The sequence below is a fragment of the Modicisalibacter ilicicola DSM 19980 genome, from assembly GCF_900128925.1.
In the GTDB taxonomy this organism is placed as follows: domain Bacteria; phylum Pseudomonadota; class Gammaproteobacteria; order Pseudomonadales; family Halomonadaceae; genus Modicisalibacter; species Modicisalibacter ilicicola.
The window spans coordinates 225,040-280,815 of sequence record NZ_FQUJ01000005.1; the positions used below are offsets into that span (position 1 = coordinate 225,040).

Genomic DNA, 55,776 nt, shown 5'->3' on the forward strand with positions numbered 1-55,776 from the left:
GATTTCCGACCCATGAAACACACCCTGTCGGGCAGCGACGAGCGTTGCCTGATGAAACTGATCGTCGACGATACCAGCGACCGCGTCGTGGGCGCCCACATGGTCGGCGAAGAAGCAGGGGAGTTGATCCAGGGGATCGCCATCGCCGTGAAGGCGGGCCTGACCAAGGCCGACTTCGATGCCACCGTCGGCATCCATCCCACCGGTGCGGAAGAATTCGTGACCATGCGCACGCCGACGCGTACCTGATCCGGGCCGCCGTAGCATGCGGCCATCATCCTGCGCGCCATGGGAAGCCACCTTCGGGTGGCTTCATTTTTGTTCCTATCGCTCTTCCATGGCCTAGACTCAGAGTGACGGCACCGCCGTTAGTATAAAAAAGATTTATCAACAAACCCTCTGGGAATAACATCGCTTTTTGATCTATCGATAAGTGTTTGTTATGCTCCTCCACAAATTCGCAATGGCGATTCATGGACATGAATGCATCTACCGAAGCGTTCACCCCGTCGGCGGACCTGGCCAAGACCAGCGTCGCCGATGCGGTCGTGGGTCAGACCCACAAACCGCTGTTCATACGCAAGCCGACGACCGAGGATGGTTGGGGCATCTATGAACTGGTGAAATCCTGCCCACCCCTGGATGTCAACTCCGCCTATGCCTACCTGCTGCTGGCCACGCAGTTCCGTGACAGCTGTGCGGTGGCTACCGACGAAGATGGGGAAATCGTCGGTTTCGTATCCGGTTACACCAAGCACAGTGCCGCGGACACCTTCTTCCTCTGGCAGGTGGCGGTCGGCGACAAGGCGCGCGGTACCGGCCTGGCGAGACGGCTGGTCGAGGCTATTCTCGGACGTCCGGAAATGGCGTCGGTACGCCATCTGGAAACCACGATCACCCCGGACAACACCGCTTCCTGGGGGCTGTTCAAGCGCCTGGCGGATCGTTGGCAGGCGCCGCTCAACAGTCGCGAATACTTCTCGACCGACCAACTGGGCGGCGAGCATGACCCCGAAAACCTGGTGCGTATCGGCCCCTTCGACCCAAGACGCCTCTAGGCCACGCCTTATCTCAGCACATCCATTCCCGTTTACCGATCAGGAGACCCTTGCATGCAGACTCAGATTCTCGAACGCATGGAATCCGAAGTTCGCACCTATTCCCGTTCCTTTCCCGTGGTGTTTACCCAGGCGAAAGGAGCACGACTGAACACCGAGGACGGCAAGGAGTACATCGACTTCCTCGCCGGTGCCGGGACGCTCAATTACGGCCACAACAACGACAAGATCAAGCAGGCCCTGGTCGACTATCTCACCTCGGACGGCATCGTCCATGGTCTGGACATGTGGACCAAGGCCAAGCGCGAGTATCTGGAGGCCCTCGAGGAGGTGATCTTCAAGCCGCGGGGCTTGGACTACAAGGTCCACCTGCCCGGACCGACGGGCACCAACGCTGTCGAGGCAGCCATCCGCCTGGCTCGAGTGGCCACGGGGCGGCACAACATCGTCTCGTTCACCAACGGGTTTCATGGCGTGACCATGGGCGCCCTGGCCACCACGGGCAACAGCAAGTTTCGCGAAGCTACCGGGGGTATTCCGTTGCAGGGTGCAAGCTTCGTGCCTTACGACGGCTACCTGGGCGAGCAGGTCGATACGCTGGATTACTTCGAGAAGCTGCTTGGCGACAAGTCCGGGGGACTGGATCGTCCTGCCGGCGTGCTTATCGAGACCGTGCAGGGCGAGGGCGGCATCAACGTGGCCGGCATCGAGTGGCTCAAGCGCCTCGAACAGATCTGCCGTGACCACGATCTGTTGCTGATCATCGACGACATCCAGGCAGGCTGCGGACGCACCGGCAAGTTCTTCAGCTTCGAGCACGCCGGCATCACCCCGGACATCATCACCAACTCGAAGTCGCTGTCCGGTTATGGCCTGCCGTTTGCCCACGTGCTGATGCGCCCCGACCTCGACAAGTGGAAACCGGGTCAGTACAACGGCACCTTCCGGGGCTTCAACCTGGCCTTCACCACGGCCGCCGCGGCAATCCGGGAATACTGGTCCAACGACAAGCTCGAGCGCGATGTCCAGCGCAAGGGGCGCATCGTCGAGGATCGTTTCCAGAAGATCGCTGCCTGGCTGACCGAGCAAGGGCACCCGGCCAGCGAGCGCGGGCGCGGCCTGATGCGCGGTCTGGATGTGGGCACCGGCGATATTGCCGACAAGATTACCGCCCAGGCGTTCAAGAACGGACTGATCGTCGAGACCTGCGGGCCGGATGACCAGGTCATCAAGTGCCTGTGCCCATTGACCATCAGCGATGAAGACCTGGTGGATGGACTGGACATTCTCGAAGCCAGCGCCAAGCAAGCCTTGTAGGCCAGCGCGACTGGTGATGAGTGATCGGACGGGCAGGTCGCTGCCCGCCCTCCAAGCAAAGCGTTCTACAAGAAAGGATACCGCCCATGATCGTTCGCAATCTCGAAGAAGCCCGCAAGACAGATCGTCTGGTGACTGCGGCCAATGGCAACTGGGACAGCACGCGGCTTTCGCTGGCGCAGGACGGCGGCAATTGCTCGTTCCATATCACGCGGATCTACGAGGGCACCGAAACCCACATCCATTACAAGCACCACTTCGAAGCGGTGTTCTGCATGGAAGGGGAAGGGGAAGTGGAAACCTTGGCCGACGGCAAGATCTGGCCGATCAAGCCCGGGGACATCTACATCCTCGACCAGCACGACGAGCACTTGCTGCGCGCCAGCAAGACCATGCACCTGGCCTGTGTCTTCACGCCCGGGCTGACCGGCAAGGAGATCCACCGCGATGACGGCTCCTACGCGCCGGCCGACGATGTCGACGAGGCCGACGACGAGAAGCCTCTGTAAGCGTAGGTGATCTCGCTCGCCGGTCATGCCCCTCATGGCCCCGAATGACGCACGTCATCGTCGGGGCCTTGTGGTCCGGGCATCGTGGTCCGAGCATCACCGGGAGCGCTCGAAGACCAGAGTGATCTCTCCCAAGGTGATGCCCAGCTTGGACATGGTCGTTCGGTTGATCAAGCGACCATCGGGTTGCAGATACATCCAATCATCCATACTGAAGGTCCAGGTCGAGCCGTCGATATCCACCTCGAGCGGGTAGCGCATGTGAAATACGTGCCCGTAGCTCTCGGCATGAACCGAGCCTTCCACATCATCGGCTTCGCCGCGCCAACGGTGTTCGTCGAGTCTCTCGAAGGTCCACACCCGGCGATCCGTCTCGCCATCGGCATAGGTGAAGCGCTCATCGAGGGTCAGCGTACTGCCATCCAGGCGTCCGGTGATGTCCACGGTGAAGCGACGCTGAACCTTGCCGCTGTAATCCTGAACCATGCCCCAGGCGCGGGTCTCGCCCTGGAAGTAGTCGCCGATATCCAGGCGTGGCTCCGTGCCGGCGTAATCCTCGGTGTCGACACCTGCACAGGCCGTCAGTCCCCAGACGAGCACCACGATTAACAGCATGCTGAATCTTTTCATTGACAGGCTCCTCTGTACAAGAATTGTCACGGATATGCTGGTATTCTGGAGGGGATTCGGCCTCGTCGCCAGTCCAAGCATCGGTAAAACACGGGCGACAATGTGACGGCAACTACTTCGTAGAATGTATATTATGTTAAATACGCTATCCGCCAATGAGCCGGGACTGGCCTTTCCCTGGTATAACACGCATGATTGGTAACCCATTTTTCAACTCTTGCCTGCCGCTCGTTTGGCCAGGAAAAGCCTGGGGCCTTACCGGATGAAATCCTCCGTTCGAAAATTCAGACTCTTCATTCGCTTGATCGTGGTGTTGGTCTTCCTGGCCGTGGTGTTGGGCGGCATCTTTGGCTGGAAGTACTACCAGATGCAGCAGATGGAGGCCCAGCAGGCCCAGCCGCAACCTGCCATGCCCGTGGAAGTTCATCGCATCGACACCGAGAGCTGGCGCACCGAGTTGCAATCGGTCGGCACGTTGCGTGCCATCAACGGCATTCAGGTGGCCAACGAGGTGCCGGGTGTGGTCAGTGAAATCGCCTTCGAATCCGGCCAGGATGTCCGCCAGGGCGACATCCTGCTCAAGCTTGACTCGAGTGTCGATCAGGCGGCACTGGAAGCGCTCCAGGCCCAGGCCCAGCTCGCCAACGAAACGTTCCGTCGCTACTCCGACCTGCTGCCCCGCAATGCCATCTCCCAGTCGCAATACGATGAAGCACGGGCCGATTATCAGGCGGCTCGCGCCGACGTGGCACAGCAGCAGGCCCAGCTCGACAAGAAGACCATTCGCGCACCCTTCGACGGCACCGTCGGCCTGCGTCAGGTCGACCTGGGACAATACATCGCGACAGGGACGGCCATCGTCGGGCTCGACATGCTCGACCCCATCTACGCCGATTACAGCGTCCCCGAGCAACGGCTCGATCAGATACAGCCAGGACGTCAGGTCGAGGTGCGTGTCTCGGCCTATCCCGGCGATGTATTCACCGGCGAGATCATCGCCATCTCCCCGGCGGTCAACGAGAGCAGCCGAACGTTCGACGTACGTTCACGCCTCGACAACCCCGACAAGCGCCTGCGCCCGGGCATGTTCGCCGACGTACGTACGCTCTCACCCCAGGCCGATGAGGTGCTGACGCTTCCTCGCACCGCCCTCTCCTTCAATACTTACGGGGATTTCGTCTTCAAGGTCGTCGAGAATGACGACGGCCAGACGATCGCATCTCGCACCCAGGTGACCACCGGCCGCACCCGGGGCGACCAGGTCGAGATCACCGATGGCCTGAAGGCCGGCGACCGGGTCGTGGCCACCGGGCTCTTGCGCTTGCGCGATGGCCAGACGATCGAGCCGGCCGCGGCCAACACCGCGAGCGAGGCGAAGGACAGCCAAGAGGCGCAAGGCTGATGAGATTCACCGATATCTTCGTCCATCGACCGGTCCTGGCTACCGTCGTCAGCCTGCTGATCCTGTTGATGGGGCTTCGCGCGACGCTCGACATGGAGGTACGCCAGTACCCCGAGCTGGAAAGCACCGTCATCACGGTCAGCACGGCCTACCCGGGGGCCAGCTCCGAACTGGTGCAGGGCTTCGTCGCCACGCCGCTGCAACAGGCGATCGCCGAAGCCGAAGGCATCGATTACATCACCTCGACGAGTATCCAGGGCAGCTCGACCATCGAGGTCAACATGGAGCTCAACTACGACGCCAACGCGGCGCTGGCCGAGATTCAGGCCAAGGTGGCGAGCCAGCGCAGCGTGCTGCCCGAGGCGGCGGAGAGCCCGGTGATCGAATCGTCCACCGGGGACACCACGGCGCTCATGTACCTGGCGTTCTATTCCGAAGAGATGCCGGTCCCGGAGATCACCGACTACCTGACTCGCGTGGTGCAGCCCAAGCTGCAGGCACTGCCCGGGGTCGCCAAGGCACGACTCTTCGGTCAGAGCTTTGCCATGCGCATCTGGCTCGATCCCACGCGCATGGCGGCGCTGGACGTGACCCCCGAGGACGTGATCGAGACCCTCGAGAGCAACAACTACCAGGCCGGCGTGGGCAAGACGCGCAGCGAATTCGTCGCCATCAACCTGACCGCCAACACGGATGTCACCGATCCCGAGCTGTTCGACAGCCTGGTGGTGCGCAACGACGATGGCAGCATCATCCGGTTGCGGGACGTGGCCCGAGCGGAGCTCGGCGCGGAAAGCTACGACAGCGTGGCCTGGTACAGCGGTACACCGGCGACCTTTATGGCGATCGAACAGGCGCCCGGGGCCAACCCCCTGGACGTGGCCCGGGCCGTGCGCGAATCGATGCCCGAGATACGTTCCCAGCTGCCCACCGGCCTGAATGCGGTGGTGCCCTACGATGCCTCCGAATTCATCGAGGACTCGATCAACGAGGTGATCAAGACCCTGCTCGAGGCTCTCGTGATCGTCCTGGTGGTCATCTTCCTGACGCTCGGGTCGTTTCGTGCCGCACTGGTGCCGGCGGTAGCGGTCCCGCTCTCGCTGATCGGCGGTGCCTTCGTCATGCTGGTCCTGGGGTTTTCCCTCAACCTGCTGACCCTGTTGTCGATGGTGCTGGCGATCGGCCTGGTCGTCGACGACGCTATCATCATCGTCGAGAATGTCCATCGACATATCGAGGCGGGGGAAAGGCGCTTCGATGCGGCAATCAATGGCGCGCGCGAAATGGCGACTCCCATCATCGCCATGACCACCACCCTGATCGCCGTGTATGCCCCCATCGGCTTCATGGGCGGCCTGGTGGGCTCGCTGTTCACCGAGTTCGCCTTCACCCTGGCCGGTGCGGTACTGGTATCGGGTGTCATCGCCCTCACGCTGTCGCCCATGCTTTCCGGCAAGGTGTTGAAGCCCCACGGCACCTCATCGCGCTTCGAGAACGGTGTCGAGACCGTCTTCAACGGCCTGGCCAACGGCTACAGGAAGCTGCTGTCGAGCCTCTTGCAGACCCTGTCGGTGCTGGTGGTCTTCGCGGTGGTCGTGCTGGTATCGATCTATTTCATGTTCATCACCAGTCAGAACGAACTGGCACCCACGGAAGACCAGGGCATCATCTTCTTCCAGGGGACCGCTCCCCAGACCGCGACCCTCGAGTACCTCAAGCGCTACGCCGACGACATTCAACAAGGCGTGGAACAGATCGACGGCTACAACGAGACCTTCATGATCCTGGGCGGCATCAGCGCCGACGTCGTGTTCGGGGGCTTCAAGATGAAGCCGTGGAGCGAAAGGGACGTCTCCCAGATGGAGGTCATGCCCAACGTGCAGGATGCGCTCACTCAGGTAACCGGCCTGCAGACCGCAGCCTTCCCGCGACCTTCCCTGCCCGGTTCCGGCGGCGGGCTGCCGGTCCAGTTCGTGCTCACCACCGGCAACAGTTTCGAGGAGTTGAACGCCGTGGCCGACGAACTGCTGGGCGAGGCGATGGCCAGCGGCAACTTCGCCTTCCTGCGCAAATCCATCGATTTCGACCGTCCGGTAAGCCGGGTCCTGATCGATCGTGATCGTGTTGCCGATCTCGGCCTGTCGATGGCCGACGTGGGTCAGGCGCTGTCGACGTTGCTGGGCGAAGCCTATGTCAACCGCTTCAGCATGGAGGGTCGCAGCTACAAGGTGATCCCCCAGGTCGAACAGCAGTATCGACTCGATACCTCGATGATCGAGAACTACTATATCCGCACGGCCTCGGGACAGCAGGTCTCCCTGGGCAACCTGGTCACCTTCGAGCACGATGTCGAACCCTCGAAACGCACCCAGTTCCAGCAGCTCAACTCGCTGGTACTCGAAGGCGTCCCGCTGCCTGGCGTGGCGCTGGGAGATGCCATCGGCTGGCTCAACGAGACAGCAGAGCGCATGCTGCCGCCGGAGTACTCCGTCGACTACAAGGGGGTATCGCGCCAGTTGATGAGCCAGGGCGGTGCCCTGGTGGTAACCTTCTTCCTGTCACTGCTGGTGATCTATCTGGTGCTGGCGGCGCAATTCGAGAGCTGGCGTGATCCGTTGATCATCCTGGTGTCGGTGCCGATGTCCGTTGCCGGCGCCATGACCTTCATCACCTTGGGCGTGTCGACCATGAACATCTATACCCAGGTCGGCCTGATTACCCTGATCGGGGTGGTGGCCAAGAATGGCATCCTGATCGTCGAGTTCGCCAACCAGCTGCAGCAGGATCGCAGGCTGAACAAGAGAGACGCGGTCATCGAGGCCTCGGCGATACGCCTGCGCCCGATCTTCATGACCTCGGTGGCCTTGATCGTCGCCATGGTGCCGCTCTTGCTGGCCACCGGCGCCGGCGCCGTGAGTCGTTTCGATATCGGCCTGACGATTGCCACCGGGCTGGGTATCGGCACCGTGTTCACCCTGTTCGTGCTCCCGGCCTTCTACATCTTGCTGGCGCGAGATCACAATGCCGCCCGAGACCAGGAGACGGTGAATGCAACGGGGTAATCTGGCCCAAGACCTCACGAATCTGCTTGGCACATGGACAGCGTGCCTGTCGACTCCTTATCATCATGGGCCCTCTGGAGGTTCCGTCTATCATGCACCCTGAGCGGGTCGGTGCCATCGCACGGTATAAGAAGGATTTCAATCGCCATGCCAACTCGATATCTTCTGTTGTCGTTCATTGCCGGTGCGGGCCTGCTCGCCGGCTGCGCCCAAGCCCCTTTGTCATCCCAGGACGATCGGCTCGACACCCTGGCCACCACCGCTGAGCTCGACACGATGTTGAGCGGCATGGAGAGACGTCTCGCTCGGCAATGCACCAACAACGACCATGGCGGCGCCCTGGCGGCCCAGGAAGCGCGTCTCGACGAGATCGGCGGCGAGGTCGGCGAGATCGGCAGCATGCTGCGATCGTTGCGGACAGAGATCAGGGGATTGAGCAGCGAAACGAGCGCCCCCCAGCAGGAATGCCCCACCAGCGACGTGGCGGCCCTGGAAAACAAGACGCTGCTCGGCCGCAACGAGTGGGTAGGCTTTCCCAACATCGGCACCTACCTGAAGGCGCGTATCGATTCCGGTGCCAACACGGGGTCGATCTCCGCCCGGGAAATCACCGAGTTCGAGCGCGAGGGAGACGACTGGGTACGCTTCAAGCTGGCGGTGGACGAAGAGGACATCGTCGTCGACGAGGCCCGCGACAAGTGGATCGAGGCAGAGGTCACGCGACGCGTACGCATCATCCAGGCATCCGGTGAAGAGAGCCGTCCCGTCATCACGCTGCTGATGCGCCTCGGCCCGATCAAGCAGAATGTCGATTTCACCCTCAACGACCGCTCCCATCTGGATTTCCCGGTCCTGCTCGGCCGGCGCTTCATGATGGACATCGCGCTCATCGACGTGGCCCAGACCTACTTACACGAACGTCCCGAATACCCAGGGGGCGAGCCCGCCGAGAAGGCCGCCGAGGACGAGGCGATCGATCGCAAAGACGACAAGGAATAACAGGACATCTATGTCACGTGTACCCTTCTATCTCCTGGTCGGGGTCTTGCTGCTGACCGGGATCGCGGTGACCATCTATCGGCATGTCGCCTTCGAGGTGCCCTGGGCGCCCGGTGAACAGCGTCAGGTATGGGAGGTCGAGGCCCAGGTCAACTTCATCGCCGACGGCGGCCCGGCCAAGGTGAGCCTGGCCCTCCCCTCGAACCAGCAGGGGTTTCGCGTGCTGACCGAGAATACCGCCTCCTCCGGGTTCGGTCTCTCGTTTCTCGACGATGAAGAGGGGCGTCGCGCCCAGTGGGCGACCCGGGACGCCAAGGGCAGCCAGCAGCTCTACTACTCGGTGCAGCTGCTCGTTGCCCCCGAGGCTGCCCCGCCGGATATCGAACCACCCTCGCCAGCCCCGGACATCTCTTGGGAGCGCCCCTACGACACCGCTGCGGAGGGCGCCATCTCGCGTGCCTATCGGCAATCCGCCGACGCCTTCACCTTCGCTCGCGAGCTGGTGCGTGCCTTCAGTGGCGATCGCCAGGACGAGAACGCCCGGCTGCTGCTGACCCAGTTCGATCGCCCCTCCCTGCTGGTACGCCTGCTGAATCAGGCCGATATCGCGGCGCGGGAAATCAATGGCCTGATGCTCGAGGATGGCCGACGTCGGCAAACCCTGACGACCTGGATCCAGGTGTTCAACGAAGAAGGCGACTGGGTCATCATCAACCCCACCAACGGCGAACAGGGCCGTCCCGACAATCTGCTGCTCTGGGGCGCGGGGGATCAGGCCGTGCTGGAAGTTCAGGGCGGCAGCGATTCCCAGGTGACCTTTTCCATGCTGCAGCACAACGAACCGGCCTCGGTCGCGGTGCGCAACCAGCTGGCGGATGACACCCTGCTCAACTTCTCGATCCACAGCCTGCCCCTCGAGGAGCAGTCGCTGTTCAAGACCATCCTGCTGATCCCGATCGGGGCGCTGGTGGTGGTGTTGCTGCGAGTGCTGGTCGGTATCAAGACCTCAGGCACCTTCATGCCGGTGCTCATCGCGCTGGCCTTCATCCAGACCTCGCTGTTCACCGGCCTGGTGGGATTTTTGCTGGTGGTGGCGGTAGGACTGGTGATCCGCAGCTATCTCTCCTATCTCAACCTGCTGCTGGTGGCGCGAGTGTCGGCGGTGATCATCACGGTCATCGCCATCATCTCGCTGTTCTCCGTGGTCGCCTATCGCATGGGGTTGAATGCGGGACTGACGATCACCTTCTTCCCGATGATCATCCTCAGCTGGACCATCGAGCGCATGTCGATCCTGTGGGAGGAGGAAGGCTCCAAGGAAGTGCTGATTCAGGGGGGTGGCAGCCTGCTGACCGCCATACTCGCCTACCTGGCGATGAACAACCCGTGGATTCGTCATATCACGTTCAATTTCCTGGGCGTGCAACTGATTCTGATGGCGTTCATCCTGCTGCTGGGCAACTACACCGGTTATCGGTTGCTCGAGTTGCGCCGCTTCAAACCGATCACGGAGGATTGAGGCATGTGGGCAACGCCCGGGAAGTTGAGAGCCAAGGGCATCATTGGCATGAACCGACGCAATATCCGCTACATCGGTCGCTACAATGATCGCAGCCTCTACCCGCTGGTCGACGACAAGCTCAAGACCAAGTTGCTGGCCAAGCGCCATGGCATCACGACGCCGGACCTGATCGGCACCATCACCAACCAGTTCAGCGTCAAGCATGTCGCCGAGATGGTCTCCGGCCAGCCCGGCTTCGTGGTCAAGCCTGCCAAGGGAAGTGGCGGCAAGGGAATTCTGGTAGTGGAACATCAGGATGCCGAAGGCTACATCAAGCCCAGTGGCCACCGCTTGCACCGCGAGGATCTCGAGCGGCACGTCTCCAATATCCTCTCGGGGCTCTACTCCCTGGGGGGGTCGCCGGACGTGGCCTTGGTGGAGTCGTTGATCGCCTTCGATGATTCGTTGTCCGAATACACCTATGAGGGCGTACCCGACATTCGCGTCATCGTCTTCAAGGGTTATCCGGTCATGGCGATGATGCGCCTGTCCACCGCCGCCTCGGATGGCAAGGCCAACCTGCACCAGGGTGCGGTCGGCGTCGGCCTGGACATCGCCACGGGCACGGCCGTACGCGGCGTGCAGTTCGACCGCCCCCGGGTGGACCATCCGGATACCGGCCACGATCTGGTCAGTCTGAAGGTCCCCGACTGGGAAGTGCTGCTCAAGCTCGCGGCGAGCTGTTACGAGATGACCGGCCTGGGCTATCTGGGCACCGACATGGTGCTGGATCGCCGCCATGGCCCCATGCTGCTGGAGCTCAATGCGCGCCCGGGGTTGGCCATCCAGATGGCCAACGGCGAAGGACTGCGATCGCGTCTCGACCTGATCGAGCGTCAGTCGGAGAATGGCGACGTGGATGCCAGGGTAGCGTTTGCACGCCATCATTTCGCCCGTCGCGGTGAATTGCAGGAGGCGATGGCTTCTTGATCGCTTCTTGAACCAACGCCGATCACGCAGGTAGGAAGAAGAGGATGAGCGACCTGTTCAAGAGTCTCGAAAAGGCAGAGCCAGGCACCCGGCGGCCGCTGTCGTCACTGCTCGATGCCGTCCGCTGGAACCCGGAGGGCCTGATACCCGCCATCGCCCAGCAGCATGACAGCGGCGAGGTCCTGATGATGGCCTGGATGAATCGGCAGTCACTCGAGGAGACGTTGCGCACCGGTCGGGTCTGTTACTGGTCCCGTTCTCGGGGCAAGCTCTGGCGCAAGGGAGAATCTTCGGGGCAGGAGCAACATCTGAGGGCGGCGCATCTCGATTGCGACGGGGATACCCTGTTGCTGCAGGTCGCCCAGACAGGCCCTGCCTGTCATACCGGACGGCGTAGCTGTTTCTATGTCGCGCTGGAGGCGGAGCATGGTGAAGTGGATGTCGAACCCATCATCGATCCGGATGCGCTCTATGGCCCTCGAGGCTAGAGACGTGCTCAGGCGCGCGCTCATCCTCCCCCTGATAGCCATCATCCGACTCTACCAGTACGGCATCAGCCCCCTGCTCGGCCCGCGTTGTCGCTTCTGGCCAAGCTGTTCGAACTACGCCATCGAGGCACTGCGCCTGCACGGCCCCCTCAAGGGCGGCTGGCTGGCCCTCAGGCGCATCCTCAAGTGTCACCCCTGGCACGCTGGCGGCATCGATCCGGTGCCCCCACGCTGCAAATGCGACCACGGTACGGACCAAGAAGCGAGCAGCAGCGAGCCTGATGAGCGATCTCGTGGGTAGCGGCCATCAGCTCCCGGCAGCCACCCTTTCCTGCTCTGCCACCGCGTAGATGCGGGTCAGCATGGCATGCAGGCCATTGGCCCGGGTCGGCGAGAGATGCTTGTCGAGCCCGAGGTCCTCGAGAAAGCGCGGCGTGGTCTCGGCAATTTCATCGGGCGTGCGATCATTGTAGATGCGCATCAGCACGGCGATCAGTCCCGACACGATGGCCGCATCGGAAGTGGCGTCGAAATGCAGCGTTTCCCCCCGACGCTGGTGGTGAATCCAGACATTGGATTGGCAGCCATCGATCTTCGTCTCTGGCTTCTTCAGCTCGTCGGGAAACGCCGGCAACTGCTTGCCCATGTCGATGATGTACTGGTAACGATCCATCCAGTTGTCGAAGAAGCTGAATTCCTCGATCAGCTCGGCCTGGGCTTCCTGGGCACTCATATCGTCTCCTCTTGAGGTCGTGATGGCATTATAACGACTCGGGTCCGTCGACGTCTGCGCTCATTGGAATCGATCGAAGCGACACGCCATGGTCGCGCAACTGATGGTGCCACTCCTCGGCCTCGGCGTGCAGGTAGCGGGCGGTGGTATCCAGGCGCGAATGGCGAGCGCTTCTGGCCAGATAGCGCAGTTCCACACCGCTCTGAGCCTGGTGGGTGATCGAGGTATGCCGTAGCCAGTGCGGCGTGGCCATGCGCAGGGTGCGAGCCAGGGCAGGCTCGCCCTCGCCCTCCTCGAGCGCTTGCGCGGCGGCACCAAAGCTTCCCTTGATCAACCGGTAGAGCTGGTTGTCGCCCAAGCCACGTTGACCGTCCAGCCCTCGCAGCACCGGCCCATTCTCATCCGGCTCGGGCAGCGCCGTCAGCCCCAGGTACACTCGCCAGTCGCCAAGCAGTGCGAGCATGTCCGGGGGCACCGGAATGCTCGCAAGCTTGTCGCCCTTGCCGACCACCCGCCACCACCAGCGACCCTCCCGGCACGTGAAGTCGCTCATCCGTGCTGCGGCCATCTCGCTGACACGCGGGGCCAGCAGATAGGCGAAGCCGAAGATCAGTCGCCGACGCTGCCAGATGAACCGCTCCCGCGCACTGGCCTCCGGCGCCGGCGGCCGATTGAACCACTGCCACAACCAATCCCACAGCGGGCGTTCCAGATAGCGATCGATGCCCTCGTGGCGGTTATCCAGACGCCGCCGCTTGTCTCGCATCAGTCGAAACGGGTTGTGATCCACCCAGCCCGCTTCCACCAGCCAGCTGAAGAGCCCTTGCAGAATCACCAGGCTCTGGCGCCGACTCGCCGGGGTCAGCGGTCGTCGAAACGGCCGCCACTCGGGATGGGCGCGCGGGCGTGGTGGCCCGATCCAGCGATCGGTGGGTTGCGGGTCGCCGAGAAACGCCTCGAAGCGCGCCAGATGCTCGCGGCGCATCCGATCCAAGGTAAGCCCCTGCTCTCCCAGCCACAGCAGCAAACGCTCCGCCTCCTTGCGGTAGGTGCGCCAGGTCTGGGGGCTGGCCTGATATTCACTGAGCCACTGGCTTACCGCCTGGGTATCGCTTGACGCCTGAATACGCGGCGCAAGCGCGTATGCCGCTTGCTCGAGCGGCGTGTCCGGAAAAGTCGTGGCCGTGGCATTCGGGGTCGGTAGCGGCATGGGAACCAAAGCGGGTAAAGCGTGCAGTGCAGGCTATCATGGAATTGCCCAGGCATCAGAGATACCGGTCGATCCGCCTCACGAGTTCCCTTCGAGCCTTGGATAGATAAGCCCGCCGTCCTGCCCAGGCCGAGCCGCTTCGGTCATCGTCGCCGGCTGAATGCGGTCGTCGTTCATCAGATGATAAACCTGCTCGCCGTGGTGAAGCAGATGATCGGCGATGATGCGCCGGTGACAGCGCCACCACACCGCCTCCGCGCACATGACCGCGCAGGTCCGGCGGTGGCCGAGTTCGATCAACTCTGCGAGCCCCTGGCGAAACGCCTCCGACAAGGCATAATCCGCATAGTTGTGAAAACTGCGATTATGCCAGTAGCCGTTGACGTCATTCCCCACGGTTTTCGAGCGGTTGCGCAGGCCGGCCAGCGCGACGCTATGGGTATAGCCGATACCCAGCGGCGCAAGCGCTTCCGGCAGCGCGTCGTGGTTGAACTGCGGGTTGCTGCGCGAGCGCGGCATGGCCCGCACATCGACGAGATACTCGACCTCGCCTACCCGTAGTAGCGTGACAAATTCATCGATAGTGCGAGTCGAATGCCCCACCGTGTAGAAGGCGTGTCTCACGACGGAATCCCTCTTACCCCCTTCATGGCATTGGCGGCGGCATCAGACGCTCGCCGTTGAACCCCGGCACCTCACCAAAGCGCGGGTCACCGCTCTCCCAATCACACTGGGCCTGGGCAACCTCGGTCTTGCTATGACCGACGAAGTTCCACCAGATGAAGATATCCTCGCCCAGCGGTTCGCCGCCAAGCAGCAGGACGCGAGTGCCAGCGTCGAACTCGAAAGTCACGTCCTCCAGACCACCGCCCAGATAGGCCAGTTCGTTGGGCTCAAAGCGATCCCGGCCGATGCGCAGTGCGCCTTCCAGCACGAGCACGCCGTATTCGAACGCCTGACGTAGATCGAGGCGCAGCCGCGAAGCCGACCGGGCCAGCATATCCGCCCCCACCAGCGGCGAGAACGCCAGGGTCGGCGCTTCGCGGCCGTTGAGAGAGCCGATCAGCAAAGTGACATCCACCTCCTGTTCTCGCCAGCGCGGCAGGTCGGAATAGTGATCGAAGCGGGGGGCGGTATCACGATGAGCATAAGGCAAGGCGATCCATAGCTGAGCAGCGTGCAACTTGGTTTCACCGGGCAGGGATTCCTCCGTGTGAGCGATACCGTGCCCGGCAGTCATCAGATTGACTTCGCCAGGTCGAACAACCTGTTCGCTGCCGAGGCTGTCACGGTGCAGGATATCGCCGGCCAGCATCCAGGTGAAGGTCTGCAGGCAGGTGTGCGGATGCGGGCCGACGCGCAGACCGGTGCTGTCTGGCGAAAAGTCGGCCGGGCCGGCATGGTCGAGAAAACACCAGGCCCCGATCTGTCGGCGTTCGCGCTGGGGTATCAAGCGGCTGACCGGGATACCGCCCACATCGGCGGTACGCGCCGCCAGATGCTGAATCAACCGCCGCCCGTCGAAACCGGGCATTCCAACGACTCGTAAAGCGCGGGATTGGCTTCAGTGTTGCTCATGACTGATACCTCGGCGTGTCCAAGCTGGACCTGGAGCGCCTTCCGCTATCAGGCAGAGGGCGCTGATGTCCACGAAGATCCGTAACGTTCAGCTCCCCAGCGTCGCATCCCGGCTTTGGATAAGATTGGAGTACGCCGGCAGATGCTTGGCCAGTATCCCGCCGAAGCCTTCGATATCGTTGCGCCAGTCGCGGTGCAGTTCGCAGCCGACGCCAAACCAGCTCATCAACTGAGCGCCGGCCTGGGACATGCGGTTCCATGCGGCGTCCCGGGTAGTCTGGTTGAAGGTGCCGGAGGCATCAGTGACCACGAATACCTCGAAGCCTTCTTCCAGGGCGGACAGCGCTGGAAAAGCCACGCAGACCTCGGTGACGACCCCGGCGATCAGCAGCTGTTTCTTGCCGGTATCCTTGACCGCCTTGACAAAATCCTCATTGTCCCAGGCGTTTACCTGACCCGGCCGAGCGATGTAGGGCGCGTCGGGAAACGCCTCCTTCAACTCTGGCACGATCGGACCGTTCGGGCCATCCTCGAAGCTGGTGGTCAGAATCGTCGGCAGATTGAAGAACCGGCCGATATCGGCCAGCGCCATGACGTTGTTCTTGAACTCGTCCTGGCTGAAGTCGCGTACCAGGGAGAGCAGCCCCGCCTGGTGATCGACCATCAATAGCACGACATCATCTTTATCGAGGCGGTTGTAGGTATAAGACATGACACGACTCCTTAGGGTTTCTCAGAAACGGCCAGGGTGTCTTTTGATGCCTGGCCGCCTGGCAAGGCGACATCGGTCGCCGGTTATTTGGGCCGCGATTAATCCAGCATAAGTTCTTGCCAGGTTAATCAGAGCAGGACGCCTTGCCGAAGCGCCTGACCTGAAAGCCCCGAATCGACTCCTGGATTTCCTCGGCGCTATTCATGACGAAGGGACCATGGCCGACGACTGGCTCGTCGATCGGCTCCCCGGTCAATACCAGCAGCTTGGCGTCGTTGTTGGCCTCGAGCCGAATTTCGCTCTACGTACGTTCGAACATCACCAATTCCGCATCGCGCACGATACTGTCACCGTTGACGTGGACCGTGCCGCTGAGTACGACCAGCATTGCCGTATGGCCCTCGGGTAACTCCAGCATAGTGGCGCCGTCATGATTCAGCTGCAGATCCCAGACGTTGATCGGGCTAAAGGTTCGGGCTGGACCGGTCTGCACGGCGTAGTGGCCGGCAATCACCCTGAGGGTGGCGGCGCCCTCCTCCAGCGCGACATGAGGAATATCTGGCGCAAGAATTGACTGATAGCTCGGGTCGGCGGCCTTGTCTTCCACCCTATGGCAAAAAAATTCAAGATAAGCCGCGTAATCATGAATTTCCATTGAAAACAAATGATAAAATTACGTTTTATGTATTACGTAAAAATTCTATTTCGACAAAAATATCGCTAGAATGCCCGTCGCATCGGCACTTCAGTGCCTGGACGGTTCGAACAGGAGAGTCTCATGGCACGCAGCGGCGTTCAGTACGAGGACGTACAAAAGGCCATTCATCTGCTGCTGCAACGCGGCGAAACACCAGGCGTGCAGAAGATTCGTGAGGTGCTGGGCACCGGCAGCTTCACTACCCTCAGCGAGCATCTACGCCAATGGAAGGTCGAACGCGATGAAAACCGCGACGAGCCGCCTTCTCAAGACCTACCCGAACCGCTGCAGGCGCTGACCCAGGAACTCTGGCGCCAGGCCCAGGAGCATGCCCGACACGGACTCGCCCAATACCGCCAGGAGGCGGATCAACAGGTCAGCGAGGCGCAGGAGCAAGCCCGACAGGCGCAGCGGCGAGCCGAGGACGCCACCCAGCGCGAATCCGCTATGGCCGAGTATCTGGCTACCTTGCAGACCCGCCTCGACGAGAGGAGCACCACCCTGGCCCAGACCCAGGCCCGACTGGATGCCTGTCTGGCCGAGCTGGAAAATGCGACGAGCAAGATTGCTCGGCTGGAAGAGCAGCTTGTCCAGCTAAGTGAGAAAAGCGATGCCGAAGCAGCGGAATATCGAGAGGCCCTGGCAGAGCAGGCCCGGCAGCACGACACCCGGCTTGCTCAGGAAGAACACCGCCACGAGACTGCCGAAGCACGACTCATGACCCTGCTCGACGATGCCCGGCGGGAACGCCAGGAACTGGAAAAGCAGCATGCCAGGCGTCAGGTGCAGCTGGATAAACGGGCCGAGGAGCTGGAAAAATCGCTGCAGGAACAGCGCGCGGTGCTGATCGAAGAGCAAGCAGGCCATCGCGAAGTGCAGTGGGAATTGCATCGCCATCAGCAGGAGGCACATGAGCTGAAGCGCAAGCAGGAACGGCTGGAGAGTCAGCTTGTCGAGCGGGACAAGAAACAGGAACAGCTGGAAGAGGCGTTGCGCGACGCCCAAGCGCGCCTGGCTAGACTGCCATTTCCGCCATTTACCTATTGAGGGTATCCTGGGCATGGGAATGACAAGCCTGCCGGCCCACCGCAACCTTTAGTGCGTAACGATCATGACTCCTCCATCCGGAGATTTTCCCTGCATCGAGGCTGCCTGGCGCAACCACCACCACGAGCTTCGGCACTTCCTGATCCGCCACTGCGGCAATCGCGACGACGCCGACGACCTGTTGCAGCGGGTCTATGCCAAGGCGCTGATACACCGCGAGCAGTTCTGTGAGCTGACGACCCCACGCGCCTGGCTCTATCAGGTGGCGCGTCACCAATGGATCGACGACCAGCGCCGCGCGGGGCGGCTGGTCGACGGCGACCCGCCCGAGAGACCCGCTGTGGATGCCTCACCGGCACCGCTGGAGAGCCTCGCCGGCTGCATCGCTCGCGCCCTGCCCCATCTTTTACCGGCGGACCGAGACATCCTCCAGCGCTGTGATCTCGAAGGGAGCCGGCAAGCCGACTTCGCCAAGCAACACGACTTGACCCTGCCCGCCACCAAGGCGCGGCTGCGTCGTGCCCGACAGCGCCTGCGCGAACGACTGATCGAGCAGTGCAAGATCGTCTTCGACGCCGAGGGTCGCGTCTGCTGTCACAAGGCCGACGAGCCGCTGGACCTATCTTGTCACAACCCGCCACCCGATTCGAAAAGCGCCTGGTGAGCATCCTTTTGCCGGCGGCTGCGTCTTCTGAGTAGAGACACTCACGAGACAGGAGTCACGGACATGCTGGAGGTCTTCACCTGGCTGGCCGACTGGCTGACCTACGGGCTGGCGGGTATGGATCCCGAAAGCAAGCTCGGCACCTCGCTGCACTTCTTCATCGAGGACACCACCAAGATCTTTGCGCTGCTGGTGGTGATGATCTACGTGATCGCGCTGATGCGCGCCTCGTTGAACCTGGAGCGGGTACGTCACTATATCCAGCAGAAGCACCGCCTGACCGGCTATGGCCTGGGCGCCGGCTTCGGGGCCATCACCCCCTTCTGCTCCTGCTCGAGCATCCCGCTGTTTCTGGGCTTCACCAGTGCCGGGATTCCTCTGGGTATCACCATGGCCTTCCTGTTCACCTCGCCGATCATCAACGAGGTGGCGGTAATCATGCTGTGGAGCCTGCTGGGCTGGGAGTTCACCCTGGTCTACATCATCATCGGCATGGGCGTAGGCATCGGCGGCGGTATGGTGCTCGATGTTCTCAAGGGTGAACGCTGGTTGAAGGATTTTGCCGCCAAGGCCTACCGGCAGGCTGCCGAGACGCCCCAGGGCGACTCACCCGCTCCCGAAGCTCCCTCGCTCACTCTCAAGGAACGTCACGCCTTCGCCCGCGACGAACTCAAGGAGATCGTCGAGCGGATCTGGAAGTGGGTAATCATCGGTGTCGGCCTGGGTGCCGCCCTTCATGGCTTCGTGCCGGATGGCTGGTTCGCCGACAACCTGGGCAGCGGCCAATGGTGGAACGTGCCCGCTGCCGTCTTTGCCGGCCTGCCGCTCTACTCCAACGCCACCGGCGTCATCCCGGTGATGGAGAGCCTGATCCTCAAGGGCCTGCCGGTGGGCACCACCCTGGCCTTCTGCATGAGCACCGTGGCGGCCAGCTTTCCCGAGTTCATCATGCTCAAGCAGGTCATGCAGTGGCGCCTGCTGGCCACCATCTTCGTCATCCTGCTGGTCAACTTCATGATCGTTGGCTGGCTGATCAACCTGCTGAGCCCCTGGCTGTTCAGCGGTTTTCACTAAACGAAAAGGAGCAAGACCATGAAGAAGATTGAAGTATTGGGCACCGGCTGCAAGAAGTGCACGACCACCGCCGAACAGATCCAGGCGGTGGCCAGCGAACTGGGCCTTGAGGTCGAGGTGGAAAAGGTCACCGACCCGGCTACCATCATGAACTATCAGGTCATGTCGACCCCGGCCGTGGCCATCGACGGCAAGCTCATGCACAGCGGCGGCGTGCCGAATCGCGCCAAGATCGAGGCCATGATCGGCGCGTGATCGCGACAACTCGAGTACCCGCCGCAATGTCCAGAAGGGTATTCGCCCAACCGGGCCGCGGTGGGGCCCGACGGCTCACGAGACGTCTTGTCGCTCTGGCACCCTCACACCCGGTTCGGACACACGAGTCGGTAGTTCATCGCTGGTCAGCGTCTCCTTTTCCAGCAGTACGTCCACCAGCGTCTCCAGCTCGTCGCGGCGTCGCTCCAGTATGCCTTTGGCCACTTCATAGGCATCTTCGACCAACCCCTTCACGGCGATATCGATCTCCCGGGCGGTCTCCTCGCTGAAGCGGCGCCCACCTCCCTCGATGGGTTGGCCCAGGAAGGTGCCCTGCTCCGTCTCGTAGGCGATCTGGCCCAGCGCCTCGACCATGCCATAGCGGGTGACCATGGCCCGGGCGATCTCGGTGGCCTTCATCAGATCGTCGCTGGCGCCGGTCGATATCTCGTCGCAGGACAGCACCTCGGCGGCCCTGCCCCCCAGCAGAACGGCCATCTTGTTCTTGAGTTCCTCCCGGGTCATCAGGAAACGATCTTCGGTGGGGCGTTGCAGCGTATAGCCCAAGGCCCCGATACCTCGCGGGATGATCGAGATCTTGTGGACGGGGTCCTGCCCGGGCAGAGTCAGCGCGACCAGGGCATGACCCAGTTCGTGATAGGCGACGGTGCGGCGTTCCTTGGGAATCAACAGTCGATTCCTCTTCTCGAGACCGGCCACGATGCGCTCGACGGCCGCGCTGAAATCCTCGAGGGTGACGGTAGCCCGCGATTCTCGAGCCGCGAGAATTGCGGCTTCGTTGCACAGGTTGGCAAGCTCCGCGCCCGAGAAACCAGGCGTCAGCGCCGCCACCTGCTCCAGGTCGGTCGCCGGGTCCAGCTGGATCTTCCTCACGTGCACCTTGAGGATGGCCAGTCGCCCGATCTTGTCCGGACGATCGACCAGCACCTGGCGATCGAAGCGTCCCGCGCGGAGCAGCGCCGGATCGAGGATCTCCGGGCGGTTGGTCGCAGCCAGCAGTACCACCCCGGCGCTGGAATCGAAGCCGTCCAGCTCCGCGAGCAGCTGATTGAGCGTCTGCTCCTTCTCGTCGTGGCCGCCGGAGAAGGGCCCGACACCTCGGGCGCGACCCAGCGCATCCAGTTCATCGATGAAGATGATGCTGGGGGACTCCTTGCGCGCCTGCTCGAAGAGATCGCGCACACGGGCCGCCCCCACACCCACGAACATCTCGACGAACTCCGAGCCAGAAATAGAGAAGAAGGGAACGCCGGCCTCCCCGGCCACCGCCCTGGCCAGTAGCGTCTTGCCCGTCCCGGGTGGGCCGACGAGGAGTATGCCCTTCGGCAACCGTGCCCCGACCCGCTTGTAACGCTCCGACGAGGTAAGGAAGGAGACGATCTCCTGCAGTTCATGCTTCGCCTCGTCCACCCCGGCAACATCATCGAAGGTGGTCTTGGTATCCTTCTCGACGTAGACCTTGGCCTTCGACTTGCCCACCGACATCAGGCCTCCCGTCCCCTGACGTTCCGCCAGACGACGAATGAGAAACATCCAGATAGCCAAGAAGAAGACCAGCGGAATGATCCAGGAGAGCAGATCGCGGACGAAGGTGCTGGGAATCTCGCCCGCAAATCGCACATCGTACTGCGCCAGGTCCATGGCCAGGTCACGGTCGACCCGGGTGGTCTCGAAGTGCTGATTGCCGCTTTCCAACGGACTCTTGAGCGTTCCCCTGATCGCCTCCGGCCCTATCATGATCTCCTCGATCCGATCGTCCTCCAGAAGGCTCTCGAACTCGCTGTAGGGAATCTTCTCGACCTGGGTGCTGGACGACCACCAGTCCTGGAACAGCATCAAGGCAAAGATAGCGAGCACGACGTACCAGAGGTTTATGTGTGCCTTGCGGTCCATGATCCCCCTCCCATCAACTCACCGACATCGATCCACGCGGCCAGGGTGCAGGCCCCGCTTCATTGTAAGCCACTTTGCAGGAAGGACACTGCTGGAGAAAGGAGCATGGGCATGCATCAAGCTCGGATACACATAGAGAAACGGGCCGCCCAAAGGGTGACCCGTTTCAACATCTCATACCTGTCGCCTGGACTATTCGTTACCTGGACTATTCGTTAATAGTAGGCGTTGGTCGTGTCGGTATGGTCCGTCACATCGCGAATACCGGATAATTCAGGAATGCGCTCCAGCAGCGTGCGCTCGACCCCTTCCTTGAGGGTAAGATCGACCGCGGCACAGCCCTGGCAACCTCCACCGAACTGCAGGACGGCAACGTTCTCTTCCGCCACCTGGATCAGGCGAATCTCGCCGCCGTGGGCCGCCAGGCCGGGATTGATTTCGCTGTAGAGCACGTAGTTGACCCGGTCCTCCAGCGGGCTGTCCGCGTTGACCTTGGGCATCTTGGCGTTGGGCGCCTTGATGGTCAGCTGGCCTCCCATGCGATCGGCGTTGAAGTCGACCACCGCCTCGTCCAGGAAAGGCAGGCTGTGCTTGTCGAGGAACACCGTGATCTTATCGAGGGCCAGCCTCTCGTCGCTGGGCTCCTCTTCACCGGGGCGGCAGTAGGCCAGACAGGTCTCGGCATACGGCGTGCCCGGCTGGGTGATGAAGATCCGCACCGCGATGCCCTCGACATTCTGCTTGGCAAGTAATTCGGCCAGGTAGTCCTGGGCGCTGTCGGTAATCTGGATGTTCTCGCTCATGGGATCGACTCGTCATGAAAGTTCTGGCGCTAATGGTAAGAAAAATCCCGACACAACACAATCCCGACTGAAATACTGGGATATAGCGTGCTGCCCTGCCAGTGACGCTTTCTGTTAATATGGCCAAACAACAGTAGATAGCCTTCGCTGGCTGCAAAACGCCCATATCGCGGGCACCTGTACCCCTGATCGCTGGAGACCGACGCCGCTCATGGCTGCCGCTACCGTTACTTCGCTTGACTCATTTGCCTTCGCTGCCCCACTGCCGGATGCACTCAGGAAGACTCTGGCCCGGCGCATCCTGATCCTCGACGGTGGCATGGGCACCATGCTGCAGAATGCCCGCCTGAGCGAAGAGGAGTTTCGTGGCGAGCGCTTTGCCGACTGGCCGTCACAGTTGCAGGGCAACAACGACCTGCTGGCATTGACGCAACCGGATCTCGTGCGACGCATCCATCGCGATTACCTCGAGGCCGGCGCCGATATCATCGAGACCAATACCTTCAACAGCACCCGCCTCTCCCAGAGCGACTACGGGATGGAAGAGCTGGTGGTGGAACTCAACCGGGAGTCCGCTAAGCTGGCCCGCCAGGTGTGCGACGAGATCGGTGAGGAGACCGGTGTGCCGCGCTATGTCGCCGGCGTGCTGGGCCCGACCAGCCGCACCGCGTCGCTGTCGCCGGACGTCAACGACCCGGCCAAGCGCAACGTCACCTTCGATGCCCTGCGCGATAACTATCATGAAGCCGCTGCCGCACTGATCGAGGGGGGCGTCGACTTCATCATGATCGAGACCATCTTCGATACCCTGAACGCCAAGGCGGCGATCTATGCGCTGGAAGAGCTCTTCGACGAGAGCGGCCAGCGCCTGCCGGTGATGATCTCCGGCACCATCACCGACGCCTCGGGACGCACCCTCTCCGGCCAGACCACCGAGGCGTTCTGGAATTCGGTGCGTCATGCCCGGCCGTTCTCGGTGGGCCTGAACTGCGCGCTCGGTGCCGCGGAGCTTCGCCCTTATCTGGAAGAGCTCTCGAGCAAGGCCGACACCCTGGTCTCGGCCCACCCCAACGCCGGCCTGCCCAACGAATTCGGTGAGTACGACCAGACACCGGAGGAGATGGCGGTAATCATCCGGGAGTTCGCCGAAAGCGGTCTGTGCAACATCATCGGGGGCTGCTGCGGCACCACCCCGGAACATATCGCCGCGATCCATGATGCCGTGACCCAGGTCGCACCGCGTCGGATTCCCGAACGCCCTGTTGCCTGCCGCCTGTCGGGTCTCGAGCCCTTCAACATCGAATCCGATTCGCTGTTCGTCAACGTCGGCGAGCGCACCAATGTCACCGGCTCGGCGCGCTTCAAGCGGCTGATCAAGGAGGAGGACTTTACCACCGCCCTGGAGGTGGCCCTGGAGCAGGTCGAGAACGGTGCCCAGGTGATCGACATCAACATGGACGAGGGCATGCTCGACTCCCAGGAAGCGATGGTGCACTTCCTGCACCTGGTCGCCTCGGAGCCGGACATCTCCCGAGTGCCGATCATGCTCGACTCCTCGAAGTGGGACATCATCGAGGCCGGCCTCAAGTGCGTACAAGGCAAGGCGGTGGTCAACTCGATCTCGCTCAAGGAAGGCGAGGACGCCTTCCGCGAGCAGGCCCGCGCCTGCCGTCGCTTCGGCGCGTCCATCGTGGTCATGGCCTTCGACGAAGACGGCCAGGCGGACAGCCTGGCGCGAAAGACCGAGATCTGCGAACGCGCCTATCGTCTGCTGGTGGACGAGATCGGCTTCCCCGCCGAAGACATCATCTTCGATCCCAACATCTTCGCCATCGCCACTGGCATCGAGGAGCATGACAACTACGCTGTCGACTTCATCGAGGCGACCCGCTGGATTCGCCAGAACCTGCCGCATGCCATGGTCTCAGGCGGCGTCTCCAACGTGTCGTTCTCGTTTCGCGGCAACAATACCGTGCGCGAGGCGATTCACTCGGTCTTTCTCTATCACGCCATCAAGGCCGGTCTGACCATGGGCATCGTCAATGCCGGTCAGCTGGCGGTCTACGACGACCTGCCGGCCGAGCTGCGCGAAGCGGTCGAGGACGTGGTGCTCAACCGCCGCGAGGACGGTACCGAGCGGCTGCTGGACATCGCCGAGCAGTACAAGGGTGACGGCAGCGGCGGCGCCAGGAAGGAGGACCTCGAGTGGCGCGGCTGGGAAGTGGAGAAGCGCATCGAGCATGCCCTGGTCAAGGGCATCACCGCCTATATAGAAGAAGACACGGAACTGGCGCGTCAGCGTGCGGCCCGCCCCATCGAGGTGATCGAGGGGCCGCTGATGGACGGCATGAACGTGGTCGGCGATCTGTTCGGCGCCGGCAAGATGTTCCTGCCTCAGGTGGTCAAGTCCGCCCGGGTCATGAAGCAGGCGGTAGCCTATCTGATTCCGTACATCGAGGCGGAGAAGAGCGAGGACACCAAGGCCAAGGGCAAGATCGTCATGGCCACGGTCAAGGGGGATGTCCACGACATCGGCAAGAACATCGTCGGTGTCGTCTTGCAGTGCAACAACTACGAGGTCATCGACCTGGGCGTGATGGTGCCCACTGAGAAGATCCTGCAGACCGCCCGGGACGAGAAGGCCGACATCATCGGCCTGTCCGGGCTGATCACCCCCTCCCTGGACGAAATGGTGCACGTGGCCAAGGAGATGCAGCGCCAGGGCTTCGAGCTGCCGCTGTTGATCGGCGGCGCCACCACCTCCAAGGCGCACACCGCCGTCAAGATCGACCAGCAGTACGACCAGCCGGTGATCTATGTCACCGACGCCTCCCGTGCGGTGGGGGTGGCGAGTCGTCTGCTCTCATCGGAGCACAAGGCAGACTATGTCGCCGACATCCGCGACGAGTACGAGAAGGTTCGCGAGCGCAATGCCAAGCGCCGGCCCAAGGCGGCGGACGTCTCCTACGCCGAGGCACGGGAACGTCGCTTCCAGCCGGACTGGCAGGCCTGCACGCCACCGGCACCGGCCTTCACCGGCTTGAAGGTATTCGACGACTACGACCTCGGGGAACTGCTCGAGTACATCGACTGGACCCCCTTCTTCCTGAGCTGGCAGCTCTCGGGCAAGTACCCCAAGATTCTGGACGATCCCAAGGTCGGTGAAGCCGCGCGCAGCCTGTTCGACGATGCCCAGAGCATGCTGCGCAAGCTGGTCGAAGAGAAGCACATCACCGCCCGGGGGGTGATCGGGCTGTGGCCCGCCAACAGCGTCGATGACGATGTCATCGAGGTGTACGCCGATGACTCGCGGGAGACGGTGATCGAGCGTCTGCATCACATTCGCCAGCAGAGCACCAAGAATCGCGACGGCATCTGCTACAGCCTGGCGGATTTCATTGCCCCCAAGCAGACAGGCAAGCCAGACTGGATCGGCGGCTTCGCGGTGACCACCGGCCATGGCGCCGACGAGCTGGCCCGGCAGTACGAGGCCGCAGGCGACGACTACAACGCCATCATGGTCAAGGCGCTGGCCGATCGCCTCGCCGAGGCGTTTGCCGAATGCCTGCACGAACGCGTACGCAAGGAGTACTGGGGCTATGTACCGGACGAAACACTGGACAACACCGCCCTGATCGCCGAGCAGTACCGGGGCATCCGCCCTGCCCCGGGCTACCCGGCCTGCCCGGACCATACCGAAAAGGCGACGCTGTTCCGGTTGCTCGAGGCCACCGACAGGACGGGCATGGTCCTCACGGACAGCTTCGCCATGTGGCCTGCCGCCTCGGTGTCGGGCTGGTACTTCGCGCACCCCGAATCGAAATACTTTTCCACCGGCAAGATCACTCGGGACCAGGTCGAGGCCCTGGCCGAGCGCAAGATGATGTCGCTGGGTGAACTGGAGCGCTGGCTCTCTCCGGTGCTCTCCTACGATCCAGAATGATTCTTCCTGTTCAGGCCCACCCCGGTGGGCCCGGTCGACTGCATGCTACCTGACACGCCGCGCCGCCGGACCATCCTCAAGCTGGCCCTGCCGATCATCGGTGCCATGCTCACCCAGAGCCTGATCAACCTGATCGATGCCGCCCTGGTAGGGTCCCTGGGCGAGACGGCCCTGGCCGGGGTGGGCATCGGCGGCTACACGATGTTCATGATCACCGCGCTGGTATTCGGCCTCTCTTCCGGTGTGCAGGCCCAGACCGCGCGTCGTCATGGCGAGGAGGATATTGCCCAGCGTGCCATGGCGCTGAATGCCGGATTGCTGATCGCCTTGATCGTGACCCTGCCACTGACCCTGTTGTGCCTGTGGCAGGCGCCACGGTTGCTGGGCCTGATAAACCAGCAGGAAGCGGTGCAGGCCGTGGGCGTCGACTATTTTCGCTGGCGCGTCGTCTCGCTGGTCGCGGTGGCCATGATCTTCTGTTTCCGCGGCTACTGGAACGGCATTCAGCAGACCGGCATCTACCTACGCATCGTTCTGATCATGCACGTCGTCAATGTGACGGCGAGTATCGGCCTGATCTTCGGCCTTGCGGGCCTGCCCGCGATGGGAGCTGCCGGTGCCGGCGCCGGCACGGCCCTGGCCATGTTCATCGGCCTGGTATTCTGGGCTCGTCACACCCGGCGGCACGCGCACGTGAGCGGCTACCTTCAGCACCCGCCGCAACGCGCCACCCTGGCGAAGACCCTGCACCTGGCGGCGCCACACTCCTTTCAGCAGTTCTGGTTCGCCGCGGGCTACGCGGTCCTGTTCTGGATTCTCGGCCGAATCGATACTGCCAGCGTGGCGGTGGGCCATGTGTTGGTCAATCTGTCGCTGCTGTTGATCCTCCCCGGCGTGGGGCTCGGGTTGGCGGCCATGAGCCTCGTTGGCCAGGCGCTGGGACGCGAGACTCCCGAGGACGCCCACCGCTGGGGCTGGGACGTGGTGCGTGTCGCCTGGACATCCCTGGCACTGCTGGCCTTGCCCATGCTGCTGTTTCCCGACGCCGTGCTGGGGTTGTTCCTGCATGATGCCGAACTGGTCGCCCTGGGCCGCCTGCCCCTTCGACTCACGGCACTGATGATCGTACTCGACGCCGCGGCCCTGGTACTCGCCCAGGCCCTGCTCGGCGCCGGCGCGCACCGCACCGTGATGAGCGTCACGCTCTGCATGCAGTGGCTGGTGTTCCTGCCCCTGGCCTGGTGGGTGGGCATCGAACTTGGCTACGGCCTGATCGGTATCTGGTGGGCGCAGCTGGGCTATCGCTGCCTGAACTCCGCGTGCTTCGTGTTGATCTGGCAGCGTCGGCGCTGGCAGTGGCTGGCAATCTAAGCCCCTTGGATACCGCCATCCCCTGCCTTCGTCTCGGCGCACCTCTTTAATAACTTAAAAATAAAAAACTATGCCTATTTATTCTTTCATAGAATAAATGAACCGGCGTATGGTCGTCGTTACGGCACATCATTTTGCTCTGAACAAGCGCTCTTACCAACGGACATGCCTGTATGTATCGGTACGACACCTATGACCAGACGCTCGTCGATGAGCGCGTCGCTCAATTCCGTGACCAGATGGAGCGCTATCTGGCTGGTCGCTTGAGCGATGCCGAGTTTCTTCCCCTGCGCTTGCAGAACGGGCTGTACATCCAGCGCCATGCACCGATGCTGCGTATCGCGATCCCCTACGGCATGCTCTCCAGCCGGCAGCTTCGGGCACTGGCAGGTATCACCCGGCGCTACGACCGGGGCTATGGGCATTTCACCACTCGCCAGAATCTGCAGCTCAACTGGCCCAGGCTGGAAGACGTTCCCGACATCCTGGCAGAGCTGGCACAGGTGCAGATGCACGCCATCCAGACCAGCGGCAACTGCATTCGCAATACCACGACCGACCAGTTCGCCGGCATTGCCGGAGACGAGGTGGAGGACCCGCGCCCCTGGTGTGAACTGATCCGCCAGTGGTCGACCCTGCACCCCGAGTTCGCCTATCTCCCCCGCAAGTTCAAGATCGCCGTGACCGGTGCCGACCATGATCGCGCCGCCATCCAGGTGCACGATATCGGCGTGCGCCTGTGGCATGACGATGCGGGTGGCCTGCGTGCCCAGGTACTGGCCGGCGGCGGCATGGGGCGTACTCCCATGCTGGGTGACGTTGTCTGCGAGGATCTGCCCTGGCAGCACCTGCTGACCTATCTCGAGGCCTGCGTGCGCGTCTACAACCAGTTCGGGCGGCGCGACAACAAGTTCAAGGCACGCATCAAGATTCTCGTCAAGGCACTGGGCATCGAGGAGTATCGCCGGCGTGTCGAGGAAGAGTGGGCGCACCTCAAGGATGGCCCTCAGACCTTGACCGAAGCGGCGGTCGAGAGTGCCCGGTCGCACTTCCCGGAACCGCCACGCCGCGATGTCAGTGAAGCCGCCATTGCAACCTACCAGCAGCTGCGTCACGACGATCGCGCCTTTGCGCGCTTCGTGACCAACAACGTCACCGATCACATCGTGCCGGGCTACAAGGCTGTCACGCTCTCCCTGAAGCGTCGCGAGCATGCGCCGGGCGACGTGACTGCCGACCAGATGGAGGCGGTGGCGGACCTGGCGGATGTCTTCGGATTCGGCGAGCTGCGGGTGACCCATCAGCAGAACCTGGTGCTGTCCGACGTGCCGGTCGACGAAATCGAGGCACTCTGGCACAAGCTCCAGGAACTGGGCATGGCCAACCCCACCGTCGGCACCCTGAACGATATCATCTGCTGCCCCGGAGGCGACTACTGCGCCTTGGCCAACGCCGTCTCGATCCCTATTGCCCAGGCGATCCAGGAGCGTTTCGACGACCTGGATTACCTCTATGACCTGGGGCCACTGGATCTCAACATCTCCGGCTGCATGAACGCCTGTGGTCATCACCATGTCGGCAATATCGGCATTCTCGGCGTCGACAAGAAAGGCGAGGAATATTACCAGATCTCCCTGGGCGGGAACTCCCACGACAACGCCTCGCTGGGCAAGATTCTTGGCCCCTCGTTCTATCGCGAGGACGTGCCGGGCGTCATCGACAAGGTACTGAAGGTCTATGTCGAGCAGCGCCACGAGGACGAGCACTTCATCGACACCTACCGGCGTATCGGAATCAAGCCTTTCAAGGAGCATGTTTATGCTTAGCAGTGCACTCGATCGTTTCCATGACGCCTTGCCCGAGACCCTTCCAGGCTCCCTGCTGATCAAGCAGGGTCAGCCGAGCCAGGATGCCTGGCACCTGTCACGAGACGAGGAAGGCTTGCCTGCCTATCGGCCCGCCATCGTTCCGCTCACGCTCTGGCAGCGCCATGGTGATCAGGAGGGTCTGGCTCCTTGGCTGTCCAGCGATACGGTGCTCGAGCCGACGCTGGTAGACCAGTTGCTGCGCGCGCCTCTGATTGCCATCGATTTCCCGGCCTTCACCGATGGCCGCGGGTATACCCTGGCCCGCCTGTTGCGCGAACGCCACGGCTACGAAGGCGAGGTCCGCGCCATCGGCGACGTGCTGATCGATCAGCTCTACTACATGACCCGCTGCGGCTTCGATGCCCTGGCCTTGCGGGATGACCAGCCCCTGGAAGATGCGCTGCGTTGGCTGAAGCCTTTCAGCGTCAGCTATCAACCCGGTGTCGATGTCCGCGAGGCCCTGTTCGAGCGTCGTCTGCGCGAAACCAGTTGAGTGCAAGTCGAGGCTGATTCCCACGCCGCCACCCTGGCGGCGTGGCCGTTCCATCACGTCTATCCGCGCCGCTTCTGCTGGCGTTCCCGATTGCGTGCCCTGGCCCGCTCGGACTTGCGCAACATGACATAGGTGGCGCCGATGCCACCATGAACGGGCTGCGCCGAGGCATAGGCCTGCACCTGGTCGAATTGCATCAGCCATTTCGCCACATAGGAGCGCACGACATTGGCATGGCTGTCCAAGGCCTTGCCACGGCCGTGCACCACCAGCAGACAGCGCAGGTCGTGCTCGATGGCATCCTGGAGAAAGGCGAACAGCTCGCGTCGGCACTGCCTGACAGGCAGCTTGATCAGATAGAGGCGCGCTTCGGGAGCGTAGCCCCCCTGGCGCAAGCGCTCGAGAACGCCAATCTGTATGCCATCACGTCGATGTTCGATCGGGTCGTGGTGAGGCAGGAGATCGACGAACTCGTCCGTCAGGAAATTGGTGGCCTCCCCCTCTTCGACGGCGCTGGCTCTTCGAGCCATTTGTGCTTCGCTGGGCGCGCTCGGGGAGTTGACTATGTCCGCCTTGTCACGGCCCTTGGACAGCGGACGAACCTCTTCTCCCAGCAGACGACTAAAATCGGTGTCGCGATCCAGACAGCGGTTCATGGCGTTGCCCTCGGCAAATGACTCATGCAGTAATCATATCAGACGCGCTTCCCGGCTCTTCAAGTCGCCGGCTGGCTATCGTCTGCCGACCCATGCCACCATGACCGGCCTCATAACCATACCGAGGAGTTTCGTGTTTCTCTTGCGTCGTTTCTCTATTGCGGTGTTGGCAGCCCTGGCCATCTTGCTGTTCTATCTCTGGTTCGTGTTGCTCAGCCCCTTCGGCTACGAGACCCCGGATGATCTGCCCCCCGTTGCGGCCGGCGAGCATCAGGTCTTCGTGTATGGCACCCTGCGGTTCGGCATGGTTCGCTGGCTGGTCTACGGGCGCTGGGATGACCCGCAGGAGGCGACCCTCTCGGGGTTTCGACGTGACGAACTGGATCTGGAAAAGGCGCCTGAAGTGCAAGTGAACGGCTATCTTCTTGATGTCGACGCAGAAGAACTACGACGGCTCGACCGCTACGAACGCTTGGGAATTCGCTACAGGCGTGAGCGAGTGACCTTGGACAATGGAACTTCTGCCTGGGTCTATAGGCGATTGGATACGACGAGAGATTAAGTGGAAAACCAAAGATAACGGTATAAAAAGGAGGAAGTGGAAGTTGTCCCTGCCCGCATACCCTCTTACACTGTCTGGCGATCTTCCGATCCCATCGTCGATCATCGATCGCTCGCCCGAGGCGACTCTGGTACTTCTCGACGAGACCTGAACCCACGCCCATAGACGGAGCTGCCATGAGCGCTTCTCGCCCTTACATTCTCGTTCTCTACTACTCGCGCTCCGGCGCCACACGTACCATGGCCGAACAGATGGTCGCTGGCGTCGAGTCGATAGCGGGAATCGATGCCCGCCTGCGGACGGTGCCCCCGGTATCGACCACCTGCGAGGCTGTCGACCCCGAGATCCCCGCCGAAGGGGCTGTCTATGCCACCCTCGACGACCTGCGCCACTGTGCAGGCCTGGCCCTGGGGAGCCCGACGCGTTTCGGCAACATGGCGGCACCGCTCAAGCATTACCTCGATGGCACCAGCGAACTCTGGATCAATGGGGCGCTGATCGACAAGCCGGCCACGGCCTTCACCTCGACGGCCAGCCTGCACGGCGGCCAGGAAGCCACGCTGCTCACCATGCTCGTCCCCTTGCTGCACCTGGGGATGGTCTATGCGGGCGTGCCCTACAGCGAGAGCGGGCTGACCGAGACGACCAGTGGTGGAACGCCCTACGGCACCAGTCATCTCGCCGGCACGGCCAGCGATCGAAGCGTCGACGATATCGAGCGTACCCTGGCCCGCGCCCAGGGCAAGCGTCTAGCTCGACTCGCCCTGGCACTTCACGCCCTGCGCGAGGAGAAGTAATGCGCGCCGCCCTGGAAAGGCTCGAACAGCGTCATGGTCTTACGCAATTGGCACAAAGAACACGCACCGTGGTGCTGGTCAGCTACGTTGCTCTGGCGACGCTGCTGGTGGTCGGCGGCTTGCAGTTGCAGGCCAACAGCGAGAGTGGGATGCTGCCGCTCCTGGTACGAGTGCTGCCGCTGGTGCTCTTTCTTCCTGCCATCCTGACTCGCCGCCCACGGGGGCATGCCTGGCTGGCCTTCGTGAGCCTCTTGTATTTCATGCAGGGGGTGATGCTCATGACCCTTCCCAGCGCTGCCTGGCTGGGCATGCTGGAAGTGGTGGCGAGTCTGGCCCTGTTCGTGTCGAGCATGCTCTACGCGCGTTGGCGCAGTCGTCAGCTACGCGGCTGACGACTGCGCGCCTCCACACCGTCGGGTTGCTGCTATCCTCATAGTTGTCTGACCTGGCTGTCCTGCAGGGCAATCCTGAGGGACAGTGTGCAGTGATTCACGGCATAAGGAGCATGTGATGAAAAGCTTGATGAGGCTTGGCGTTGTCACTTCCCTGTTGGTGGCCTCCACGATCGCGTTGGCCGCCGACGAAAAGCAGATCAAGGACGCCATCGAATACCGGCAGGCGGCTCTGCACACCATGGGCTGGAACTTCGGACCGCTGGGCGCCATGGCCAAGGGCGACCTGGAGTACGATGCCCAGGAGGCGATGATGCGGGCTGAGCGCGTCGCGATGCTCGCCAAGCTCCCCTGGGAAGGCTTCATCGAGGGTTCGTTGCGCGATGCCGGCCATGGCGTCGATACCGATGCCCTGGCCAAGATTGCCGACAACCGGGAGGACTTCGACTCCCTGCAGAGAGACATGGAGGAGGCCACGTCAAGGCTGGCCGAAGTCGCGCAACAGGAAGACTTCCCGGCGCTGCGCAAGCAGGTGGCAGCTACCGGCGATACCTGCAAGGAGTGCCATGACGAATACCGCGCCGAAAACTGAAGCCCCTTCCCGATAGGCATCGCCGCGGCGATATCGCCGGGGCGATGTCTGCTGGACTTCAGCTATTCCACAGCCATACCACCACGCCGAGCGCAAGCGCACCGCATACCAGCGCCCGCCAGTTAACGGCATGCGATCCGGGGCCATCCACCGGTTCGAAGGCCAATCGCTTGCGGCCATGAAACATGGCACCTACCAGGCGCTCGCCCTTGAGGCGATGAATCCCGACCGCCGCGATGTGCAGCAGGATCAAGATCAGCAGGAAGTTGCCGTTGTAGTTGTGAAAGATGGCCAGGTTCCTGGTGGTCTGCGAACCGACACTGCCGTAGAGGGGCGCCTCGAACAGGATATCGTCGTGCAGGAACAGGCCACTGCCGGCCTGCAGTGTCAGGGAAACCAGCATCAATAGGACCATCCACCCGCCTAGCGGGTTGTGGCCGGCATAGAGCGCCTCCTTGCCGTGCAGGAACTGCCTTGCATAATCCCAGAGTGTCCTGGGCGAGCGAAGGAAGGTGAAGAAACGCGCATGCCGGCTGCCGAATACCCCCCACAACCAGCGGAAGAGCATCAGGCCAAGGACGCTATACCCGGCCCGCGCATGCCAGTCGACAGGAAACAGCAGCGGATAGCCGCCGGTTTTCATGGTGTAGAAGGAGACCGTCAGGGCGATGACCAGCAGCCAGTGAAACAGGCGCACCCACGCATCCCACACCCAGACCTTTTTCATGGCGTGCCTCATCTGAAGATGCTCATGTCACACTTCGGCACAACTAGCCTATACTAGGTGCCCCCGAATAATAAGCCGTTGTATCAAGGATACGATCTTGCTGTCCCTCACTCGATGGCGTCACGACTTCTTGCAGACTCTGCCTGTCATGTTCGGCTACCTGCCGTTGGGCGCAGCGTTCGGCATCCTCTTCGTGCAGCTCGGCCACCCATGGTGGGTCGCCCTGCTCATGTCGTTGTTCATCTACGCCGGCGCCGGACAATTCATGGCGATCACGCTGCTTGCCAACCATGCCGGGCTTCTCGAGGTCGCGGTCGCGACCTTCATGCTCAATTCCCGCCACCTGTTCTACGGCTTGTCGTTGCTGAAGAGATTCCAGGGAGCGGGGTGGCGCAAACCCTATCTGATCTTTGCCCTGACCGATGAAACCTACTCGCTGTTGACCAATCAGGGACGCCAGCAACACGGCCCCGAGGACCATGCCAGCGCCTGCCGCATCAGCCTGATGAACCAGCTCTGGTGGGTGATGGGCACCCTGGCGGGCGCCGTCGCCGGTGCAACCATCGCATTCGATAGTCGCGGCATCGAGTTTGCCTTGACCGCCCTGTTCATCGTCCTCACTCTGGAACAGGCCAGTCGTCTAAGACGCGCCCTGCCCTTCGCCATCGCCCTGTTCACTGGCCTCGGCGCGCTGGCACTGCTCCCCGAGCGACATCTTCTGCTTGGTGCCATCGGCACGACCAGCCTGATACTGCTGGCGCACTACCGCTGGCTTGACCGACATCAGGAAACGTGCCGATGAACGACTCTACACTGGCATTGATGATTGTCATCAGCGCACTGGCGACCTTTGCGACCCGGGTACTGCCGTTCATTGCCTTGTCGCGCCATGCCGAACATCCGTTGATCCTTCATCTGGGGCGTTATCTTCCCCCGGCGGTGATGATGATACTGGTCATCTACGCCCTGCGGGATTTTCGACCCGTCCTGGAGGGGCAACTGAACCTCGCGGCCAACGGCTTGCCGACGCTCATCGCCTCGCTCGTGGTGGCTTCCCTGCATCTCTGGCGGCGCAATGCACTGGTGTCGATCATCGGTGGCACGGGGCTCTACATGGTGATGGTTCAGCTTGGCTGGCACACCACGCCCTGATCAGACACAGATCGGCCTTGAGCCCAGCACCGGTTGCGGCGAAGATTAAGGAAATACCAGGAGAATGCCATGAATCATGACATAGCCGACGTTCGGCGCAACTACAGTGGAAGCAGTCTCGATGCCGCCACTGCGCCGGACGCCCCCTTCCCGCTCTTCCAGGAATGGCTGGACGAGGCACTGGCGCGCGAAGCCGATGATCCCAATGCAATGACCCTGGCGACCGTCGACAGTCAAGGGCATCCTCATGCGCGCATCGTGCTGCTCAAGGGATTCGATGAACAGGGGTTCGTCTTCTACACCAACTACCAGAGTCACAAGGGTAGCGAACTGGCCAATGTGCCCCATGCCGCCCTCGTCTTCTGGTGGCCCAAGCTCCAGCGCCAGGTGCGTATCGAGGGCCGAGTGAAGCAGGTCGACGGCAGTGAGTCCGACCGTTACTTCCAGAGCCGACCCCGCAACAGCCAATTGAGTGCCTGGATCGCGTTGCAGAGCGTGGAAATTCCCGACAGAGAGTGGCTGGAAGAGCGCAAGCAGCGTTTCGAGAAGGTGTACGACGGCCAGACTGTCCATCGCCCCCGCCATTGGGGCGGGTATCGTGTCGTGCCTGAGATGGTCGAGTTCTGGCAGGGCCAGGCCGATCGATTGCACGACCGGGTACGTTACAGCCGCCATGATCAGGAGTGGTTCAAGGCTCGTCTCGCCCCTTGAATGCCTGGATGGTGAAGGGCTCGACAGCAAGCGCCCGGCCATGTGGCCGGGCGCTTGCATGGAAGGCGGCCTGTCGTCGTTGGATTACGACTTGCCCATCCATTCCTGAACCATCTCCTGGTTCTCCTCCACCCACGCTTTGGCATTCTCGTAGGGATCGCTGCCCTCTTCCTGGTTCATCAGCATCACCTCGCCCAGCTCTTCCGATGTCCAGTTGAAGTTGTCCAGGATCGTGTAGGCCTCGGGCATGTCCTCCTGCAGCCCTTCGCGCGCGATGGTGTGGATCTGTTCGGCGCCGCCGTAGACATTCTCGGGATCGTCGAGGTACTTGAGATCCCAGCGGGCGAACATCCAGTGTGGCGTCCAGCCGGTCACCACGATATCTTCCTGATTCTTTATGGCATTCTGCAAGGCGGCCGTCATGGTCGCACCGCTGCCATTGCGCAGATCGATGTCGCGTTCCAGCCCGTATTCGTCGAGCACGTCCTCGGTCAGGCTCATGAGACCGGCGCCCGGGTCGATCCCGATGATCTCGCCGCCGATGCTGTCGGCCTTGTCATCGAGCTGGTCGATGGAATCCAGTTCGGTATAGGCGGGAACCACCAAGCCAAGCTTGGTGCCGTCGAGATTGACCCCCAGATCGACCAGTTCGTCCTTGGTCTGCTCATAATAATTTTCGTGGGTGGTCGGCAGCCAGGCCGTGGTCATGGCATCCGCATCACCGGAGGCCACGGCCTGCCACATGGCCGCGGCCGAGAGCGAGGTCGTTTCCACTTCATAGCCGGCCTGCTCCAGCACGGCGCGCATGACGTTGGTGGAGGCCACGGCATCGGACCATTCCACGTAGGCCAGATGCACCGTTCCCTTGTCTTGTGCCTGCACGCTGCCGGCGATGCCCAGGCCTGCGATCATGGCCAGCGAACCGACGCGCACAGCACGTGACATTGCATTGATCGTTTTCATGGTTTCCCCTTTTTTCGCCTCATTCTTGTGGCTTGAAAAATTGACGCTTCACTACGCCTTCCTGGTCTTGCGGAAGGTCTGTGTCAGGCGATCGAGCAACATGGCCAGAATGACCACCGCGATGCCGGCCTCGAAGCCGTCTCCGGGGCGCAGCCGCTGGATCGCCTTCCAGACCTCGTTGCCCAGCCCATCCGCACCGATCATGGCGGCGATGACCACCATCGACAGCGCCAGCATGATGGTCTGGTTGATGCCCGCCATGATGGTCGGCAGCGACAGCGGCAGTTGTACCTTGACCAGCTTCTGGCCGCGCGTCGAACCGAAGGCGTCCGCCGCCTCGACAAGATCCTTGGGCACCTGGCGGATTCCCAGGGTGGTGAAGCGGATCGCCGGCGGCATGGCGAAGATCACCGTGGCGAAGATCGCAGAGACCGAACCGATACCGAAAAACGGAATGGCCGGAATCAGGTAGACGAAGGCCGGCATGGTCTGCATGAAATCCAAGATAGGCATGATCAGGCCATAGAACTTGTCCGAGAGCGCCGCCAGGATACCAACGGGAAGCGCGATCACCACTGCCACCAGGGTAGCGATCACTACCAGGGTCAGGGATTCGATCATCGGAAACCACAACCCCATGTTCCAGATCAATGCCAGGCCAAGGCTCGCGCCAATCGCCAGACGCACGCCCGACAGACGCCAGCACAAAAGAGCGATGATTGCCATCAGCGCCCATTCCGGCATCCACATCAAGGCATCATTGAGTGCGTTGATGCCGGTCTGGGTGACCCGCGAGATGCCGCGAGTCACGATGGAATACTCGCTGGTCAGGAAGTCGAGCCCGGCTTCGATCCAGTCGCCGAGCGGAATGCGGGGAATATCGATAGCCATCATTGTTCTCCTGCTTCGGCAAGTTGTGCCAGTACCGCGCCCTTCACGACCACGCCCAGCAGCCGCCGTTCCTCGTCGACCACGGCGATCGGGTAGCTCTTTTCATTGAACATCGCGAAAAGATTGTGCAGCGGCTCGTCGGGTCCGACCCGGGGGAAGTCGTCGCTGATCAGGTCCTCGATGCTTCGCTGCCCTTCCCGGGCCGCCCGGTTCGCGGCGTCGGCCTCGACCAGGCCCAGCAGCTTGCGCTCACGGTCGGTGACATAGATGGAGTCCAGGCCGTTTTCGCTCAGCTTGTGCAGCACGGTGCGCGGCCCGTCGTCGTTGCGTGCCAGGGCACGCACCGGGCGCATGGCATGGCGCGCAGTGAGAATGCGCGAGATGTCGACGCCTTCGGTGAAACGTGCCACGTAGTCGTCCGCTGGGTGTGTCATGATCTCTTCGGGCGTGCCGATCTGCACGATCTCTCCATCCTTGAGCAGGATGATGCGATCGGCGATGGCGAGTGCCTCGTCGAGATCATGGGTAATGAAGATGGTGGTTTTCTTCATGCGGTGCTGGAGTTCCAGCAGTTCCTGCTGCATGTCCTTGCGGATCAGCGGGTCCAGTGCCGAGAACGCCTCGTCCATCAAGAGCACCGAGGAATCGTTGGCCAGCGCCCGGGCCAACCCCACCCGTTGCTGCATACCCCCGGAGAGCTGGCTGGGCATGGCATCCTCCCAACCATCCAGTCCTACGTGACTGAGTGCCTCGCGTGCCTTCTTGGCGCGCTCTGCCTTGTCGATGCCGCGAATCTCGAGACCGAATTCCGCGTTCATCTGCACGCTGCGATGTGGAAAGAGGGCGAAATGCTGGAACACCATCGAGAAATGGCGGCGACGGCATTCCAGCAACGCTTTCTCACTGAGCTTGGGAATGTTCTCGCCATCGATGATGATGTCCCCCTCGGTGGGTTCGATCAGCCGGTTGAGGCAACGGATCAGTGTGGACTTGCCTGATCCCGACAGCCCCATGATGACCAGGAGTTCGCCTTCCTGGACATCGAAGGTGATATTGGACAACCCCAGTGTCTGCCCGGTCTTCTCGAGAATTTCCGGACGCTTCATTCCCTTGTCCCGCAATTCCAAGGCTTTCTTCGGGTGGTTGCCGAAGACCTTGCTCAAGCCGCGTACCTGAATCTTGGTCTGCTCGGTTTCGCTCATCGATCCGTCCGTTTTGCGTCATTTTTTATTTCCAGACGTCATCGACGATGACATCTATTGTTCATCGTGATGATGACGCCTGGTAATGATAATTAAAGTTTATAGTTGTGCCATGATACGGTTTCGCTTCCCGGCAATCAAATTCCCGCACCGAAGGGCGCTTGGCATTCCCTTGTCTTCAGGTCCGAAGGCGGGTCGGAAGAGATGTCAGGGCTGGGCCTCCAGACGGTGGCGCTGCCACTCGCTGGTGGGCTCGTTGAGGCGCAGCACCGCGTCCACTACCTGCTCCTCCATGTTGTAGTGCAAGGTGAAACCCAGGTATTTCATCAAGCCGCGCATGGGATGGTTGTCGACCATGACCTTGCCGACCATCTCCAGGGTGCCGACGCTCTTGCAGTAGCCGATCATCTTCTTCATCAGCACACTGCCCAGCCCCTGGCCCTGCATGTCGTCACGAATGATCACGGAGAATTCCGTGCGGATATTGTCCGGATCGTTCCACACCCGGACGACGCCCAGCATCTCCTTCTCGCCGTTCTCACGGGCATGTTCGGCGATGAACGCCATCTGACGGTCGTAGTTGATCTGCGCCAATATCGACAGGTCGCGCTTGGTCAGGTCGGCCTTGTGGTGAAAGTAGCGGAAACGGATGCTCTCTTCGGAGAGCTGGGAGTGAAACTTGGTAATCAATGGTGCGTCTTCGCCACGCACCGGCCGAATCTCGACCCGCATGTCGTTTTTCAGACGCACCCACTCGCGCAGTTCCTCGGGGTACGGCATGATGGCGTGGCGCGCCGGCTCCCCCAGGTCCATGGCGAAATCGACCGCGATCATGCCGTCGCGATTGAGCAGCAACGGGTTGATCTCCAGGCCGCGCAATTCGAGCAGGTCCGAGGCCATTTGCGAAAGCTTGACCAGCAGTTGGCAGAGCCTGTCGACATCACGCTGCGGGTCGGGAGAGTGTGCGAGAATCAGCTTGCCGGCATGAGTTCGCGAGACCAGATCCTGGGCCAGCGTCATGTTCAGGGGAGGCAGCGCCACGTGCCGATCGGCGAGCACATTGGTCCTGTAGCCTCCGATCCCGAAGACGATGACCGGCCCGAACACCGGGTCCCGTGTGATACCCGCGCAGAGCTGGATGGAATGCTTGCCTCGCTGCATGGGCTGCAGGCAGTAGCTGTATATCCGGCTGCCCGGGAACTGCTCATGCACCTCGCGATCGAGACGCTCGATGCCGGCGACGATCTCGGCGACGCTGTTCAGGTCCTGCAACAGTCCCGAGGAAGGTCTCCGGGGGTGCTTGCTGTAGTGGTACGGAAGACAGCCTTGCTCATGGATCGTCTTGAGCGCCAAGGGCTCCCGAAACTCCTCGAAAGCCGCGGTCGCTTCCTCGGCATTGAGGACATAGCGGCTGACAGCCGTGGGGATTCCGTAGGCCTCCAGCACCTCGGCGGTCTCTTGATGCGTGAGGCGATCGCGCCCGCGAGCCCGAGCCTCGGCGATCAGCTTGTGGCAGCGCTGGCGAATCCGGGCGGTCGTGCTGAACGGCAGGCTGGGCGGTGTCTCCTGGAGCAGCGCCTGGACACGCTGATAGTCCACCATGTGCATGAATGCCTTGACCGCCTTCTCGGGGGAGATATAAGTCGGGATGCCCGCCAGGTGGCATTCATGGCGCGCTGCCAGGGCTTCTTCCATCCCCATCCAGCTGGTCAGCAGATTGCGCTTGAAACGCCGGCGATTGGCGACCACCGCCTCGGCGGTGGTTCTCGACGGCGCCAGGCGGGTCGGCGCATGCACGACCAGCACCGCATCCACGTTCGGGTCCGCCGCGACGATCTCCAGTGCGCCGATGAACTTCTCGGGGGTGGCGTTGCCTCCCAGGTCCACCGGGTTGCTGCCCGGCAGGCTCATGTCGAAATCACTTCCCAGTAGCGCCTCCCGGGTATGATCGGCAAAATCCGCGAGCTTGCCGCCGGCCATGATCAGTCTATCGATGGCCAGCAGTGCCGGCCCCAGGCCATTGGCGACGATCGCCAGGCGGTCGCCGCGCAGCGGGCGCATGCGTGACAGGGTCCCGAGGGCATCGAAAAGCTCATCCGAATTGTCGACGCGAACCACCCCGGCCCGGGCCAGGGCGGCCTCGAAGATGACATCACGATTGCTGATGCCCGGTGTCGGCGGGAGGCTCGAAAGATCCGATTGCGGGGTACGGCCACTCTTGATCGCCAGCACCAGACGGTTGCGTGATGCCTCGCGCAGTGCGGTCATGAAATGCTGGGCATCGCTGATGCGCTCGAGGTGCAGGAGGATGGCCTGGGCGGGAGAGTTCTGGTTGATGTAGTCGATGAGGTCGGGGAGCATGACATCGACGCTGTCGCCCAGGGTCACCAGATGTGAGAAGCCGATACCCTGCCCGGCGGCCCAGTCGATCATGGCGTTGCCGAGCATGCCCGACTGGCCGAGATAGGCCACCTTGCCGGCCTTGACGGGCTGCCCCGAATAGGTGGCGTTGAGCCGGCGTCCCGGAACGATCAACCCCATGCACTCAGGCCCCAGCACGCGGATGCCCGAGCGTCTTGCCGCCGCCAGCATGCGCTCGCGAAGCGAGCCACCGCTGGGGGTGCCCCTGTCCAGGAAAGACCCCCCGGAAAGCACCATGGTCGCCTTGACGCCGAGGCGGCCCAGCTGCTCGATGGTCCTGGGCACCGTGTCCACCGGCGAGCAGATGATCGCCATGTCCGGCGCTTGCGGCAGATCGCTCACCCGCCTCGCGCAAGGGACATCGAAAACGGTCTCGTAACCTTTCGGGTTGACGGCCCACATCGTGCCCTTGAAGCCGCCCTCCTGCAGATTGCGGATCACGAGCCCACCCATCGAATGGCTCTTTTCGGAGGCGCCGATCACGGCCAGGCTGTTCGGTTCAAAGAAATAGCGTAGAAAACGCGTGCCCACGATGGACTCCTTAGCCGAAAGACTCTCATTGTGTACGACTTATTGACACTGTCGCGCAAGGCTCATGGCCGATTAATGTTGCACTATACCGGTGTGGAGCGTCGCCATGATTACATCTTTCATTACTCACCCGCATTGCGCTCTTCACAACATGGGACCGGAGCACCCTGAAAGTCCCAAGCGTCTGGAAGCCATACACGCACGTTTGGCACTCGAAGGTGTCCTGCAGCAGACCATGCAATCCGAGGCGAGTCCGGTCAAAGAGGAGCAGCTTGCGCTGATCCACCCCCTGCGCCACCTTCGCGCCCTCGACAAGTGCGTTCCCGAGCATGGCCTGACCAACCTCGACAACGACACCTTCATGAACCCGGACAGCCTCGATGCGGCGCGACTGGCGGCGGGGTCCGTGCTGCGCGGCATCGACCAGGTCTTCCGCCATCAGGCCGACAACGTGTTCTGCGCCGTGCGCCCTCCCGGGCATCATGCCGAAGTGGCCGAAGCCATGGGCTTCTGCTTCTACAACAATGTTGCCGTGGGCGCCGCCCACGCCCGGGCAAGGCATGGCGTCAAGCGTATTGCCATCCTCGATTTCGATGTCCATCAGTGCAACGGCACCATCGACATCTTCTCGCACGATCCCGACATCCTGATCTGCACCAGCTACCAGTACCCGTTCTACCCCTGGCGCTACCTGCGTCCAGAAGCCGACAATGTGGTCTGCACGCCACTCGAGGCCGGTTGCGACAGTCGCACCTTCCGTCGCGCCATCGAACGGGACTGGCTGCCGGCGCTCCAGGCGCACCGCCCCGAACTGATCCTCGTCTCGGCCGGGTTCGATGCCCATCGGGAAGACCCCATGGCGGACATCTGCCTGGAAGACGAGGACTACTACTGGATCACCACCCTGGCCATGGACATCGCCCGCAGCCATGCCAACCATCGACTCGTCTCGGTGCTTGAAGGGGGTTACAACCCCGATGCTCTGGGTCGCAGCGTCGCAGCCCATGTCAAGGCATTGCTGGGCATCCCCTATCAGGCGATCCGTGACAAGGCGGGCTGATGATCGCCTGTCCCTGCCCCGCCGTTCTGACAATCTGGGCGTCCGGGCACTGCCCGATCTCGATCGAATCTGGAAAGTGTCTGAGCTTACCCCTGCGTGACTGACGAATATGCTAGGATTCAGGAAAATTTATTTCATATAGTGAATCGTCATGTCCGGCCTTACCGATCACGACGCCGCGCTGCGAATCGCCTCGGGGCGCAAGCCCTTCGTCGAGCCCTTGAGGCTCGGCGAACGGCTCAAGGAGATTCGCCTGGCCAACCGGTGGACCCTCGAGGACGTCAGCCAGCGTACCGGGCTTGCGCGCTCGACGCTTTCCAAGATCGAGAACGATCAGATATCACCGACGTTTACCGCCGTACAGAAACTGATCGGCGGCCTGGAAATCGACCTGCCCCAGTTGCTGAGCCCGCCCAAGCCCCAGACACATACGCTGGGCCGACGTGACCTGACCCGCAAGGGCGACGGGCAGTTGCACCCCACGCCGACCTACGAGCATGAACTGCTCTCCTGCCAACTTGCCCAGAAACGCATGATTCCCTTCAAGACCATCGTGCGGGCACGGGACTTCGGCGAGTTCAACGAGTGGGTGCGGCATGACGGGGAAGAATTTCTGATCGTGCTCGACGGCAGCGTGCTGCTGTACACGGAATTCTACGAGCCGCTTCGGCTCGAACAGGGCGACAGCATCTATTTCGACAGCGACATGGGCCACGCCCTGGTCTCGGTGAGTGACGAGGACGCCACGGTGCTTTCGGTGTGCACGCCCAACGAGACTCCCTGATCGGCCAGGCCCGGGCCAGGAATAAAAAAAGCCCCGATGCCCTCTGAAGGCATCGGGGACTTTTCCATCGAGGTTACCGGTCAACGGCCAGGGTAGTGCTCTTCTCCGGACAGCTCGCGATTGATGGCGGTTTCGGCGTAATCCACGCCATAGCGAGCCCGGGACCAGAGATACATGGCCAGACCGATGATCATCCAGCCACCGAACACGACCCACTCCACCGGCAACAGCGCCGAGGGGCTGCCCGGCAGGTACAGCGTCACCATGCCCAGCGATAGCAACACCGCGGCGCTACCGACCAGCTTGCCCTGAGGGATGCTGAAGGGGCGCTCGAGCTCGGGTTCGCGATAGCGCAGCACGAGGAAGGAAAGCGCCACGAACAGGTAGGCGATGACGATGCCCAACCCACCGGCATCCACCAGCCAGACCATGGTGGGGCGGCCGAAGAAGGGGGCGATGCTGGACAGGATACCGATCATCAGGATGGCGTTCACCGGCGTCCTGTAGCGTGGATGCAACTTGCCCAGAAAAGCCGGCAGCATCCCCGCGTGGGCCAGGGCGTAGATCGCCCGGGACCCACCGATGTAGAAGGCATTCCAGCTGGTGATGATCCCGGCAATACCGGCCATCACCATCAGGTTGCCGGCCCAGGGCGCGCCGAACACGGCCTGCATCGCATCCGGCACCGCCAGGGAACTTGCCGACAGCGCCTCCGGGTCGAGCATCAGCCCCGTTCCCAGGATGATCAGCGCGTACCAGAAGACGGCGAGGATCACCGATATCATGAGCACCCTGCCGATTTCTCGAAAGGGCAGATCGATCTCCTCGGCGGCCTGGGGAATGACGTCGAAACCGACGAACATGAAGGGCACCATGATCAATACCGTCATGATGCCACCCACCACGCCGCTCTCGACATTGAACATCGGCTCCAGGGTATCCGTGCCGCCGGTGAACAGGGCCCCGGTGATGAACATCACGCCCACCGCCAGTATCAGCAAGGTCACCACCTTCTGTACCAGGGCCGCGGTACGGATTCCGATGTAGTTGATCCACATCATCACCAGCGAGCCGATCACGCCGACCGCCACCCAGCTGGCGGTCACGTCCCAGCCGGCGATGGTCCAGAGATAGCCTACCGTATAGCCCGGGAAAAGGTGCTCGACCACCGTGGGCAGTGCCACGGCCTCGAAAGAGACCACGCTGACGTAGCCCAGCACGATGGCCCAGGTACAGATGAACGATGCGAAATGACCTAGCGCACGATAACTGTAGACGTGCTCGCCCCCCACCAGGGGCATCGCCGAGGCCAGTTCGGCATAGGTGAGTCCTACCAGGACGATGGCAATGCCGCCGACCAGGAATGCCGTGATCGCCCCGACACTGCCGGCCGATTGTATCCAGCTGCCGGTCAGCACGATCCACCCCCAGCCGATCATGGCGCCGAAGGCCAGAGCCAGCACATCCTTGCTCGCCAGCACGCGTATCAGCTTGTTACCCGTGGTCGAATCCGTCATGATGCCTTGCCTCTAAGCTATTGAAATTATATTGACTTTCTGACTCGGGCATTGAATATATTCAACGCTTTCAGCAAAGTTAATTGACAAGCAGAATCGCGACAAGCCTTTTCTGGCCTTCTTCAACCAAAGTCAATCATGCTGGACAGCGTCACCCCGCCACAGCAGCTTGCCGCTTTCCTCGAGGGAGTAGCCACCCAGGGACTGGGCCAGGGCTAGCCCGGCCGCACTGTTCAAATAATCGAACAATTGCCGCAATAGGGAGCGGAAGTAGACATTGCGGGGCGTGACCAGGTCGAAGGCTTCTTCACTCACAGGAATGAATCCCAGCCCGAACTCGTTGGCCGCGGACAGGGTTCCCGGCCCGATGTCCGCCTCGTGGCGAGCGATCAACGAGGCCACCTCGCGTTCACTGTAGGCGATGGCGTGGCAATTGAGCTGATCGAGGCGCAACTGCTGTCCGGCCAGCCACTCCTTCAGAAAGCGCTGGGAACCGGCGCCCTCCTGGCGAACCACCCAGCGTCGGCTGGTACCCGACAATCCCTGGGGTTGCAGCGGCTGATGCCGATCCTCGCCGCGAATGATCAACCCTTGAGAACGCCGAAACAGGCGCACCATGGTCCAGTGACGATAGCCGCCGTGACCACGAATCAGCGCCGGATGGCGCAGCTCGCTCTCCTCGACACGCCCCCAATGAATGGCACAGACATCCGCTCGGCCCTGGGAGAGCAGCTCCAACCCGAGCTGGGTGCCCGTGACACTGTAGCCATAGAAGGCCTGGCCGCGGTGCTGCTGGTTGAGTCGCATGACCATCGCCGCCAGCAATGGATCATCGCTGCCGGTGATCATCAAGCGATCCGCCAGCACGCCATGGTGGCACGACTCGAGTATCCACTGCTCGACCAGCCGGCGCGGGAACAACCATTTGCCGGTGATCTTGGTCGCCGGCAGGGCGCCATCGCTGGCCAGCTGGTAGATCTTCTTCTCGTTGAGATGCAGAAGTTCCGCGACCTGGTGGACATTGAGAAACGGGTTTTCTGCCTCGCTCACTGGGCCTTCCCCCGACGTTCGGCACTTCGCGCATCGTCATCCCTGGCGCGCCGGTCCCCTGGCCTTCGGGGCGGCGGCATATCCAGGACCAGCCGGTCGGCACCATGGATGGCCTGAAAATGCTTGCCCTTGGCCCGGGCGATCAGCACTACCCCGAAGCGCTCCGCCAGCTCGACCCCCTTCTGGGTCACGCCGGAGCGGGAGACCAGTACGCTGATTCCCATCTGAGCCACCTTGAGCACCATCTCCGAGGTCAGGCGCCCGGTGGTATAGAAGATATCGGCGCCACTCGAGGCAGTCGTGTCCGCCTCGCCCGCCTTCAGCCATTGGCGACCCGCCAGGGTATCCACGGCATTGTGACGTCCCACGTCCTCGACGAAATCGAGCACCTGGTCCTGGCTGCAGAGGGCACAGCCGTGCACTGCACCGGCGCTTCGGTAGGTCTCGTTGTAGGCACCCAGGTTGTCGAGCAACCGGTAGAGCACCGACTGGGCAAGACGGGTTCTGGGCAGCGGGTTCAATGCCGTGACGTCCAGCAGGCGTCCGAATACGGTGCCCTGGCCGCAGCCGGTGGTGACAGTGCGTTGGGAAAGCCGTGCCTCCAGGTCCTCGGGCTGGTGGCGCGTGACGACTGCTGCGGCCTCGACGTCCCAATCGACCTGCACGGCCTGAATGTCCTCGAGGCGTTCTATCAACCCTTGATTGCGCAGATAGCCCACGACCAGCGCTTCGGGTTCGGCTCCCAAGGTCATCAAGGTGACGATCTCTCGCCGATTGAGGTAAACCGTCAGCGCCCGTTCGGCCGCGATGGCCTGAAGCCGCGTCTCTCCGAACTCATCGGTAACGGCGATTTCCAGAGTGGTCGGCAGACGAGCCTGACTCACGGTAATGGCGCTCATGAAACGATTCTCCTGACCAGGGCTATACAGCATCTCCGCTCCAGGTGACGACAAACCGCCAATGGACACCGGGCAGCGGCTTGATCACTATATCGGGTGTGGTCTCGTTCGGACCAGTCAGACTAGATCGCATGAAAGAAACTATCTTAACGGACAAGACCGCCGGTTTTCGTAGGCGATGGTGGCCAATTAAACCATCTATCGCTCGGTGAACCGAGCTCCTACAAAAGCCCAGATCTCGGGGGTGGTAGGAGCCCGATTTATCGGGCGATGGCGCTTCCCATCGCTCGCTGAAGCGAGCTCCTACAGGATTGCCGGGCTCTGGTCTACCTTGTTTAGCCACCGTCCTCAGGAGCGTTTTGTCATGACCAGCGCCAGTCTACGTACCTTAAGTCTGCGCCTCGAGGATGAGCAGCGCACGGTCAAGGGCTTCACCAGCACCCAGTGGCACGTCGCCATGCTCGAGCCCGGTGATAACGGGCCTCATGCGGTCGACCTGCAACTCTACATGACGGAGCGAGCCGCCTATCGTCATAACCTCAATGCCGAACGCCCCCGGCTTTTCGTGCGCTGCAGCGAACGGCAAGGCGCAGCCAGCCCGGAGGCTATCACTGCCAGCCAGGAAGTGGCGGCAGGCTGGATGGACGGTGACTGGCTGGTGCTCGACACGTCGATGCCCCTGGCCATCCAGGCATGGATCGAGGCCTATCTGGTACGCCATGGCGAGGCACCTGACGAGGGCCGCAAGAAGAAGCGCAAGGGGGCCGGCCGGGCTCGGGGGGATCAGGCATGAGCCGTTTCGAACGCTGGTCCCGGCGCAAACGGGGTCTGGATGCCGCTGACGACACGCGACCCGAAGAGGGTACTCTGGGCATGCTCGACGAGGGCTCGGAGGAAACCAGCGAGGACAACAGTGCACCGTCCGACGTTTCAGGCGCCTCGCCCGGTGAGCCAATCGAGGAAGGCAGTCTCGACGCCGAGCTCCCCGACCCCGAGACGCTCGAACCCGGCAGCGATCTCGCCGCCTTCCTGCAGGCGGGCGTCAGCCCCGAACTCAAGCGTCGTGCCCTGCGGCGCATGTTCATGGCGCAGGATTACAACGTGCGAGACGGCCTCGACGACTACGACCATGACTTCACCCAGATGCGCAAGCTCAGCAGCGAGACCAGCGCCCGGTTGAGGCGCTGGGTGCATGAACTCGTGGAGGATGACTCGGAGGACGCTGCCCTCGACGAGGCTGACGAGAGGATCATCTCATCGGCGGGCCCAGCCGAGAGCCGGGACGAGGAGATGAAAGAGGAAGCAGGGCAGGAGGCAACGACTGACCCAGGGCGACTCACGGACGGGTCAGTCTGACCCAGGATAGGTACCTTGGCGCCTGGTTCCCATCGTCTTTTTCTATTCTAGAGGAGTTTGATGCCTCTCTTTCAGGCCCTGGCCCTGCTAGGGAATCACTGCATAAATGCCTACACGAACGAATTGCTGCGTTGCGCGGTGCTCGAAAACTCGCCTAACCTCATGTTATGTCTCGTTTTCTGCGCTCCGTGCGCCTTGCACTTCATTTCGCTCGGCGCTTTATTCAGCAATCCCCTGGCTATTCATGTAGCGTTAAAGATTCCAGCGATGGTGCTGCTATTATTAAAAAATGTTTCCGCTGGCATCCCCAAGACCGTAACTCATGAGGTGACATGGCGAATCGCATTCCTGCCGCGACGCTTGACCCGTCCGGGGCTCAGGCCGTCAAGGACGCGGCCTATGCCCAGGTTTCATGGCCCATCAATCTCGCGCCGAGCAGCGTCAGCTATCACAGCCATGGCGATGTGCTCATCGTCGGCAATGAACTCGAGGCGCGCCGTGCCGCTCAGCGCCTTCGACTCGCGGGTACACTCGGCACGATCTCGCTGCTGATCAACACGCCAACCCCGCCAGATGCACAGCTGGATGATGCCGCCGAGATCTACCGCGCTACCGCACAGCTTCCCTGCCACCAGGCCCGACATGCCCGCGTGTCGGGCTATCTCGGGGCATTCCAGGTGGAAATCGACCCGGATGATGGCACGCCGGGGATCAACCTCGCCCGGGCCTGCATTCAACGCGACTGCTTCGATCTCTTGCTGGACCTGGGAAGCCCCGCGCTGCTCGACCTGCAACTCCCGCCGCCGGGCTACCATGCCGTCAGCACCGGCAGCGAGGCGTACGAGGAAGCCATCAAGGTCCTTCCCGAGAGCATTGGAGAGTTCGAGAAACCCAGGTACTTCCAGATCAATCATGACATCTGTGCGCATGCCGGCCGTGGCCAGAGCGGATGCACCCGGTGCCTCGAGGTGTGCCCCGCCGATGCCGTCAAGAGCGTCAAGCGACGCATCGAGTCCTGGATCGAAATCGACCCTCACCTCTGTCATGGCGCCGGCAGTTGCACCAGCGCCTGCCCCACCGGCGCCATCCAGTATCTGCTGCCCCAGCCCCAACGCCAGCTCGATTTCGTCGCTCGACTGCTCGGGGCCTATCGCCAGGCGGGTGGTGTCACGCCGGTCGTCAGATTCTGCGATCGGGCTTGGCTCGACCAGGAGTCGATGCTTGCCGCGCCGCACGTCCTCGATGTACCGCTGGAAGAGCTCGGTGCTGCGGGAATGGAGCACTGGCTGGCCGCCATCGCCGATGGCGCCGCGGAGGTACGCATCCAGCGTCATGCGGGGCTCCCTGCCACCCTGAGCGCCCTGATCGACGAGCAGCTCGGCCAGACGCGTGCGCTCCTCGTGGCACTGGGCCATGACCCCCGGCGCATCGTCGTGATCGGGGAATCCGATACCGAACGCGATGCGCCGGCACGATTCAATTGTCTGACGGCGCGGGGGGATGCCCGAGGGAACGACTTCTCCGCGCGCAAGCGCGATCGGCTCAATGCGGTCATCGACCACCTGGCGGATCAGGGCCGGCCCAGCGAGCGGCGCGAACCAGTACCCAGTGGCGCTCCCTTCGGGGGCATCGAGGTGAATGAAGCAGCCTGCACGCTGTGCATGGCCTGTGTCGCGGTGTGCCCGACACCGGCGCTGGCCGGGGGAGACGATCACTCGCCGCGACTGAGCTTTCGCGAGGCGGACTGCGTGCAATGCGGTCTGTGCGACAACGCCTGCCCCGAGGACGCCATCACCTTGATATCGGGTTTTCTCGCCGATCCCGAGCAGCGCAACGCGACACGAGTATGCAAGGAAGAGGACGCCTTCGCCTGTATCACCTGTGGAAAGCCCTTCGCCACCGCAAGCACCGTCGCAAGCATCAAGGCCAAGCTTGCCGATCACCCCTACTTTGCGGGAGAGGCCATGCGACGCCTCGAGATGTGCGAAGACTGCCGGGTCAAGGATGTCTGGCGTGACATGGCCCGCAACCCCGACGCCCAACTGAAGGTATGAGCATGACAGACGCCAGCGATACCTTCCCGGACGCGAGAGGCGACATGACCGAAGCGAGGGATGAAGCGCCGATGGAGCTCAGTGATCACGATGCCTTGCGTGCCGACATCTATCGTCTGCTGGCGAGGCTCTTGAGGGAAGCACCCGATCAGGATCTTCTCGGTTTTTTGGCCGAGCTCGACCTCGCCGAGGAAGAGAGCGACATGCAGGCCCATTGGGGCGCCCTCGCCCTCGCCGCGACGGCGGCACAACCGGAGGCACTGGAACGTGCGCATTTCCGTCATCTGGTCGGAGTCATCCAGGGCGAGCTGATGCCCTATGCTTCCTGGTATCTGACCGGTTCGCTGATGGAGATGCCGCTGGTGGAGTTGCGCCGCGACCTCAAGCGACTGGGTTACCAGCGCGCGCCGAACGTCAAGGAGCCGGAGGATCACATTGCGGCTCTGTTCGAGGTCATGGCCATGCTCATCGAAAACGCCCCCCGGGAACAGGCGCTCTTCTTCCAGCGTCACCTTGCGCCCTGGAGCGGCAGCTTCATGGCCGACCTGGCGCGGGTCGACACGCCCTTCTATGCCACCGTCGGCCACCTGGGCATGACCTTCTTGAAGCAGGAGTCGGCATGGCTCGTCGATCCCGACTCCCGGGTTTCACCACGGCAAGGCTCCTCGAGTGCCTGAACGCCGTGCATTACAAGCCGATATCAACCACGATGCGTTGAGGAAAACAACCATGAGCCATACACCCGACAACTCATCCGACAAGACTGCCGTTCAGGGACGCCGCCAATTCCTGCGGGCCCTGGGGCTGGGCACCGCCGCCGCGGGCGCCGCCGCCAGCCTCGGTCATGTCACCTTCGTCCAGGCCAAGGGGACGGACGAGCAGCCGAGTTCGAAAGCCGCCGGCCAGACCCTTTACCGCGAGACGGACCACGTCCGCGCCTTCTACGCCACCCTGCGCGACTGAGCGCTCACCGGCGAACGAGCTCAAAGAGGATTCGACTCATGCGACTGACAAAAAAATCCGCTCGGCCTGCCGGTCAGGGGTTGGGCATCACCCGCCGCCAATTCCTGCAGCGCAGTGGCGCCACGACCGGAGGGCTGGCCGCGGCCGGTTTCCTGGGCAACTCGATGATGCAACGCGCCGACGCCCAGGAAAAAACCCCGGTATCCGACGCGGCGATAGAAACCAAGCGCACCATCTGTTCCCACTGCTCGGTGGGCTGCGGCGTCTACGCCGAGGTGCAGGAAGGCGTCTGGACCGGCCAGGAACCCGCCTTCGACCACCCCATCAATCGTGGTGCCCACTGCGCCAAGGGCGCCTCGCTGCGCGAGCATGGCCACTCCTCCCGGCGTCTCAAGTACCCGATGAAGCTGGAAAACGGCGAGTGGAAGCGTCTCTCCTGGGAACAGGCCATCGAGGAGGTGGGCGACAAGGTGCTCGAGCTGCGCGAGAAGCACGGCCCCGACAGCGTCTACTGGCTGGGCTCGGCCAAGTTCAACAACGAACAGGCCTATCTGCTGCGCAAGTTCGCCGCCATGTTCGGCACCAACAACACCGATCATCAGGCGCGCATCTGCCACTCCACCACCGTGGCCGGGGTGGCCAACACCTGGGGTTACGGGGCGATGACCAATTCGCTCAACGACCTGCAGAACAGTCGCTCGATCCTGTTCATCGGTTCCAATCCCTGCGAGGCCCACCCCATCGCCATGCAGCATATCCTGCTGGCCAAGGAGCGCAGCAACGCCGAGATCATCGTGGTCGACCCCCGCTTCACCCGCACCGCCGCCAAGGCCACCAAGTACGTGCGCCTGCGCCCGGGCTCGGACGTCGCTTACGTCTGGGGCCTGCTGTGGCACATCTTCGAGAATGGCTGGGAAGACAAGACCTACATCGAGCAGCGGGTCTACGGCATGGACAAGGTACGCGATGAAGTCGCGGCCTTCACGCCGGACGTGGTCGAGTCGGTGACCGGCGTTCACGAGGCCGAGATGTACGACGTCGCCAAGCGCCTCGCAGACAACCGCCCGGGCTGCATCGTGTGGTGCATGGGCGGCACCCAGCACACCACCGGCAACAACAACACCCGCGCCTACTGCATTCTCGAGCTGGCCCTGGGCAACATCGGCAAGTCCGGGGGTGGCGCCAACATCTTCCGCGGCCACGACAACGTTCAGGGGGCCACCGACCTGGGCCTGATGTCCCACTCCCTGCCCGGCTATTACGGTCTTTCCGAAGGCGCCTGGCAGCACTGGGCCAAGGTCTGGGATGTCGATTACGAGTGGCTCAAGAGCCGTTTCGACCCGACCGAGTACGCCGATGGCCCCCCGATGTACAGCAACGGCATCACGGTATCGCGCTGGATCGACGGCGTGCTGGAGCAGGACGAGAACATCGCCCAGCGCACCAGCCTGAAGGGCATGTTCTACTGGGGCCATGCGGTCAACTCCCAGACTCGCGGCCCGGAAATGAAGAAGGCCATGAATCAGCTCGAACTGATGGTCATCGTCGATCCCTACCCCACCGTGGCCGCGGTCATGCACGATCGCAGCGATGGCGTCTACCTGCTGCCGGCCGCGACCCAGTTCGAGACCACCGGCAGCGTGACTGCCACCAACCGGGCACTGCAATGGCGCGATCGAGTGATCGAACCGCAGTTCGAGTCCCGGCCCGATCACGAGATCATGTATCTGCTGGCCAAGAAGCTGGGCTTCGCCGAAGAGCTCTTCAAGCATATCCAGGTCAACGGCAACGAGCCGCTGATCGAGGACATCACCCGAGAATTCAACCGGGGCATGTGGACGGTCGGCTATACCGGTCAGAGCCCGGAGCGCCTCAAGACGCACCAACAGAACTGGCATACCTTCAGCTTCAGAACCATGCAGGCCGAAGGCGGCCCGGCAGACAAGGATTACTACGGGCTGCCCTGGCCCTGCTGGGGAAATGCCGAGATGAATCACCCGGGGACACCCCTGCTCTACGACACTAGCAAGCCGGTCAAGGAAGGCGGCCTGACCTTCCGTGCCCGCTTCGGCGTCGAACGCGACGGAATAAGCCTGCTGGCGGACGGTGTCTATAGCGAGGGCTCGGACCTCAACGACGGCTACCCGGAATTCACCGCGGAGATGCTCAAGCAACTCGGCTGGTGGGAGGAACTGACCTCCGAGGAACAGGCGGCCGCCGAAGGCAAGAACTGGAAGACCGACCTCTCCGGCGGTATCCAGCGGGTCGCCATCGACCATGGTTGCGCCCCCTTCGGCAATGCCAAGGCTCGCTGCGAGGTATGGACCTTCCCGGACCCCATTCCCAAGCACCGCGAACCCCTGTACACGGCGCGTCGCGACCTGGTCGAGAAGTTTCCGACCTGGGACGATTTCGAGTCGTTCTACCGCCTGCCGACCCTCTACCGCTCGATTCAGGAGAACGATGTCAGCGACCGCTACCCGATCACCCTGACCTCGGGACGCCTGGTGGAGTATGAAGGCGGAGGCGAGGAAACCCGCTCCATGTCCTGGCTTGCCGAACTGCAGCAGGAAATGTTCGTCGAGATCAACCCGGCACTGGCCAACGACCTGGGCATCAGAAACGACGACATGGTCTGGCTGGAGGGCGCCGAGGGCGGTCGTGTCAAGATCAAGGCCATGGTCACGCCTCGGGTGGCACGCGACGTTGTCTTCATGCCGTTCCATTTCGGTGGCGTGTTCGAGGGAGAGAGCCTGGCGAGCCATTACCCGGAAGGCGCCCAGCCCTACGTGCTAGGCGAGGCGGCCAACACGGCGACGACCTATGGCTACGACAGCGTGACCCAGATGCAGGAAACCAAGGTCACCCTGTGCCGCATCGAGAAGGCCAGCGCCTAGCCTTCACAACGACACGACCCGACAGCGAGATCCGGGAGCGAGGCCGTTCCTCGCTCCCGATGAGGAGAAGACAATGGCGACAATGAAATTCATGTGCGATGCCGAACGCTGCATCGAATGCAATGGCTGCGTCACGGCCTGCAAGAACGCCAACGAAGTGCCCTGGGGCATCCAGCGCCGCCGCGTGGTCACCATCGACGATGGCGAACCCACCGAGGTCTCGATCTCGGTTGCCTGCATGCACTGCGACGATGCGCCCTGCATCGCCGTCTGCCCGACCGAGACCCTCTACCAGCGAGACGACGGCATCGTGCTGCACGACAAGGATTTGTGCATCGGTTGCGGCTACTGCCTCTACGCCTGCCCGTTCGGCGCTCCCCAGTTCCCCAAGCTGAACGCCTTCGGCGAGCGCGGCAAGATGGACAAGTGCACCTTCTGTGCCGGTGGTCCGGCGGAAACCAAGGAAGAGGAATACGAAAAGTACGGTGCCAATCGTATCGCCGAGGGCAAGCTGCCGCTCTGTGCCGAGATGTGCTCGACCAAGGCCCTGCTGGCCGGCGACGCCCAGGAGGTCGCCGACATCTTCCGCCAGCGGGTGGTGCAGCGTGGCCACGAGGACGGCGCCTGGTCAGGCAACCAGCGCCGTGAACGCAGCCGGCGCCAGGGCGCATCGGTCGACAACCTGGCCTACGATGCGACCCGTCAAGGGTGAGGAGGCGATCATGCACACGCTGACGGAATTCCCGCGACAGCTGTTGCGCCTGAGCATTATGCTGCTGTTCACCCTGGCCCTGGCTTCTGTCGCGCTGGCCGAGGAAGAGTCTGGTGCTCGCGGCGAGGGCTGGACGCCCCAGGGCGAGATGGCCACGTCGGTGGGGCCGGTCACCGCCGATACCTGGCGTCAGGTCCGGGACGGCCAGGATTTCATCGATACGCGAGCCGACTCCACCTACAACCTGATCAATCAGAGCGGCGAATACTGGCGCCAGTTTCGCGATCGCTGGATCTCGCCGGGCGGGCTGATTGCCATCGGCGGCGTGCTGGCGATCATCGTCGTCTTCTATCTGATCGTCGGCAAGAAGACCCTCGACAGCCCGCGCACCGGACGCACGATGCTGCGCTGGACCGCCGTCGAGCGAGCGATGCACTGGACCCTGGCAAGCCTGTTCATCATCCTCGCGCTAACCGGGCTCAACCTGCTGTATGGCAAGTTCGTGTTCCGTCCCCTGTTCGGGGATGGCTTCTGGGCCCCCATGATCTCGGGCACCAAGCTGCTGCACA

The 55,776-nt window shown here is 62.3% G+C and carries 55 protein-coding genes (2 of these 55 cut by a window edge); 36 read left to right on the forward strand and 19 right to left on the reverse strand.

Annotated features, from left to right (window positions below):
* The 4 genes from gorA to BUA41_RS07200 all read left to right on the forward strand — a co-directional run.
* Window positions 1–249: the 3' end of a glutathione-disulfide reductase gene (gene gorA / locus BUA41_RS07185; RefSeq protein ID WP_072821222.1), read on the forward strand. Its footprint begins 1,119 nt before the window's first position; 249 of the gene's 1,368 nt are visible here — the last part of the coding sequence; its start codon lies off the left edge, out of view; its stop codon occupies window positions 247–249.
* Window positions 250–479: 230 nt separating this feature from the next.
* On the forward strand, window positions 480–1,058 hold the full coding sequence (ectA, locus tag BUA41_RS07190; RefSeq protein WP_072821361.1) for a diaminobutyrate acetyltransferase: 579 nt from the start codon (window positions 480–482) through the stop codon (window positions 1,056–1,058).
* 54 nt (window positions 1,059–1,112) lie between these two features.
* Window positions 1,113–2,375, forward strand: a complete 1,263-nt coding sequence (gene ectB / locus BUA41_RS07195; protein ID WP_072821224.1) for a diaminobutyrate--2-oxoglutarate transaminase — start codon at window positions 1,113–1,115, stop codon at window positions 2,373–2,375.
* Between the two features lie 86 nt (window positions 2,376–2,461).
* Window positions 2,462–2,884, forward strand: coding sequence for an ectoine synthase (locus BUA41_RS07200; protein ID WP_072821226.1), 423 nt, complete (start codon window positions 2,462–2,464; stop codon window positions 2,882–2,884).
* Window positions 2,885–2,980: 96 nt separating this feature from the next.
* On the opposite strand, the gene BUA41_RS07205 is transcribed toward BUA41_RS07200, so the two are convergent.
* Entirely contained in the window at window positions 2,981–3,514 is a 534-nt protein-coding gene (locus tag BUA41_RS07205) for a DUF3833 domain-containing protein (protein ID WP_072821228.1), read from the reverse strand.
* Between the two features lie 262 nt (window positions 3,515–3,776).
* On the opposite strand from BUA41_RS07205, the gene BUA41_RS07210 reads away from it, so the two are divergent.
* The 7 genes from BUA41_RS07210 (at window position 3,777) to yidD (ending at window position 12,257) form a co-directional block, all read left to right on the forward strand.
* On the forward strand, window positions 3,777–4,916 hold the full coding sequence (locus BUA41_RS07210; RefSeq protein ID WP_072821230.1) for an efflux RND transporter periplasmic adaptor subunit: 1,140 nt from the start codon (window positions 3,777–3,779) through the stop codon (window positions 4,914–4,916).
* Window positions 4,916–7,978 (forward strand): efflux RND transporter permease subunit, encoded by a 3,063-nt coding sequence (locus BUA41_RS07215; RefSeq protein ID WP_072821232.1) that lies wholly within the window; start codon window positions 4,916–4,918, stop codon window positions 7,976–7,978. Before BUA41_RS07210 ends, BUA41_RS07215 begins: the two co-directional genes overlap by 1 nt.
* Window positions 7,979–8,125: 147 nt before the next feature.
* Window positions 8,126–8,977: an ATP-dependent zinc protease family protein gene (locus BUA41_RS07220; RefSeq protein ID WP_072821234.1), complete on the forward strand. Its 852-nt coding sequence runs from the start codon at window positions 8,126–8,128 to the stop codon at window positions 8,975–8,977.
* 10 nt (window positions 8,978–8,987) lie between these two features.
* Window positions 8,988–10,496 carry an inactive transglutaminase family protein gene (locus BUA41_RS07225; protein ID WP_072821236.1) on the forward strand — a complete coding sequence of 503 codons (1,509 nt, stop codon included), beginning with the start codon at window positions 8,988–8,990 and terminating at the stop codon, window positions 10,494–10,496.
* A 3-nt stretch (window positions 10,497–10,499) separates the two neighbouring features.
* Window positions 10,500–11,468: an alpha-L-glutamate ligase-like protein gene (locus BUA41_RS07230; RefSeq protein ID WP_072821238.1), complete on the forward strand. Its 969-nt coding sequence runs from the start codon at window positions 10,500–10,502 to the stop codon at window positions 11,466–11,468.
* 44 nt (window positions 11,469–11,512) lie between these two features.
* Window positions 11,513–11,956 (forward strand): phosphoribosyl-AMP cyclohydrolase, encoded by a 444-nt coding sequence (gene hisI / locus BUA41_RS07235; RefSeq protein ID WP_175546942.1) that lies wholly within the window; start codon window positions 11,513–11,515, stop codon window positions 11,954–11,956.
* Window positions 11,940–12,257 (forward strand): membrane protein insertion efficiency factor YidD, encoded by a 318-nt coding sequence (yidD, locus tag BUA41_RS07240; protein WP_245791869.1) that lies wholly within the window; start codon window positions 11,940–11,942, stop codon window positions 12,255–12,257. Before hisI ends, yidD begins: the two co-directional genes overlap by 17 nt.
* Window positions 12,258–12,263: 6 nt before the next feature.
* Here the strand turns inward: yidD and BUA41_RS07245 are convergent, their stop codons facing one another.
* The 7 genes from BUA41_RS07245 to BUA41_RS19585 all read right to left on the reverse strand — a co-directional run bounded on the left by BUA41_RS07245 (window position 12,264) and on the right by BUA41_RS19585 (window position 16,844).
* Window positions 12,264–12,689, reverse strand: a complete 426-nt coding sequence (locus BUA41_RS07245) for a SufE family protein (protein ID WP_072821242.1) — start codon at window positions 12,687–12,689, stop codon at window positions 12,264–12,266.
* Window positions 12,690–12,717: 28 nt separating this feature from the next.
* Complete coding sequence (locus BUA41_RS07250; RefSeq protein WP_084671266.1) at window positions 12,718–13,899, reverse strand: tyrosine-type recombinase/integrase; 1,182 nt, start codon at window positions 13,897–13,899, stop codon at window positions 12,718–12,720.
* Between the two features lie 78 nt (window positions 13,900–13,977).
* A complete protein-coding gene (locus BUA41_RS07255; protein WP_072821244.1) occupies window positions 13,978–14,523 on the reverse strand; it encodes a DUF488 domain-containing protein in 546 nt (181 codons plus the stop codon).
* 22 nt (window positions 14,524–14,545) lie between these two features.
* Entirely contained in the window at window positions 14,546–15,433 is an 888-nt protein-coding gene (locus BUA41_RS07260) for a pirin family protein (protein ID WP_245791870.1), read from the reverse strand.
* A 132-nt stretch (window positions 15,434–15,565) separates the two neighbouring features.
* Window positions 15,566–16,189, reverse strand: coding sequence for an isochorismate family cysteine hydrolase YcaC (gene ycaC, locus BUA41_RS07265; RefSeq protein WP_072821246.1), 624 nt, complete (start codon window positions 16,187–16,189; stop codon window positions 15,566–15,568).
* 124 nt (window positions 16,190–16,313) lie between these two features.
* Window positions 16,314–16,484, reverse strand: coding sequence for a pirin-like C-terminal cupin domain-containing protein (locus BUA41_RS19720; RefSeq protein WP_084671254.1), 171 nt, complete (start codon window positions 16,482–16,484; stop codon window positions 16,314–16,316).
* A gap of 6 nt (window positions 16,485–16,490) precedes the next feature.
* On the reverse strand, window positions 16,491–16,844 hold the full coding sequence (locus BUA41_RS19585; RefSeq protein ID WP_139249074.1) for a pirin family protein: 354 nt from the start codon (window positions 16,842–16,844) through the stop codon (window positions 16,491–16,493).
* A 123-nt stretch (window positions 16,845–16,967) separates the two neighbouring features.
* Between BUA41_RS19585 and BUA41_RS07280 the strand changes: the two genes are divergently transcribed.
* The 4 genes from BUA41_RS07280 to BUA41_RS07295 all read left to right on the forward strand — a co-directional run bounded on the left by BUA41_RS07280 (window position 16,968) and on the right by BUA41_RS07295 (window position 19,926).
* Window positions 16,968–17,933 (forward strand): DNA-binding protein, encoded by a 966-nt coding sequence (locus BUA41_RS07280; RefSeq protein ID WP_072821250.1) that lies wholly within the window; start codon window positions 16,968–16,970, stop codon window positions 17,931–17,933.
* A 64-nt stretch (window positions 17,934–17,997) separates the two neighbouring features.
* The gene (locus BUA41_RS07285; protein WP_072821252.1) at window positions 17,998–18,597 is read left to right on the forward strand and encodes an RNA polymerase sigma factor; all 600 of its coding nucleotides are present in this window, start codon (window positions 17,998–18,000) and stop codon (window positions 18,595–18,597) included.
* A gap of 63 nt (window positions 18,598–18,660) precedes the next feature.
* Window positions 18,661–19,671 (forward strand): permease, encoded by a 1,011-nt coding sequence (locus tag BUA41_RS07290; protein ID WP_072821254.1) that lies wholly within the window; start codon window positions 18,661–18,663, stop codon window positions 19,669–19,671.
* 18 nt (window positions 19,672–19,689) lie between these two features.
* Window positions 19,690–19,926, forward strand: coding sequence for a thioredoxin family protein (locus BUA41_RS07295; RefSeq protein ID WP_072821256.1), 237 nt, complete (start codon window positions 19,690–19,692; stop codon window positions 19,924–19,926).
* Window positions 19,927–20,001: 75 nt separating this feature from the next.
* Here the strand turns inward: BUA41_RS07295 and ftsH are convergent, their stop codons facing one another.
* Both ftsH and nfuA read right to left on the reverse strand, forming a co-directional pair.
* A complete protein-coding gene (ftsH, locus tag BUA41_RS07300) occupies window positions 20,002–21,840 on the reverse strand; it encodes an ATP-dependent zinc metalloprotease FtsH (protein ID WP_072821258.1) in 1,839 nt (612 codons plus the stop codon).
* Between the two features lie 215 nt (window positions 21,841–22,055).
* Entirely contained in the window at window positions 22,056–22,643 is a 588-nt protein-coding gene (gene nfuA / locus BUA41_RS07305) for a Fe-S biogenesis protein NfuA (RefSeq protein WP_072821260.1), read from the reverse strand.
* 211 nt (window positions 22,644–22,854) lie between these two features.
* Between nfuA and metH the strand changes: the two genes are divergently transcribed.
* The 4 genes from metH (at window position 22,855) to BUA41_RS07325 (ending at window position 30,318) form a co-directional block, all read left to right on the forward strand.
* Window positions 22,855–26,586 (forward strand): methionine synthase, encoded by a 3,732-nt coding sequence (gene metH / locus BUA41_RS07310; protein WP_072821262.1) that lies wholly within the window; start codon window positions 22,855–22,857, stop codon window positions 26,584–26,586.
* 42 nt (window positions 26,587–26,628) lie between these two features.
* Window positions 26,629–27,957 (forward strand): MATE family efflux transporter, encoded by a 1,329-nt coding sequence (locus tag BUA41_RS07315; protein WP_072821366.1) that lies wholly within the window; start codon window positions 26,629–26,631, stop codon window positions 27,955–27,957.
* Between the two features lie 173 nt (window positions 27,958–28,130).
* Window positions 28,131–29,783 (forward strand): nitrite/sulfite reductase, encoded by a 1,653-nt coding sequence (locus tag BUA41_RS07320; protein WP_072821264.1) that lies wholly within the window; start codon window positions 28,131–28,133, stop codon window positions 29,781–29,783.
* The gene (locus BUA41_RS07325; protein ID WP_139249075.1) at window positions 29,776–30,318 is read left to right on the forward strand and encodes a DUF934 domain-containing protein; all 543 of its coding nucleotides are present in this window, start codon (window positions 29,776–29,778) and stop codon (window positions 30,316–30,318) included. Before BUA41_RS07320 ends, BUA41_RS07325 begins: the two co-directional genes overlap by 8 nt.
* Window positions 30,319–30,377: 59 nt before the next feature.
* Here the strand turns inward: BUA41_RS07325 and smrA are convergent, their stop codons facing one another.
* Window positions 30,378–30,974 (reverse strand): DNA endonuclease SmrA, encoded by a 597-nt coding sequence (gene smrA / locus BUA41_RS07330; protein WP_072821268.1) that lies wholly within the window; start codon window positions 30,972–30,974, stop codon window positions 30,378–30,380.
* 133 nt (window positions 30,975–31,107) lie between these two features.
* Between smrA and BUA41_RS07335 the strand changes: the two genes are divergently transcribed.
* The 4 genes from BUA41_RS07335 to BUA41_RS07350 all read left to right on the forward strand — a co-directional run bounded on the left by BUA41_RS07335 (window position 31,108) and on the right by BUA41_RS07350 (window position 33,317).
* Entirely contained in the window at window positions 31,108–31,536 is a 429-nt protein-coding gene (locus BUA41_RS07335; RefSeq protein WP_245791871.1) for a gamma-glutamylcyclotransferase family protein, read from the forward strand.
* 176 nt (window positions 31,537–31,712) lie between these two features.
* On the forward strand, window positions 31,713–32,333 hold the full coding sequence (gene wrbA / locus BUA41_RS07340; protein WP_072821270.1) for an NAD(P)H:quinone oxidoreductase: 621 nt from the start codon (window positions 31,713–31,715) through the stop codon (window positions 32,331–32,333).
* Window positions 32,333–32,725 (forward strand): DUF2069 domain-containing protein, encoded by a 393-nt coding sequence (locus BUA41_RS07345; protein ID WP_072821273.1) that lies wholly within the window; start codon window positions 32,333–32,335, stop codon window positions 32,723–32,725. Before wrbA ends, BUA41_RS07345 begins: the two co-directional genes overlap by 1 nt.
* Window positions 32,726–32,843: 118 nt before the next feature.
* Entirely contained in the window at window positions 32,844–33,317 is a 474-nt protein-coding gene (locus BUA41_RS07350) for a c-type cytochrome (RefSeq protein ID WP_072821275.1), read from the forward strand.
* Between the two features lie 58 nt (window positions 33,318–33,375).
* On the opposite strand, the gene BUA41_RS07355 is transcribed toward BUA41_RS07350, so the two are convergent.
* Window positions 33,376–34,044 (reverse strand): cytochrome b/b6 domain-containing protein, encoded by a 669-nt coding sequence (locus tag BUA41_RS07355; protein WP_139249076.1) that lies wholly within the window; start codon window positions 34,042–34,044, stop codon window positions 33,376–33,378.
* Window positions 34,045–34,141: 97 nt separating this feature from the next.
* On the opposite strand from BUA41_RS07355, the gene BUA41_RS07360 reads away from it, so the two are divergent.
* From BUA41_RS07360 to pdxH, 3 genes are all read left to right on the forward strand, one after another.
* Window positions 34,142–34,846: an AzlC family ABC transporter permease gene (locus BUA41_RS07360; RefSeq protein WP_245791872.1), complete on the forward strand. Its 705-nt coding sequence runs from the start codon at window positions 34,142–34,144 to the stop codon at window positions 34,844–34,846.
* Window positions 34,843–35,196: a branched-chain amino acid transporter permease gene (locus tag BUA41_RS07365; protein WP_072821279.1), complete on the forward strand. Its 354-nt coding sequence runs from the start codon at window positions 34,843–34,845 to the stop codon at window positions 35,194–35,196. Before BUA41_RS07360 ends, BUA41_RS07365 begins: the two co-directional genes overlap by 4 nt.
* Before the next feature lie 69 nt (window positions 35,197–35,265).
* A complete protein-coding gene (gene pdxH / locus BUA41_RS07370; protein WP_072821281.1) occupies window positions 35,266–35,907 on the forward strand; it encodes a pyridoxamine 5'-phosphate oxidase in 642 nt (213 codons plus the stop codon).
* Window positions 35,908–35,991: 84 nt separating this feature from the next.
* Here the strand turns inward: pdxH and BUA41_RS07375 are convergent, their stop codons facing one another.
* The 4 genes from BUA41_RS07375 to BUA41_RS07390 all read right to left on the reverse strand — a co-directional run bounded on the left by BUA41_RS07375 (window position 35,992) and on the right by BUA41_RS07390 (window position 41,915).
* The gene (locus BUA41_RS07375; RefSeq protein WP_072821283.1) at window positions 35,992–36,870 is read right to left on the reverse strand and encodes a glycine betaine ABC transporter substrate-binding protein; all 879 of its coding nucleotides are present in this window, start codon (window positions 36,868–36,870) and stop codon (window positions 35,992–35,994) included.
* Window positions 36,871–36,921: 51 nt separating this feature from the next.
* The gene (locus tag BUA41_RS07380) at window positions 36,922–37,761 is read right to left on the reverse strand and encodes an ABC transporter permease (protein ID WP_072821285.1); all 840 of its coding nucleotides are present in this window, start codon (window positions 37,759–37,761) and stop codon (window positions 36,922–36,924) included.
* Window positions 37,761–38,963, reverse strand: coding sequence for a quaternary amine ABC transporter ATP-binding protein (locus tag BUA41_RS07385; RefSeq protein WP_072821287.1), 1,203 nt, complete (start codon window positions 38,961–38,963; stop codon window positions 37,761–37,763). The genes BUA41_RS07380 and BUA41_RS07385 overlap by 1 nt, the downstream gene beginning before the upstream one ends.
* A 207-nt stretch (window positions 38,964–39,170) precedes the next feature.
* The gene (locus tag BUA41_RS07390; protein ID WP_072821289.1) at window positions 39,171–41,915 is read right to left on the reverse strand and encodes a bifunctional acetate--CoA ligase family protein/GNAT family N-acetyltransferase; all 2,745 of its coding nucleotides are present in this window, start codon (window positions 41,913–41,915) and stop codon (window positions 39,171–39,173) included.
* Window positions 41,916–42,021: 106 nt separating this feature from the next.
* Here BUA41_RS07390 and BUA41_RS07395 point away from each other — a divergent pair, with 106 nt between their 5' ends.
* Complete coding sequence (locus BUA41_RS07395; RefSeq protein WP_072821291.1) at window positions 42,022–42,975, forward strand: histone deacetylase family protein; 954 nt, start codon at window positions 42,022–42,024, stop codon at window positions 42,973–42,975.
* Window positions 42,976–43,126: 151 nt separating this feature from the next.
* On the forward strand, window positions 43,127–43,759 hold the full coding sequence (locus BUA41_RS07400; protein WP_072821293.1) for a helix-turn-helix domain-containing protein: 633 nt from the start codon (window positions 43,127–43,129) through the stop codon (window positions 43,757–43,759).
* An 80-nt stretch (window positions 43,760–43,839) separates the two neighbouring features.
* Here the strand turns inward: BUA41_RS07400 and BUA41_RS07405 are convergent, their stop codons facing one another.
* From BUA41_RS07405 to BUA41_RS07415, 3 genes are all read right to left on the reverse strand, one after another.
* Window positions 43,840–45,276, reverse strand: coding sequence for an APC family permease (locus BUA41_RS07405; RefSeq protein ID WP_072821295.1), 1,437 nt, complete (start codon window positions 45,274–45,276; stop codon window positions 43,840–43,842).
* A gap of 132 nt (window positions 45,277–45,408) precedes the next feature.
* Window positions 45,409–46,326: a substrate-binding domain-containing protein gene (locus tag BUA41_RS07410; RefSeq protein WP_072821297.1), complete on the reverse strand. Its 918-nt coding sequence runs from the start codon at window positions 46,324–46,326 to the stop codon at window positions 45,409–45,411.
* A complete protein-coding gene (locus tag BUA41_RS07415; RefSeq protein ID WP_072821299.1) occupies window positions 46,323–47,225 on the reverse strand; it encodes a formate dehydrogenase accessory sulfurtransferase FdhD in 903 nt (300 codons plus the stop codon). The genes BUA41_RS07410 and BUA41_RS07415 overlap by 4 nt, the downstream gene beginning before the upstream one ends.
* Window positions 47,226–47,589: 364 nt before the next feature.
* Here BUA41_RS07415 and BUA41_RS07420 point away from each other — a divergent pair, with 364 nt between their 5' ends.
* From BUA41_RS07420 to BUA41_RS07455, 8 genes are all read left to right on the forward strand, one after another.
* On the forward strand, window positions 47,590–48,018 hold the full coding sequence (locus tag BUA41_RS07420; RefSeq protein ID WP_072821301.1) for a DUF3305 domain-containing protein: 429 nt from the start codon (window positions 47,590–47,592) through the stop codon (window positions 48,016–48,018).
* On the forward strand, window positions 48,015–48,581 hold the full coding sequence (locus BUA41_RS07425) for a DUF3306 domain-containing protein (protein ID WP_072821303.1): 567 nt from the start codon (window positions 48,015–48,017) through the stop codon (window positions 48,579–48,581). Before BUA41_RS07420 ends, BUA41_RS07425 begins: the two co-directional genes overlap by 4 nt.
* A 332-nt stretch (window positions 48,582–48,913) precedes the next feature.
* The gene (locus BUA41_RS07430) at window positions 48,914–50,635 is read left to right on the forward strand and encodes a 4Fe-4S binding protein (protein ID WP_072821305.1); all 1,722 of its coding nucleotides are present in this window, start codon (window positions 48,914–48,916) and stop codon (window positions 50,633–50,635) included.
* Window positions 50,636–50,637: 2 nt separating this feature from the next.
* Complete coding sequence (locus BUA41_RS07435) at window positions 50,638–51,312, forward strand: TorD/DmsD family molecular chaperone (RefSeq protein ID WP_245791873.1); 675 nt, start codon at window positions 50,638–50,640, stop codon at window positions 51,310–51,312.
* Between the two features lie 52 nt (window positions 51,313–51,364).
* Window positions 51,365–51,598 carry a twin-arginine translocation signal domain-containing protein gene (locus tag BUA41_RS07440; RefSeq protein ID WP_072821307.1) on the forward strand — a complete coding sequence of 78 codons (234 nt, stop codon included), beginning with the start codon at window positions 51,365–51,367 and terminating at the stop codon, window positions 51,596–51,598.
* Between the two features lie 38 nt (window positions 51,599–51,636).
* Window positions 51,637–54,495, forward strand: coding sequence for a formate dehydrogenase subunit alpha (locus BUA41_RS07445; protein ID WP_072821309.1), 2,859 nt, complete (start codon window positions 51,637–51,639; stop codon window positions 54,493–54,495).
* A 73-nt stretch (window positions 54,496–54,568) separates the two neighbouring features.
* Window positions 54,569–55,207: a formate dehydrogenase FDH3 subunit beta gene (fdh3B, locus tag BUA41_RS07450; RefSeq protein WP_072821311.1), complete on the forward strand. Its 639-nt coding sequence runs from the start codon at window positions 54,569–54,571 to the stop codon at window positions 55,205–55,207.
* Window positions 55,208–55,217: 10 nt separating this feature from the next.
* Window positions 55,218–55,776 carry the 5' portion of a formate dehydrogenase subunit gamma gene (locus BUA41_RS07455; protein WP_072821313.1) on the forward strand. 515 nt of this gene lie beyond the right edge of the window, so only the first 559 of its 1,074 coding nucleotides appear in the window; its start codon is at window positions 55,218–55,220; its stop codon lies beyond the right edge, outside the window.

What these genes read in the sequence shown, in the direction of transcription:
- BUA41_RS07280 (WP_072821250.1), top strand. Translation starts at nt 16,968, where the DNA reads ATGGCACGCAGCGGCGTTCAGTACGAGGACGTACAAAAGGCCATTCAT.
- BUA41_RS07415 (WP_072821299.1), bottom strand. Translation starts at nt 47,225, where the DNA reads ATGAGCGCCATTACCGTGAGTCAGGCTCGTCTGCCGACCACTCTGGAA.
- BUA41_RS07395 (WP_072821291.1), top strand. Translation starts at nt 42,022, where the DNA reads ATGATTACATCTTTCATTACTCACCCGCATTGCGCTCTTCACAACATG.
- BUA41_RS07400 (WP_072821293.1), top strand. Translation starts at nt 43,127, where the DNA reads ATGTCCGGCCTTACCGATCACGACGCCGCGCTGCGAATCGCCTCGGGG.
- BUA41_RS07345 (WP_072821273.1), top strand. Translation starts at nt 32,333, where the DNA reads ATGCGCGCCGCCCTGGAAAGGCTCGAACAGCGTCATGGTCTTACGCAA.
- BUA41_RS07420 (WP_072821301.1), top strand. Translation starts at nt 47,590, where the DNA reads ATGACCAGCGCCAGTCTACGTACCTTAAGTCTGCGCCTCGAGGATGAG.
- BUA41_RS07445 (WP_072821309.1), top strand. Translation starts at nt 51,637, where the DNA reads ATGCGACTGACAAAAAAATCCGCTCGGCCTGCCGGTCAGGGGTTGGGC.
- BUA41_RS07405 (WP_072821295.1), bottom strand. Translation starts at nt 45,276, where the DNA reads ATGACGGATTCGACCACGGGTAACAAGCTGATACGCGTGCTGGCGAGC.
- ftsH (WP_072821258.1), bottom strand. Translation starts at nt 21,840, where the DNA reads ATGGACCGCAAGGCACACATAAACCTCTGGTACGTCGTGCTCGCTATC.
- BUA41_RS07435 (WP_245791873.1), top strand. Translation starts at nt 50,638, where the DNA reads ATGACAGACGCCAGCGATACCTTCCCGGACGCGAGAGGCGACATGACC.
- fdh3B (WP_072821311.1), top strand. Translation starts at nt 54,569, where the DNA reads ATGGCGACAATGAAATTCATGTGCGATGCCGAACGCTGCATCGAATGC.
- BUA41_RS07440 (WP_072821307.1), top strand. Translation starts at nt 51,365, where the DNA reads ATGAGCCATACACCCGACAACTCATCCGACAAGACTGCCGTTCAGGGA.
- BUA41_RS07230 (WP_072821238.1), top strand. Translation starts at nt 10,500, where the DNA reads ATGTGGGCAACGCCCGGGAAGTTGAGAGCCAAGGGCATCATTGGCATG.
- BUA41_RS07295 (WP_072821256.1), top strand. Translation starts at nt 19,690, where the DNA reads ATGAAGAAGATTGAAGTATTGGGCACCGGCTGCAAGAAGTGCACGACC.
- BUA41_RS07205 (WP_072821228.1), bottom strand. Translation starts at nt 3,514, where the DNA reads ATGAAAAGATTCAGCATGCTGTTAATCGTGGTGCTCGTCTGGGGACTG.
- ectB (WP_072821224.1), top strand. Translation starts at nt 1,113, where the DNA reads ATGCAGACTCAGATTCTCGAACGCATGGAATCCGAAGTTCGCACCTAT.
- BUA41_RS07290 (WP_072821254.1), top strand. Translation starts at nt 18,661, where the DNA reads ATGCTGGAGGTCTTCACCTGGCTGGCCGACTGGCTGACCTACGGGCTG.
- ycaC (WP_072821246.1), bottom strand. Translation starts at nt 16,189, where the DNA reads ATGTCTTATACCTACAACCGCCTCGATAAAGATGATGTCGTGCTATTG.
- nfuA (WP_072821260.1), bottom strand. Translation starts at nt 22,643, where the DNA reads ATGAGCGAGAACATCCAGATTACCGACAGCGCCCAGGACTACCTGGCC.
- BUA41_RS07385 (WP_072821287.1), bottom strand. Translation starts at nt 38,963, where the DNA reads ATGAGCGAAACCGAGCAGACCAAGATTCAGGTACGCGGCTTGAGCAAG.
- BUA41_RS07250 (WP_084671266.1), bottom strand. Translation starts at nt 13,899, where the DNA reads ATGCCGCTACCGACCCCGAATGCCACGGCCACGACTTTTCCGGACACG.
- pdxH (WP_072821281.1), top strand. Translation starts at nt 35,266, where the DNA reads ATGAATCATGACATAGCCGACGTTCGGCGCAACTACAGTGGAAGCAGT.
- yidD (WP_245791869.1), top strand. Translation starts at nt 11,940, where the DNA reads ATGGCCCTCGAGGCTAGAGACGTGCTCAGGCGCGCGCTCATCCTCCCC.
- BUA41_RS07320 (WP_072821264.1), top strand. Translation starts at nt 28,131, where the DNA reads ATGTATCGGTACGACACCTATGACCAGACGCTCGTCGATGAGCGCGTC.
- BUA41_RS07285 (WP_072821252.1), top strand. Translation starts at nt 17,998, where the DNA reads ATGACTCCTCCATCCGGAGATTTTCCCTGCATCGAGGCTGCCTGGCGC.
- BUA41_RS07430 (WP_072821305.1), top strand. Translation starts at nt 48,914, where the DNA reads ATGGCGAATCGCATTCCTGCCGCGACGCTTGACCCGTCCGGGGCTCAG.
- BUA41_RS07260 (WP_245791870.1), bottom strand. Translation starts at nt 15,433, where the DNA reads ATGCCCGGTTTCGACGGGCGGCGGTTGATTCAGCATCTGGCGGCGCGT.
- wrbA (WP_072821270.1), top strand. Translation starts at nt 31,713, where the DNA reads ATGAGCGCTTCTCGCCCTTACATTCTCGTTCTCTACTACTCGCGCTCC.
- BUA41_RS07365 (WP_072821279.1), top strand. Translation starts at nt 34,843, where the DNA reads ATGAACGACTCTACACTGGCATTGATGATTGTCATCAGCGCACTGGCG.
- BUA41_RS07375 (WP_072821283.1), bottom strand. Translation starts at nt 36,870, where the DNA reads ATGAAAACGATCAATGCAATGTCACGTGCTGTGCGCGTCGGTTCGCTG.
- BUA41_RS07220 (WP_072821234.1), top strand. Translation starts at nt 8,126, where the DNA reads ATGCCAACTCGATATCTTCTGTTGTCGTTCATTGCCGGTGCGGGCCTG.
- BUA41_RS07200 (WP_072821226.1), top strand. Translation starts at nt 2,462, where the DNA reads ATGATCGTTCGCAATCTCGAAGAAGCCCGCAAGACAGATCGTCTGGTG.
- BUA41_RS07225 (WP_072821236.1), top strand. Translation starts at nt 8,988, where the DNA reads ATGTCACGTGTACCCTTCTATCTCCTGGTCGGGGTCTTGCTGCTGACC.
- smrA (WP_072821268.1), bottom strand. Translation starts at nt 30,974, where the DNA reads ATGAACCGCTGTCTGGATCGCGACACCGATTTTAGTCGTCTGCTGGGA.
- BUA41_RS07215 (WP_072821232.1), top strand. Translation starts at nt 4,916, where the DNA reads ATGAGATTCACCGATATCTTCGTCCATCGACCGGTCCTGGCTACCGTC.
- BUA41_RS19585 (WP_139249074.1), bottom strand. Translation starts at nt 16,844, where the DNA reads ATGGAAATTCATGATTACGCGGCTTATCTTGAATTTTTTTGCCATAGG.
- BUA41_RS07350 (WP_072821275.1), top strand. Translation starts at nt 32,844, where the DNA reads ATGAAAAGCTTGATGAGGCTTGGCGTTGTCACTTCCCTGTTGGTGGCC.
- hisI (WP_175546942.1), top strand. Translation starts at nt 11,513, where the DNA reads ATGAGCGACCTGTTCAAGAGTCTCGAAAAGGCAGAGCCAGGCACCCGG.
- metH (WP_072821262.1), top strand. Translation starts at nt 22,855, where the DNA reads ATGGCTGCCGCTACCGTTACTTCGCTTGACTCATTTGCCTTCGCTGCC.
- BUA41_RS07210 (WP_072821230.1), top strand. Translation starts at nt 3,777, where the DNA reads ATGAAATCCTCCGTTCGAAAATTCAGACTCTTCATTCGCTTGATCGTG.
- BUA41_RS07380 (WP_072821285.1), bottom strand. Translation starts at nt 37,761, where the DNA reads ATGGCTATCGATATTCCCCGCATTCCGCTCGGCGACTGGATCGAAGCC.
- BUA41_RS07355 (WP_139249076.1), bottom strand. Translation starts at nt 34,044, where the DNA reads ATGAAAAAGGTCTGGGTGTGGGATGCGTGGGTGCGCCTGTTTCACTGG.
- BUA41_RS07315 (WP_072821366.1), top strand. Translation starts at nt 26,629, where the DNA reads ATGCTACCTGACACGCCGCGCCGCCGGACCATCCTCAAGCTGGCCCTG.
- ectA (WP_072821361.1), top strand. Translation starts at nt 480, where the DNA reads ATGAATGCATCTACCGAAGCGTTCACCCCGTCGGCGGACCTGGCCAAG.
- BUA41_RS07325 (WP_139249075.1), top strand. Translation starts at nt 29,776, where the DNA reads ATGCTTAGCAGTGCACTCGATCGTTTCCATGACGCCTTGCCCGAGACC.
- BUA41_RS07425 (WP_072821303.1), top strand. Translation starts at nt 48,015, where the DNA reads ATGAGCCGTTTCGAACGCTGGTCCCGGCGCAAACGGGGTCTGGATGCC.
- BUA41_RS07245 (WP_072821242.1), bottom strand. Translation starts at nt 12,689, where the DNA reads ATGAGTGCCCAGGAAGCCCAGGCCGAGCTGATCGAGGAATTCAGCTTC.